Source organism: Prevotella phocaeensis, from assembly GCF_900065875.1.
Lineage (GTDB): Bacteria > Bacteroidota > Bacteroidia > Bacteroidales > Bacteroidaceae > Prevotella > Prevotella phocaeensis.
In genome coordinates this window covers 57,672-105,711 of record NZ_LT160617.1, presented here as the reverse complement: position 1 = coordinate 105,711, position 48,040 = coordinate 57,672, and the positions used below count along the sequence as shown (strand labels likewise).

Genomic DNA, 48,040 nt, shown 5'->3' with positions numbered 1-48,040 from the left:
TACGTTCTTTGACATATTGAAACAAGCAAGACTGTAAAGTAGAAACAGTTTCGATGAGAAACTTGCATGCCGCGGATGTTTAATATTTTTATTATTTTGTCGGCATGCCAACAAGACAGCTGAAAGTATGAGCGTATCCCTTTTCTTATATATATTATTATAATGTTCTTTTTTGTATTGTAGAGTCTTTGGACTGTGCATTTCAGTTTATGTGCATTGTGTTTTTATATGAATTATGGGATTTATCGTAAGAAACGAGATAAGGGCGTATGGCGGATGCCTATGCTCACGGAGGCGACGAAGGACGTGATAAGCTGCGATAAGCCGCGGGTAGATGCAAATGCTCTTTGATCCGCGGATTTCCGAATGGGACAACCCGGCCGTCAGAAGGACGGTCATCGTTAAGTTTGATTAACGAGGCGAACCGAGGGAACTGAAACATCTTAGTACCTCGAGGAAAAGAAAATAAGATAATGATTCCCCCAGTAGTGGCGAGCGACCGGGGAATAGCCCAAACCACCTGCGTGGCAACGCGCAGATGGGGTTGTAGGAGCGCGACATTGTACTTTTGATTGTGAGAAGAATCCTCTGGAAAGAGGTGCCATAGAGGGTGATAGCCCCGTATTCGAAGCATGATAAGACATAGCGTCATCCTGAGTACCGCGGGACACGAGTAATCCTGCGCGAATCCGCCGGGCCCATCCGGCAAGGCTAAATACTCCCGTGAGACTGATAGTGAACCAGTACCGTGAGGGAAAGGTGAAAAGCACTTCCATTAGAAGGTTGAAATAGTTCCTGAAACCATACGCCTACAAGCGGTCGGAGCATCGTAAGATGTGACGGCGTGCCTTTTGCATAATGAACCTACGAGTTACCGTCACCGGCAAGGTTAAGGGCCCTGAGGCCTGCAGCCGTAGTGAAAGCGAGCCTTAATAGGGCGATATAGTCCCCTTTGCGGGACAGGACGCACTCTGTGCGTATTAGTCGTTGGTGGTAGACGCGAAACCAAGTGATCTACACTTGTCCAGGGTGAAGTTCCGGTAACACGGAATGGAGGCCCGCACCAATAAGCGTTGAAAAGCTTCTGGATGAGGTGAGTGTAGGAGTGAAAGGCCAATCAAACTTGGAGATAGCTCGTACTCCCCGAAAGGCATTTAGGTGCCGCGTGCAGTGTTCCGCATGAGAGGTAGAGCGACCGATAGGACGCGAGGGCTTCACCGCCTATCAAGTCCTGATGAACTCCGAATGCTCATGCGCTGCAGCTGTGCAGTAAGGGTGCGGGTGCTAAGGTCCGTGCCCGAGAGGAGAAGAATCCGGACCGCCGTCTAAGGTCCCCGAGTTCTGCCTGAGTTAGTCTAACGAAGTCCGGTCCCCGTGACAGCTAGGATGTTGGCTTGGAAGCAGCCATTCATTCAAAGAGTGCGTAACAGCTCACTAGTCGAGGGTCTGGGCGTGGATAATAATCGGGTATAAGGCAGACACCGAAGACGCGGGATAGCAATGAAAATTAAAAGTATCGGTAGGGGAGCATTCCATCGGCGTAGAATGCAGCAAGACGATTTCTGCTGGAGCTTATGGAAAAGCAAATGTAGGTATAAGTAACGATAAGAGGGGTAAGATTCCCCTCCGCCGAAAGACTAAGGTTTCCCGGGCAATGCTGGTCATCCCGGGGTAAGTCGGGTCCTAAGTCTCAGCCGAATGGCGATGGCGATGGCAGAAACGGTTAAAATTCCGTTACTACCTTTAGGTGCGACGTGGAGACGGAGCAGTGACACGGCCGCGGAGAAACGGAATTCTCCGTTGAAGGACGTAGGTGTTGATCGGGGCAGGCAAATCCACCCCGAGAGCCGACCTCCGAAAGTATGCCATTCCCCTTGTGGCTTGGCAATAGTGCCGGTAATCATACTCCCGAGAAAATCCGCTAAGCTTTCTCCTGAAGGTACCCGTACCGCAAACGGACACACGTAGTCGGGTAGAATATACTAAGGCGTTGAGAGATTCATGGTTAAGGAACTAGGCAAATTGACTCCGTAACTTCGGGATAAGGGGTCCTCACGTTCATATGTGAGGCGCAGAGAATAGGTCCAGGCAACTGTTTAACAAAAACACAGGGCTGTGCCAACTCGTAAGATGATGTATACAGCCTGACACCTGCCCGGTGCCGGAAGGTTAAGAGGAGAGCTCACTCGTAAGAGGAAGGTTTGAATTGAAGCCCCGGTAAACGGCGGCCGTAACTATAACGGTCCTAAGGTAGCGAAATTCCTTGTCGGGTAAGTTCCGACCTGCACGAATGGTGTAATGATCCGGACACTGTCTCAACCATGATCTCAGTGAAATTGTAGTATCGGTGAAGATGCCGATTACCCGCGATGGGACGAAAAGACCCCGTGAACCTTTACTACAGCTTAGCATTGACCTTGGTCATCCGATGTGTAGGATAGGCCGGAGGCTTTGAATCAGGCGCGCCAGCGTTTGTGGAGCCCTCCTTGAAATACGGCCCTTTGGCTGTCTGAGGTCTAACGCGCTTTTAGCGCGGACACTGTTTGGTGGGTAGTTTGACTGGGGTGGTCGCCTCCAAAAGCGTAACGGAGGCTTCCAAAGGTGCCCTCAGGCCGTTTGGTAACCGGCCTACTTAGAGTGCAATGGCATAAGGGCGCTTGACTGGGAGGCAGACATGCCGATCAGGCAGGAAACTGGGGCATAGTGATCCGGTGCACGTGTATGGAAACTGCATCGCTCAAAGGATAAAAGGTACTCCGGGGATAACAGGCTGATCCCCCCCAAGAGCTCATATCGACGGGGTGGTTTGGCACCTCGATGTCGGCTCGTCACATCCTGGGGCTGGAGAAGGTCCCAAGGGTTGGGCTGTTCGCCCATTAAAGTGGCACGCGAGCTGGGTTCAGAACGTCGTGAGACAGTTCGGTCTCTATCTATCGTGGGCGCAGGAGTTTTGCGTGGATCCGTCACTAGTACGAGAGGACCGTGACGGACGGACCTCCGGTCTGCCGGTTGTGCCGCCAGGTGCACCGCCGGGTAGCTGCGTCCGGTCGGGATAAGCGCTGAAAGCATCTAAGTGCGAAGCCCTCCTCAAGATTAGAACTCCTTTTTCAGGGTCGTCCCAGACGAGGACGTTGATAGGGTGCAGGTGTAAAGACGGCGACGTCAAAGCCGAGCGCTACTAATAGCCCGAACCGTTTTTTTCGCATGACCTCATGCTTTGATCTGTTATTTGTTTTTCATGCGTGACTTCGGGAAGCTTCTTTGCTTTCCCTCTGCTGACAGTCTTTGCTTTTTCGATATATCACCCATATCGTCCTTTTTTTTGTGTGGGACGAGATGCCTTTTAGGTGGTTATTGCGGCGGTGTTCCACCTCTTTCCATTCCGAACAGAGCAGTTAAGCCCGCCTGCGCCGATGGTACTGCGCTTGAATGCGGGAGAGTAGGTGGCCGCCTTTTTTGAGTTTTGCGTCCGTGCGGGATAACCCCCGTGCGGACGCTTTTTTATATACAATCTATCTATACTTATTGTCTGAATACGAGTGGTTGACACGATGAACCACGGAGGTTGACACGATGAACCACGGAGGTTGACGCGATGAACCACGGAGGTTGACACGATGAACCACGGAAGTTGACACGGTGAACCACGGAAGTTGACGCGATGAACCACGGAGGTTTACATGATGAACCACGGAGGTTGACATCGTGAACCACGGAAGTTGACCTTGCGAAATAATTCATTACACAATGTTTCCCCTCCCTGTAGTAAGGAAGAGGAAACGTTAGGAATGAAAAGTGAATGTTTTTTATAAGGTCTTCTTACTGTTCGTTTTTCTTAAATCCTGCTTTAACGATTTTTGCCCTTTCGGTTTCGTATGCCACAGGGGCAGGTGTCGGATCTTTTTTAAACCAGAAAGCGTCTGTGTCTTCTGCATGTTCTAAGCTCCAACCTTGCCACTCACGGAAAGCATGATAGCACCACGAGAAGTTATATTTCTCAAAAGTGTAGATTGCATCCGTCAGCCATGCTTTTGAGCTCTCGATGGGTGCCCATGCTATAACGCTGAATTCGCCGATGAGTATGGGTGCGTTGTTTCTCTCTGCAAAATCGGCAACAGGACGTAAGTCTGTTTCCATAGCAGAACGGTTCCAATTTCCATTAGGGTATTTGTTTTGGATAGCGGCAAGTGCCTGTTCGCGCGACATGTTTTCAGCTCCGTATATTTTTTCGACACCCTGATGAGTAAAGCTGAAAGGTTTATAGAAGTGAATACTGTAGATAACGCGTTTATCTTTTAGTGGAACATAAGTTTTATATTCGTTATCGTTGATACCGGGTTGATAAACAATCCATACATCTTTATCGATTGCTCTGATTGCTGCGATGATATCGGGAGACATCTCTCCCCACTGCTTTGGTGGATGTTGCCAGTTGATCTGCGGTTCGTTGAAGAGATCGTAGCCCCAAATCACGTCATTGTATTCATTACCTTTGAATTTCGTGGCAATCTCTTTCCACATCCTAATAAAATTAGTTTTGAGTTCAGGATTTTTCCAAAAATCTTCCGTTCCTTGTGTCGTAGTTGAAGGGACTTTTCCATCAATCGTTATTGGTGGCTCATGTAAATCTATGATAACTTTTATACCAGTACTACGGGCTGCATCGATTTTTGTTTGAACCATATTGAGATAATCCGGCAGAGCTTCCCAAAAATCGCGTTTCCGCTTTGTTGCATAATTCACGGGGTTAAACTGCATTCTGATAACGTTAGCACCCCATGATTTAGCATCGCTGATGGCTTTTTGGTCTAAATATTCTGCGCTGCTCACCATAAAGCCGCGCACTCTTGGAGGTGTAACAATCTCTTCGGGAGGTGTGGGGGGATTGGGTTTAGGATCCGGTTTAGGTGTATCGGGGACAATGGGAGAGTCTTTACCTCCGCATGCAATTAGTAAGGATAGCGTAAATAATACAATGACTTTTCTCATAATTAATAGGTTTTAAGTTAAGAATTAAAGTATAAATCTATAAATTGTATTTAGGAGTGACAGATATGTTTTGAAAATAATTTGCTCACGATGTCTGTTTGAGTTACTTCGTTATGAGTAAAAATCTTTATAAAAGATATCTCTTGTGCCTCTGATTTCGTTGTTTTAGTCGTTTGGCAAGGTTGTACTTAGAATACGTTCTTTACTCAGCACCTTGTCGCTGCAATCTCTCGCACCTTGCCCGCCTTCGTAGTTTATCCAGTTAATGGTTTTCCATTTAGTGGAAATAGTAATAACACGTGAAACTCCGAAGCCATGAGCCCATGGCTTGTCAATGCCGATATAACCTCCGTTCATGCTGATATCCATGCCTACTTTGCCATCGGGAGTGCTCGGATCTAAGCGTACATCCACTGAAATGTAGATACCCTCTATACGAGTTTGGTCTATATCTTCGGGGAGATGCATACTGTTGGTTCCGAAATGGTTGATAATTACTTTGGCATCACACCATTTGTTTCCGTAATAATAGTAATTACCTGATTTGGGAATGGGGATAACAGAATATCCGTCGCGCTGGATGGGCTTATAGAAACCGAAAGAGTTAGAGTCACCCGGTTTATAAAGTACGTTAACATAGTCCTTGTCGTATGCGCCCGACCATCTGATAGGTGTCTCGTCGGTTATCTGCGACTCGGGGAAATTTATGCGTCGCCATACGTTTTCACCTTTGTAAAGTATGTATGCACGATAGTTTTTTACGTTTATCAAAGTGTTAGGATTGGGGTTGTTAGCGTCTATGAATAAGCCTCCTGTGAGACAATAACGATCCATGTTGCGATTTTCATCGGGATAGACACATGCCCCTTCTTCACCGTAAAGTCCCCATCCACACGTCTTGTAAAAACGCGAATTATGGTTCCAAGAAGCGATGTTAAGAGCTGCACCCAAATCTACCGTTCCTCCTTTTTGCCATAATTGCCTTGGATTATCAAAGCCCTTGAACACAAAAGGGGTGCCATCGTTATTGGCTTCGTGCCCTGCTTGAGTGTTACGTATGGCTTGTTCGAATAAGATAATGGATTTAGAGTGTTCGTCTGTTTCCGAAGTACTGCAACCCGTAATAACGATAACAGATATAATCAAACAATATATTTTTCTCATATAGCTAAGAATTTTATAGTTACTTTAGTCGTTTTAAAAGCGATGTGCGGAATATAGGCATTTAAGATAAATATGTTGGAATATATTTGGAGATATCAAATAAAAGCCTTATCTTTGCATCCGCAATTAAGAAATATCGCGGAGTGGAGCAGTTGGTAGCTCGCCAGGCTCATAACCTGGAGGTCGCATGTTCGAATCCTGCCTCCGCAACTTAAAACGCTCAAAGGTCTTATTTAACGGACATTTTGAGCGTTTTTTATGTTGGTTGTTACTCTATGGCGTATTTACGAAGCTCGAATGCCCAGACTTTATAGCCGAAAGGTGTCAGGTGCAGGCCGTCTACAGTGAGCTCCTTACGCATTTCATTAGTACCATGACGCACGAATTTTGCAAAAAGATTGATGTATGTAATGCCTTGTGCGGCACAATAGATGCGTAATGCTCTGTTGATACGTGCCACATCATCGGTCTTTCCTTCGAGCGTTTTCCATCGGCCAAACGACTCGTTGATGGGCAGCAGACTCTGCACATAGAGCTTCGTTTCGGGCGCTTCGCGTCGTATCTTTTCAATTACTTGCTTGCACAATTCCACCACCTGTTCGGGCGATAGGTTGTGACTAAGGTCGTTAACGCCCACCATCAGGAACAGTTTCTTGGGTTTTCCGGGCAATATCTGTATCAGTCTGCCCATGATACCCGCTGCGTCATCGCCGGCTATACCGCGGTTACGTATGCGTTTCCACCTTAATAATTTGTTCCAATCTCCGCCAAGTTCCGTTAAACTGTTGCCCAACATCACAATGTCGGTGCTGTCTATGGGCCTCATTTTCTCAAATTCTGCCACCCGTTCATTGTAGTGCGGAAACGATTTGTACGTTACTTTTTGCTGTCCATACATGCCCATCGCCATGCCTACCGATAGCGTTATCATCGCCAATCTTATCCCTTTCATCTTAGAATTGCTCAAGTATTTCAATCCTTTTCTTAGTATCCGGATGGGTACTGAACAGCGAATTCATGAACCCCATGATACCTGTAGCCATCTCATCCGGATGCATTATGAACAGTTGAGCTACATCCTCGCGCCCTACATTGTCCAATCCGGGATCATCGGATATCTTTTTTAGCGCCGAAGCCAGTGCCAACGGATTGCCCGAAAGTTCCGCCCCGCCCGCGTCGGCCATATATTCGCGTTTGCGAGAGATGGCAAATCGGGTAATCAACGTGAAGAAGTAAGCAATGGCGCAGCACACTATACCGATGAGAAATATCACGATAATAGAGCCTCCGCTGCCTTTCCCGTTGCTGTTGCTGCTGCGTCTGCCGCCGCCATACAGCATGGTGTTGTACATTAAGCGCACCGCCAAGCTCATTATTGTAGATACGATACCCACGAAGATGATGCTTGTTATGAGCAACCGAGTGTCGTGGTTGCGGATATGGGTGAGCTCATGACCGATCACGCCAGCAAGCTCTTCGTCGTTTAAACGGCTCATCAGTCCTGTTGTAACGGTTACCGTATAGCTGTTCTTGTTAATTCCGCTGGCGAAAGCATTCAGTTGCGGATCGTCTACAACGTTGATCTTCGGCATATCCATGTTACATGTGATGCAGAGATTTTCCACGATATTGTAAATCCGAGGGTTCTCCTTGCGTGTCAGCGGGCGCGATCCGGTAGCATGACTGATCATGCTTGTATTCGTAAAATAGGCGATTGCGAACCACAAGGCCACGCCCCCGATTACCCAAGGCACTGTGGTTACGAAGTAATAATTCACCGTTTCCACGTCGAGGGTGTATATTCTGTTTCCCATTTCGTCGTAGTATTCCGCACCGAAATAGTTTACCAATGCCAGAAATACCCATACCATGCCTAAGATAATAATGGGAAACATCATCAACAATATTAGGCTCAACAGGTTATTCCGGCGTATCTGAGTTTGTATTCCTACATATTTCATGTGTGTAAGAGTTAGTTCTTTATTCGTAAGGAGATGGCCTCTTTATCGTAAGGAGATGGCCTTTTTACTGTAAGGAGATGGCCTCTTTATTGTAAGGAGACGGCCTCTTTACCGTAAGGAGACGACCTTTTTACTGTAAGGAGACGGTCTTTGTAACACTGAACAAGTGTAGAGAAACGGCATAGTCCTTAGGTTCGAGTAAACCAAAGGGTGCTTCTCTGCCTGTAGATGCGGTGGTGCAGAAGTGCCGTCCGCACCCTGTCAGAACTTTACTTCGGGTGCCTTCTCGTAACTGTCGCGCTGTTCTTGCGGCACTTCATACATCGGTTCTTTCTTAAAACCGAACATGTTGGCAAAGAGGTTCGAGGGGAAAGTCTGCACGGCATTATTCAGTTCGCGCGTTGCCGAGTTGAAGTAACGGCGCACGGCTGCCAGTTTGTTCTCGATATCGGCTATCTCTCCCTGCAACTGCAGGAAGTTCTGGTTGGCCTTCAGTTCCGGATAAGCCTCTAAAGACACCTTGAGTCCGGCCAGTGCACTGGTCAGTGCGTTGTCTGCGGCCATCTTATCATTAATCGTAGTTGCACTCATTGCGGCCGCCCGCGCTTCGGTTACGCGCTGGAATACTTCTTTTTCGTGTTCGGCATAGCCTTTGACTGTTCCTACCAACTGCGGCACAAGGTCGTAACGTTGCTTCAGTTGAACATCGATATTTGCAAAAGCATTTTCTCGATTATTACGCAACTTAACGAGGTTGTTATAGATGCTGATTGCCCAAAGTGCCAGTAGCACCACCACTGCCAATACGATAATTCCTGTCATAATATTTTGTTTTTAGTTGATAAATCGTACGTTTCCGCCCGACGGCATACCCCTATAGAGGTTTGCAGGCAAATGTATGTACCGATTGCAAAGATACGATTTTATTCTGAAAAATGCTAAGTATAAGATTTATTAACAGCCGGTGGCCCCCGTATATCTGCGATATGAGTTTATTTTTCGTACCTTTGTCTGCGGTTAATCACCTTATATATAATATGTAGATGCGCTCCCTGAAAACTCGCAGGCATCTATCCGACCAAAGTTAGATTGGTGATTTTCTATCGATATGACACAGGTACAACTCTCGTTCATAGCCATGTGTGTGGCTTTTGTGCTGCTCATGGCTGCCATATATTATGGCTTTTACAGATTTCTGAAACGTCCTCAAAGAGATGAAGAGGGGCGTCTGACCTCGCAATGGGATGTTATTTTCGGCATCGATACGCGTATCGATGTTTCACCTGAAGGTAAGACATTAGGTATCAAGCATCGCGATATCGAAAGTATGCGTGCGGTTGTTGTGGCTCTTTTCGTGTTGATACTTTTCTTGAGCGGCGTGTTTGTTTATACTCTCATCGGCTTTCCTGTTCGTCCGCCCGTCTTCCGAATAGGACAAACTGAGTTGGTTATCGGTAAAACAACGGTACGAGATTTGATGCAGGAAGGTTATGTGCTTTATCTGAAAAATACCGATACGCCCGACACCATACGTGCAGAACGTGGCCGGAGCACAGTTGTGTTGGGCCTGTATACCCCGCAGAAAAGAACCATAACGTTTACCTGCAAGCACGAAACATCGGCAGAGAACAGCGATTTAGCCCTTGTTAAAGACGGTATTGTGGTGGCCTTCGTTAATCTCTACCCCGAAGAGGGCGAAACATCTCCCCTCGAACGTTGCGCTATCAAAGAGTTGTATATGTATGAGAGCAACCTCGCTGCATTGCAAAAGGCGCATGTCGACGTATCTGTAGATCGTGTTTTGCTCACCGATTTCCATCGTAAACAGTTCGAAGCCACGTTCGGTAAACGCATTTGGCTGTATCCCTCTTATGCCGATCATACGCGTACGAACGACTCATACTGTGTGGCGAAGACGTCGATAAGTGACGGTCTCTTTTGGAACCGCTATAATTTTTGCGTGAAAGTAAACTCTACCGGCACTGTTGTAACCGGCTTCGAACTGAATTGCCGGTATCGGAAAGATAAAGAAGAGTAGGCTTTCTTGAAAGCAAAAGCTACGCCCTGTAAAAGGCAGATGTGCCATTTAAGCCCGATAGAGTGCCTGTGTAAGGCGGTTAGGTAGGCAACATGAGAAATGAGTTTGCAATGTGTTTGTAATAAACAAGTTATAGGTGTGAATTATAGAGTGTACTCCTGTCTTTGGTAAAGATGGGCAAGGACAGGGCGATATCTTTCTGAAATAAGAGACGGGCGTTATATTAGGGAGCGGCAGCTATAAGAGGCGGCGGAAGAATGTTGACCGAACGGGCCCGACGGAAATGAAAATCCGGTTGTTCGAACCCTGTAAGCAGTAAGAACAACCGGATTGTATAGTTGCAATATTTTATTTCATTGCTCGCATAACCTTCTCGAAATATCGCTGCGTTTTCTTCACGCTATAATGGGTACCCCCATTCCATGAACGAATTGCATGTTCGATATTGTTCGTTGGATTATGTACAGACTGGATGAGAAGGAACATTTCTTTCGACTTAGCAATGCTGAATCTGTCAGATAATTTGTATCTCTTTTTGCTTTTTTTCCTTTTAAGAATCTGGTTACATTCAGCTACCAAGATCGGTGTTATCTGCATTACGCCCACCGAGTTGCCATGTTTAGCGTAGCGTTGCCCACCGCTTTCTACTTGAATAATGGCTTCTATCACGGGGTTCCAGTCTACTTTGTTTGCCTTTTTCCCCTTGCCTGCTGCCGAAACAGCGCTTGGGAATCCTGAAAATACAATTAAAATTATTACTACATACGTTATAAATCTCTTCATACTTTGTTGTTTATGGAGTTCTGAGTATAGGAAAAAAGCAAAGATTACTCGCGACTGTAGCTTATGTGAGAATGAGTTGTGCCAACAGTCTAAACTCCGTTCAGATACCTTAGTGAATAGCTTTTCCGAAACAAAAAGAATGTGCTATCCTTATTCTTATCGGGCGCAAAGATACGAAAAAAATACGAACAGGCCAAATAATTTATATAAATATCGGCGATAGGCTATGAGTATAAGGCAGTTAAACGGCCTGTCTGTCGGGCATAGACAGTACTTATGTTGTAAGTGGAAAGTACGTAAAAAGTGTTCGCTTTTACCAATAAATTTGATCGAAGAGCAATAATAAAATGTTTATTTGCTTGCATAGTCCGAATAAAAATAATATTTTTGCACAACGATAATACATGTGCATTTAACATAAAGCCACGGAGGAGCTGAATATGTCGATATCTAAAACACGGCAAAAACTGGTAGATGTTGCCCGTCAGTTGTTTGCCAAAAACGGGATAGCCAATACTACAATGAACGATATTGCCGTGGCTTCCGGCAAAGGACGGCGCACACTCTACACGTATTTCAGCCGGAAAGAAGACGTATATTCGGCAGTTATCGAGTCTGAACTGGAGCGTTTGTCCGATAAACTCGACGAAGTAGCAGCCATGAAAATGCGTCCACAGGACAAAATCATAGAGCTTATCTACACTCACCTAAGCATGATCAAGGAGACTGTGGTACGAAATGGCAACTTAAGAGCCGAGTTTTTCCGCAATATATGGATGGTGGAAAAGGTACGGAAGAACTTCGACGAGGACGAGATAGAGCTTTTTCGTAAGGTATATGTCGAGGGTAAGGCTGACGGAGAGTTCGATATCGACGATGTGGACTTAGTGGCAGACATTACACATTATTGTATTAAAGGGCTCGAAGTGCCGTTCATTTACGGACGTTTGGGGCACGGACTCACGGAAGAGTCAAGCAAACCCTTGGTTGCCAAGGTGGTCTATGGCGCTTTGGGTAAAGCAAGTCTGAAGTAAAATCAATCATATAAACAATTTAATCGATTAGAAAAATGGGATTATTAACAGGAAAAACGGCGCTTGTAACGGGTGCCGCACGCGGTATAGGCAAGGCTATAGCACTGAAATTTGCGGCAGAAGGCGCAAATATAGCATTCACTGATCTCTTTATTGACGAAGAACATGGAGGCTTAGAGACCGAACGCGAGATCGCTGCACTTGGTGTGAAGGCGAAAGGTTTTGCCAGTAATGCGGCCGACTTTGCACAGACTGAAGAGGTTGTAAAGCAGGTAAAAGAGGAGTTCGGATCGGTAGATATTCTGGTAAACAATGCAGGTATTACCAAAGATGGGCTGATGTTGCGCATGACAGAGGCACAATGGGATGCGGTAATTGCCGTGAATTTGAAGAGCGCATTCAACTTTATCCATGCTTGTGTGCCGGTAATGATGCGCCAGCGTGGCGGCTCTATCATCAATATGGCGTCTGTTGTGGGCGTACATGGCAATGCCGGACAGGCGAACTATGCGGCATCTAAGGCCGGTCTTATTGCCCTTGCGAAGAGTATCGGGCAAGAAATGGGACCGAAAGGGGTGCGTGCCAATGCCATTGCACCGGGCTTTATCGACACTGCAATGACGCAGGCGTTACCGGAAGAAATCCGTAAGGAGTGGATTAGCAAGATACCCTTGCGCCGCGGGGGTACGGTAGAAGACATCGCAAACACAGCTCTTTACCTTGCTTCAGACCTATCCAGTTACGTCAGTGGGCAGGTTATACAGGTAGATGGCGGTATGAATATGTGATGTAAACCATTCATGGAGGTTCTCTACGAAGACAATCATATTATCATAGTCTCTAAGCGTAGCGGCGAAATCGTGCAGGGCGATAAGACCGGCGACGTGCCTTTGAGCGAAACGGTAAAGCAATATATCAAAGACAAATATGCCAAACCGGGCAACGTGTTCATAGGTGTAGTGCACAGACTCGACCGTCCTGTGGCCGGTATAGTGGTGTTTGCCAAGACTTCTAAGGCACTCTCGCGGTTAAACAGCATGTTTAGAGACGGTGAAGTGCACAAGACTTATTGGGCTATAACCAAGAACTGTCCGCAGCAAACCGAGGGAACGCTGACCGATTGGCTTGTGCGTAACGAGAAACAAAATAAGAGTTACGCCTACGATCATGAGGTTCCGAACTCGAAAAAGGCCGTATTGAAGTACGATATAATAGGCAAATCGGAGCGATATACCTTGATCGAAGTGCAATTGATGACCGGTAGACACCATCAAATACGGTGCCAATTGGCTCGTATAGGGTGCCCCATCAAGGGCGATCTGAAGTATGGAGCGCCGCGAAGCAATACTGATGGCAGCATTTCTTTGCTTGCCCGTGGGGTAGAGTTCGTGCATCCGGTTTCTAAGAAAACCATCTCCGTAACCGCTCCTTTGCCCGATGATAACCTGTGGCAGGCCATTGCGCCGCAAACAGAGAACGGGCGAAGCGATAATATGCAATAGGTTTATCGGCGATAGACGAGGCTTCTATTGCCGATAAACTATCCGTATATCTTGCACAGACATACGGTGTGTTTTTCTGTATTCAACTCTCATCTTTCATTTTTCATCCCGTACATCTTGCACAGACATGCCCCGTATTTCCGTAATGTGTAATTAAAAATGGCATGAAAACGTCATCCTGTCTCTCCCAAGTAGAGGAAACATGTCCGTAAAATATCTGAAAGGCGGGCTGTAAAGCCTCATCTTATATAAACCAAACCCTTACGATACAGCCATTACTCCCTCATCCTTCATCCCCCATCCTTCATCCAAAAGTAGGCTAAGCCCCTGCATTACAGCCATTACTCCCTCATCCTTCATCTCTCATCCCTCATCCAAAAGTAGGCCAAGCCCCTGCAATACAGCCATTACTCCCTCATCCTTCATCCCTCATCCCTCATCCATATCGCCCTCCTCCGTAGGGGGTAGGGGAGATTTACCCCCTCCTCGTTGCAGAAAACCCGCATAAATAATGCCGCTAAAACCATAGACTTTCACGAAAAAATACCTATATTTGCACGAAATATCTTTTTAGTACATTCATTGCAACCAATGTATATACGTCGTTTATGAGAAAAGCCCTGAAGTGGATAAGCATTGCTCTGGCCGTGCCCATTCTGCTGTTTATCATACTTTCGCTGTTGTTTTACTTCCCCCCGTTCCAGCATTGGGCAGTGAAACAAGCTACTTCTTACGCCTCTGAAAAGACCGGCATGCAGATCAGCATAGCCCATGTAAACTTAGAATTTCCGCTCGATCTGGGTGTCGAGGGCATCGAAGTAATCCGGCAGAACGACTCTTTGCCGCAGATGAAAGATACCGTTGCCAGTGTCGGCAAGGCGGTGGTCGACGTGCAGTTGTTGCCCCTGTTGCACAAACAAGTAGAAATCGACCGTCTCGAACTCAACGATATGAAGGTGAATACCGCCAACTTTATTCACGAAGCCCGTGTGAAAGGCACCATCGGCCGTTTGGCCTTGCAGAGCCACGGCATCGATCTATCGGGCGAAACCGTAAGAATAAACTCTGTTACTTTGGCCGATGCAAAGATGAATATAGAACTGAGCGATACCGTTCCTCCCGATACTTCGCAGAGCAAGAACTATTGGAAAATCTATGCAGACCATCTTGATATAGGTCGTACAGACGTCACCGTGCACATGCCGGGCGATACTTTACAGGTGCAAGCCTATCTGGGTAAAACCGTTGCCGAGGGCGGCTTTTTCGATCTCTACAAAGGACTGTACCGTGTAAAGCGTTTGGATTGGACGGGCGGACGGCTGAAATACGACAATAGTTTTGAGACCTATGCCAAAGGACTCGACTATAATCATCTTTCATTAAGCGGCATTACGCTCGGTATAGACTCTTTCTTGTATTGCAGTCCGCAGCTTTCGATGCGCTTGCGTGCCTGTGCTTTCAACGAAAAGAGCGGGCTGCAGGTAACACAGATGGCCGGACCTGTGGCGATGGACTCGCTGCGTTTGCACCTTCCGTCGTTTGTTCTGTGCACACCGGAGAGCAGTATAACGGCGCAATTCTCTATGGATTTGAATGCTTTCGATGCCCGTCGCCCGGGCAAGATGAATGCCACAGTCCACGCATCCATAGGTAAGCAGGATATTATGCGTTTCATGCAATCCATGCCGAAGGCCTTCCGGCAGCGGTTCCCCAACTATCCGTTGCAGATAGACGGCGTGGTACGCGGCAATATGCGGCGCATGCAGATCGTTGGGGCGAGCCTGAAACTGCCCACGGCCTTTACTTTCAAAACCGCCGGATATGTTGAAAATCTTGCCGATATAGACCGTCTGCGGGCCGATATCGATGTGAATGCGCGTACTTACGACCTCTCTTTCGTGGCTTCGATGCTCGATCGGGAGCTGATGAAAACCATTCGTATCCCCCAAGGAATAAGCCTGAACGGGCACTTAAAGGCCGACCGGAAAGATTATCAGGCCCGTTTTATAGCCCGAGAGGGGCAGGGTAGCCTGAACGGAACGGCCCGTTTCAACCTCGATCGCATGGCTTATCAGGCGAAACTTACGGCTGCCAATCTGCAAATACAACACTTCGTGCCCAATATGGGGTTACGTCCGTTTACGGGATATGTAGAGGCCGACGGCGTTGGAACCGACTTCATGTCGCCCCGAACGCGCCTTGCAGCCAAAGCACGTGTTACGAATTTCAGCTACGGAGGCTACAATGTAGACCGTCTTACGGCCGATGTACGGGTGGCAGGGGGCAAGGCCCATGCATTCATCAGCAGCAACAACCCGTTGTTGAAGGGCGACATAACGCTCGATGCCCTGCTCCATACCAAGAATATACGCGCCACGGTATCGTGCGATTTGGCCAAAGCAGACCTTTATCGCCTGCATCTAACCGACGTACCCGTTACGGCTGCTTTCTGCGGGCATGTGGATTTGGGCACCGATATGAAAGATTATTATAAGGTACAAGGACTTGTAAGCGACATAAGCGTAGTGGAGAACGGGCGTACAAGTAGACCTGAAGACATTGTACTCGATGTGTTGACGCGACGGGATACCACTCATGCCGTGGTAGACTGTGGGGATTTTCATCTTAAACTGAACGGCAAGGGCGGTTACGAACATCTGATGAAAGCCGCAAACCGTGTGGCCGGCGAGCTTCGGCGGCAGTACAAGAATAAATACATAGACCAAGTAGCCCTGCGAGAACGACTTCCGTACATGCAACTTTACCTGTCTACGGGCAACGATAACTTCTTTATCCGTCTTTTAAATAGGTACGAATTTGCACTGAAAGGCGCTTTGGTAGACATGACCTCGTCGCCTGTTGCCGGTATCAATGGCAAGTTGCAGGTCGATTCGCTCGTAGCATACGGCGTGCGCCTCGATACTATCCGGTTTAATGTGGCTTCTACCGACGACAAGATTACCTATTCGGGCCAGATACGTAACGGAAAGAACAATCCTCAATATGTGTTCAATGCTCTTTTTGGCGGGGGGATGACGGAGAGAGGCACATCGCTTACGGCTCGTCTTTACGATATCGATGAGCAGTTGGGCATCGACCTCGGCATGACGGCCGAAATGGAAAGCGGCGGTATTCGTGCCCACATTCTCGGGCAGAACGCCGTATTGGGGTACAAAGAGTTCGGCGTAAACGACGATAATTATATCTTCTTGGGCAACGACAGGCGCGTTTCGGCAAAGGTGAAACTGCTGGCCGCCGATGGTACGGGTATTATGTTGCAGAGCGATGACGATAATCATGATGCCCTGCAAGATATAACCGTCAGCCTCAATAAATTCGATTTGGAGAAGATTTTATCGGTAATACCCTATACACCCAATATTTCCGGCAGCATGAACGGCGATTTCCATGTTATCCAGACTGCCGACGTGGTAACCGTGTCTTCTGCCGTTTCTGTGGATAATATGTATTATGAACACTGTCCGATCGGCAATGTAAGTACAGAGTTTGTCTATATGCCGCGGTCAGATGGCTCTCATAGCGTGAACGGCATGCTGATGAGCGAGGGCAATGAGGTAGCAACGATTGAAGGAAGTTATGATAAAAACGGCTATCTGCATGCTGCCTTGGGCATGGATCACCTGCCTCTACAGGTCGTAAACGGTTTTATTCCCGAGCAAATTGTTGGCTTGCGAGGCTACGGCGACGGCGAACTAACCGTGAAAGGCACCCTTTCTAAGCCTTACGTAGATGGCGAAGTGTACTTAGATTCGTCGTATATTGTAAGCGTACCCTATGGAGTTGAGATGCGTTTTGCTAATGATCCGGTACGCATAAAGGGTAGTAAACTGCTGTTTGAGAACTTTGAGATGTTCGCTAACAATGCCAGTCCGCTGAACCTTTCGGGCAGTTTCGACTTCTCGGATATGGATCGTATGATGCTCGATGTGCGTATGCGTGCACAGAATTTCGAACTCATAGATGCCAAAGAGAATGCACGTTCCACAGCTTATGGTAAGGCCTTCGTCAACTTCTTCGGCTTTATGCAGGGCCCGATAGATAATTTAAAGATGCGTGGAAAGCTGGATGTGCTCGGTACAACCGATATGACGTACGTATTGATAGATACTGAACTGACGACAGACAACCAACTCGACGAGCTTGTAAAGTTCACCAACTTTAAAGATACGGCCCAACAAGTGGTGAAAAGGCCCCCTCTAACAGGCTTAGATATGCAACTTGCCATGAGTATAGACGAAGCTGCGCACATTACATGTATGCTCAATGCCGAACACTCCAACTATATAGACCTGATGGGAGGCGGCGATTTGATCATGAGTTATAATACTGTAGATAACATACGTCTTACGGGTAGATACACTTTAGACAACGGAGAAATGAAATATTCGTTGCCTGTGATTCCGCTAAAGACCTTCAAAATCAGAAATGGAAGCTACATTGAGTTCACCGGAGATGCCCTGAATCCGAAGTTAAGTATTACCGCTACCGAGCGTGTAAAGGCCTCCGTGAACGCCGAGACAGGCTTGGGAAGGTCGGTAGAGTTCGATTGTGGAGTGATACTTTCACGGTCTTTGCGCAGTCCGGGTATACAGTTCGTCATTTATGCGCCCAATGATGTATCCACACAGGATGAACTTAACACCATGACAACCGAGGAACGTGGCAAGATAGCCATTGCCATGTTAGTGTCGGGCATGTATCTTACCGACGGCAACACGAGCTCTTTCTCCATGAACAGTGCCCTTAGTTCGTTCCTGAACACCGAAATCAACAACATTGCAGGTACTGCCATGCGCTCGATGGGACTCGATATAGGCATGAGTGTTGATAACTCTACCACCTCTACAGGTGCCATCCATACCGATTACAATTTCAGTTTTGCCAAGCGATTATGGAACAATAGGCTCAGTGTTATAGTGGGTGGAAAGGTTTCTTCGGGCACTGAAACCGACCAAGAGCGTAACGATACCTTCTTTGATAATGTGGAATTGGAGTATCGTTTGGACCAAAATTCAAGCAAATATCTCCGTCTGTTCTACAATAACAATACGTATGATTGGCTTGAAGGCCGTATCGGAATGTACGGAGCGGGCTTTATGTGGAAGCGAAAGCTGCAACATTTCTGGGATATCTTCCGTTTCAAGAGCGAGAAGCCGGTACTTCCGCCGGAGCCGGAAGTAAAATCCGACTCAGCAACAATTAAAAACAATCAGAAGAAATGAACAAATTCAAGACGCGCATATTTGCTGTATTGCTGTTGCCGGCGGCAGTGTTGTCGGTGCTGTCGTGCTCGTCTACGCGTGCCATACCCGAGGGTGAACAGCTCTTTACCGGCCTGAAAAAGATAGAATACACCAATTATAATAAAAACGAACATGCCGTTAAGACGCAGGAGGAGATGGAATATGTGCTCGCATCGGCCCCTAATGGAGCCTTGTTCGGTAGCAGTTATTACCGTACACCGTTTCCCATTCGCCTGTGGATATGGAATGCGTTTTCGCAATCTACGTCGGGTATCGGCAGATGGATAGGCAACACCTTCGGTTCAAAGCCCAAGCTGATGAGCCAAGTCAATCCGAGTTTGCGTGCCAGTGTGGCCGAATTGCAGTTACGGAAGTATGGTTATTTCCGCGGAGATGTGGATTATAAGGTCGTTACAGGGCGAAATGCCAAGAAAGCCAAGATAGCCTATACCGTGAATATGGGCCCCCTGTGGACGGTAGACTCCATAGAATACCTTCGTTTCCCGTTGGTGGCAGACAGTTTGATACGTGCTCATCGTGGCGAAGCTGTTATCAAAAACGGCGATCCTTTCAGTGTTTCGGCCCTTTCGAATGAGCGTCTGCGCCTGTCGAAACTGTTTCGCAACAACGGTTATTATTACTACAACGAGGGGTATGCCTCATATCTGGCCGACACGGTGAACGTTCCCGGCAAGGTTTTACTACACTTCCAGATGGCCGACAGCTTGGATGAAAGCGTGAAAAAGAAATGGTATATCGGGAACGTAGACATCAACCTCCGCCGACAGTTTACCGATGTACTCCAAGATTCCATACGTCGCCGCAGCGTTACAGTGCACTTCAATGGGCGCAAACCGCCTATAAGAACGGGTGTTATCCTGCGTGAACTAAGGTTGAGGCCACGCCAGTTGTACAGCGTAGATAATGAGGATATCTCGAAAACAAACCTGCAGAACATGGGGCTCTTCAGCTATAGTGCCCTGCGATTTGCACCACGCGATACCACTGCAACTACCGACTCGCTCGATTTGACGCTCGACTTGGTGCTCGATAAGCGTTACGATTTCTATATCGAAGCTAATGCCAAAGGCAAGACATCGGGCAGGATAGGGCCCGAACTTGTGGTAGGTTTCACCAAACGTAATGCTTTTCGTGGCGGCGAGAAGGTAGATATAAACATGCATGGATCGTATGAATGGCAGACCGGACATAATGCCGAAGGCTCTTCTTCGGGCGTAAATTCTTACGAATACGGCGGAGATGCCGCACTTATCTTACCCCGTATCTTTACACCTTTCAACCTTTTCGGACGCTCAAGAATAAGACGCGACAGCCTTCCGCGCCGCAGAAATCTGCTCTCTTATACCACACCGTCGACCACGCTCAAGGCATCTACCAATACTTTAAACCGTGCCGGATACTTTAAACGCCATATTGTATCGGGCGAACTTACTTATGATTTCTGGACTTCAGAACGCTCTCATCATACTTTCAGCCCGCTTATACTTTCTTATGAGTATATGAACAGCAAAACCGAAGAGTTCGAAAATCTGGTGAATGCCAACCCTTATCTGAAGATATCCATGCAAGATCAGTTCGTGCCCAAGATGAGTTATACTTATCATTATACCAATGCATCGGTAACAAACAACCCCATTGTGTGGGATGCGACTGTGAGCGAGGGCGGAAACCTTGTATCGCTGGGCTACATGATAGGCGGCTATAAGTGGGGCAACAAAGATAAAAAGATGTTCAAGAACCCCTACGCGCAGTTCTTCAAGGTAGAGACCGACTTCGTTAAGATGTGGCGCTTTTCAGAACATTCCACACTTGTGGGGCACCTGAATGCGGGTATTGTCTACGCTTATGGCAATTCTTTGCAGGCTCCTTACTACGAACAATTCTACGTAGGAGGTGCAAATAGCATTCGTGCATTTAATGTTAGGAGCATCGGACCGGGCAAATACGTGTCGCGGCAGTCGCGTATGTCGTACATAGAGCAGACAGGTGACGTCAAAATATTGGGAAACATAGAATATAGACCACGCCTCTTCGGCAGTTTATTTGGCGCTCTATTCCTCGATGCCGGCAATGTGTGGACGGTACATGCCGATTCCGGCAGACCTGACTCGCAGTTCAAGTTCAAGAACTTCCTATCTCAAATGGCGGTAGGAACCGGTGTAGGCTTGCGATACGATATGGGTTTGTTCGTTATCCGCGTGGATTGGGGCATCGGGTTGCACGTTCCGTACGACACAGGCAAGAGTGGTTTCTACAATATCAAGAGTTTCCGCGACGGACAGAGCATACACCTCGCTGTGGGATATCCGTTCTAAAGCAGTGATGGGGGAGAAGTGCAGGGACCTCCCCCTGCCCCTTCAAAGGAGGAGTGTGCCCTGCGGAAGACGGATAGGGATGTTGGTGCTTTGGCGAGTTAAGTTCCTGCGATGAGGATAGACCATATATTTATTGGTCATAGACGGCGTACCTATCGGGCGTAAGTTGTACATCTAACGAAAACATGTTGTAGATGTTTGCCGGTTGCTTCCAACCTCTCTTAAAGAGAGGGATAAAGAATTGGGATGAATTATGATAGATGAAAGGCAGATGACTATGTAGTATGTTTTTAATCGGTATAATTCTTTTCAAGAAAACCATCATACTTTTGCCCTTTTACTTTAAGAATATAGAAGATTTAGACAAGCCAAATCCCAACTGCGCAGCTATTAATCGCCCATCCTTTATTCCGCATCTTTCATCTCTATTTGCCTCGAACAAACAAAAAACATGGTGCGGTTGGGCCCGTTTTCAATTAAAAACGTTACTTTTGCAGACAGTAACTCATTAAATCATTTAATAAACAATATTGACATGAAACCTACATTATTGCTCCTTGCTGCCGGCATGGGCAGCCGTTACGGAGGCTTGAAACAGTTGGATGGTTTGGGCCCTAACGGCGAAACCATTATGGACTACTCGATTTACGATGCCATTAAAGCCGGCTTCGGCAAGATAGTTTTCGTAATTCGCAAGGACTTCGAACAAGACTTCCGCGATAAAATTCTTTCGAAATACGAGGGACATATCCCTGCCGAACTGTGCTTTCAGGCGCTCGACAACTTGCCTGCAGGCTTCACAGTTCCCGAAGGCAGGCAGAAACCTTGGGGCACCAATCATGCCGTGATGATGGCTAAAGATGCGATAAAGGAACCGTTTTGCGTAATCAATTGCGACGATTTCTATAATCGTGATGCATTTATGGTGCTCGGAAAGTTCCTGTCTGATCTGCCCGAAGGCTCTAAGAACAATTATGCCATGGTAGGTTTTCGTGTGGGAAACACACTGTCTGACAACGGTACGGTGGCCCGCGGCATCTGCTCGAAGGACAAACAAGGGAACTTGACCACCGTTGTAGAGCGCACGGAGATAATGCGTGTAGATGGCCCTGTGTGCTATAAAGACGAGCAGGGGGCATGGGTAGCCGTGGAGGACAGCACTCCAGTGAGCATGAACATGTGGGGTTTCACGCCTGATTACTTCGAATATAGCGAACAGTACTTCAAGGAATTTCTGTCGGATGCAAAGAATATGACCAATCTGAAGGCCGAATTCTTCATTCCGCTGATGGTAAATAAGCTGATAAACGACGGTACAGCTACCGTAAAAGTACTTGATACCACGAGTAAATGGTTCGGTGTAACCTATTCGGCCGACCGTCAGAGTGTGGTAGACAAAATTCAAAGTCTCATCGATGCGGGCGTATATCCCGCTAAGTTGTTCTGATCTTTGGATGAAAATGAGGAATGAAAGGTGAATGTGAATCCCTCCTAACCTTTCTAAAGGAGGGGAATGGGGATGAAAGGCGAGGGATTGGCGGTAGATGCTTGACGGTTATGCCGTAAAGACTTGGTTCGCCTAAGTTATTTATGTTTCTAAGATACGAGAGCCGAGGTGCGATTGTTTCCTTGGTAAAACTTAGGCAAGTCAAGAACAAGCGTTGTGGTTGTCGTTCCTTAATCCCTCCTTTCCCATCCCTATCCCCCCTGTTACCATTGCACATATTATGCAAATAGACATTCTAAATGAACAAGAACTGTGCTTACTTGTACAGCTTATAGCCGATGCACAGCGCATCGTGGTGTGTTGCCATAAAAGTCCGGATGGCGATGCCTTAGGTTCTTCGTTGGCTTGGACCGACTATCTGCGCACACAGCACGGCAAACAAGTAAGCTTAATGATACCGGATGCCTTTCCTGATTTCCTGAAATGGATGCCGAATACCGAGAAGGTAGTGCGTTTCGACAAGCATCCCGAGGCTTGTAAAGAGGCTTTTGCCAATGCTGATCTTGTGTTCTGTCTCGACTTCAATGCCACTTCGCGCGTAGATGACATGCAGCCTTTGCTCGACGGAACACCTGCCAAGCGGGTGATGATAGATCATCATCTGTCGCCGGATATGGATACCGTGCTTACTATATCGCACCCCGAAATGAGCAGTACATCGGAACTGATCTTCCGAATTATATGGCAGATGGGAGGTTTCGATACTATGACGAGCCAACAGGCCGTACCAATATATTGCGGAATGATGACGGATACCGGCGGTTTTACCTACAATTCGTCGCGTCCGGACATCTATTTTATTATCGGACAGCTACTGACTAAGGGTATCGACAAGGACAAAATCTACCGCAATGTGTACCATAATTACAGCTCATGGGCCATACGTTTGCGCGGTTATTTGATGAGTCAGAAGCTTAATGTGTTCGAAGAATTGCATTCGGCATACTTTACAATATCGCGAAAGGATATGTCTGACTTCCATTTCGTTAAGGGAGATGCTGAAGGTTTGGTAAATGAACCGCTGCAAATCAAGGGACTTAAACTCTCTATATCGTTGCGCGAAGACGATCGGAAGGATAATCTCGTATGGGTGAGTCTGCGTTCTGTAGACGATTTTCCCTGCAACAAAGTGGCACAGGAGTTCTTTAACGGAGGCGGGCACCTTAATGCCAGCGGCGGAAAACTGTACTGTTCGCTTGCCGAGGCAGAACAGATAGTGCGCCGAGCCATTATTCATTACGACGATATGTTGAGGCGGTAACTCCTATACGGCTGTGAAGAAAGAATAAAAAAATGAAATCGTAAGGCATACATATATAGTCTGTCGTCTTTTTTTCTTACCTTTGCGTAGCAATTTCATATTATGTAAACAATGAGAAAACTTAGCTATTTAGTGCTTTTTACAGCCGGTTTACTGCTGATAGCATCGTGCAGTCACAGGGAAACTTATGCCGATCAGAAGAAGAGGGAGCGCGAGGCAATCAGCCGATATATTACCAAACATAACATTAACATAATCTCGGAAGCCCAATTCGAAGCCGCCGGATTTAAGACAGATACGGCAAAGAACCAATATGTACTGTTCACCAGTTCGGGCGTTTATATGCAGATAATAAACGAAGGTTGCGGCAATAAGCTCAATAGCGGTGAGACCGCGACGGCTTTGTGCCGCTTTACAGAGCGCAATTTGCTTACTGATACGATTCAATTATCTAATAACATCCTGCGTTTTTCGTCTATTGTAGACAAGATGACCGTAAAGAATACTTACGGTACGTTTACCGCATCGTTCTTGAAGGGCAGTAGTCTGATGTACACGGCCTATAACAGCGCGAGCGTTCCCACGGGCTGGTTGGTGCCACTCACATACATAAAACTGGGCCGACCTGTTACGGCTACCGATCAAATAGCTAAGGTAAAACTCATCGTACCGCATACTTCAGGCCAGCGATATGCCACACAAGGCGTGTATCCATGCTCTTATGAACTAACTTATGAGCGCGGTCTGTAATGGCCATGCCCAAACTTAAATAATGATATTATGACGCTGATCAAGTCGATATCCGGCATCCGAGGAACGATAGGCGGGCATGCCGGCGACACTCTCAACCCCTTGGATATAGTGAAGTTTACGTCGGCATATGCCACATTTATACGTAAAAGCCGCGCTGAAGGGGCAACCAATAAGATCGTTGTGGGCCGTGATGCACGCATATCCGGTAGTATGGTGAAGAATATAGTATGCGGAACGCTCATGGGGATGGGCTATGATGTGGTGAATATCGGCCTTGCTACCACGCCTACAACCGAGCTCTCGGTGCGCATGACGGGTGCTGATGGAGGCATAATCATAACGGCCAGCCATAATCCGCGGCATTGGAATGCGTTGAAACTGCTCAACCATGAGGGCGAGTTTCTTACGGCTGACGATGGTAAAGAGGTGCTCGATGCGGCCGAGAAAGGGGATTTCGATTACGCAGATGTAGACCATATCGGTAGTTATACGGACGATAACTCGTTCAATCGCCGCCACATAGACAGCGTACTCGCATTGGATTTGGTAGATACGGAGGCCATCCGTAAGGCGCATTTCAAGGTTGTAGTCGACGCAATCAATAGTGTCGGCGGCATTATATTGCCCGAATTGCTCGATTCTTTGGCCGTTGAGTACAAGATTTTGAATGGTATACCCAACGGAGACTTTGCACATAACCCCGAACCATTGGCCAAAAACCTTGGCGGTATTATGGGTGAAATGGCGAAAGGCGGGTATGATCTCGGTATTGTAGTGGATCCCGATGTAGACCGTTTGGCATTTATATGCGAGGATGGCAATATGTTCGGCGAAGAATATACTTTGGTTTCGGTGGCCGATTATGTACTTTCGCATACGCCGGGCAATACGGTTTCGAACCTTAGTTCTACGAGAGCGTTGCGCGATATTACCGAGAAATACGGCGGAAAGTATGCTGCTGCTGCCGTTGGAGAGGTGAACGTGACCACGAAGATGAAAGAAGTAGGAGCGGTAATCGGCGGTGAAGGCAACGGTGGAGTAATCTATCCGGCCAGTCATTACGGACGTGATGCACTCGTAGGCATTGCTCTTTTCTTGAGTTCGTTGGCCCATAAAGGGTGCAAGGCAAGCGAATTGCGTGCCTCGTTCCCCAACTATTTCATTGCTAAAAACCGCATAGACCTGACACCGACCACCGATGTTGATGCCATATTAAATAAGGTGAAGGAGATGTACAGTAATGAACGTGTGACCGATATAGACGGTGTAAAGATAGATTTTGCCGATAAATGGGTGCATCTTCGTAAGAGCAATACCGAACCGATCATACGTGTATATAGCGAAGCCCCCACTATGGAAGCCGCCGATGCATTGGGTAAAACGCTTATGCAAGTGGTTTACGACATGCAATAAGCGGGCATCCGAGGCATACGTTATGCAGATAAAAGGCTGCCAAGAGCCGTGGCTGCCTGTAACGAGAAGGTTATCATCAGAAAGAAGGCGATAGAAAAATCAATGCCATTCTATCAATCTTTCTGATGATAACCTTATTTTTATAGATGATAAGAGATGGGTTTATTTGATTTAGACTGATAATCTAAGACTGATAGACGATAGGTTTGTTTAAGGTAGGATGCCCGACAACAGCAGACTGAAATTGCCTCTGTACTCTTCGACCATTATTTCGTGCAACGCTGTACCATTGCACCGTCGGAATATTTCGGTTGTACTGAAGTGGGGATATATCTCTTCTAAATGGTCGATCATGGCCATTTTTACGGCTTGGGGATTATCGGGATCGGCATTGGCTGCCGTGATTGTCTGCCACGCAAAGTCGTGGAAAAAGGCGTTAACCTTGTCTTTTATGTCTTTATGAGTGCTGTCGTTCATCCGTATATTCGTTGTCTGTTTCTTCTTGATGCTTGTTTGCAGCCTGAATATTGCGCATTAAACCAGCGTATTTTGCACGCTTTACCGCGCTTCCTTTGAATATCTGCCGGTATTCCTCCTCGCTAAGATTGTGCCAACGTTCCTTGGTCATGCCGAGCAGAGCCTCGTTGGGTTGCAGTTCGGGGGTGGTGTTAGGCGTAGCAAAACGGTTCCACGGACACGCCTGTTGGCATCTGTCGCAGCCGTAGATGGTATTTCCCATCTTGCAGGCAAAGGCATCTGTCAGCTCTCCGCGGTTCTCTATCGTCTGATAGGAGAGGCATTTCTCGGCGTCGAACTCCCTATCCGGCAGTATTGCTTGCGTAGGACAAGCGTCTATGCAGGCATGGCAACGGCCGCATTTCGATACTTGCGGGCGGTCGTATTCTAACTCCACATCGAGAAAGAGCTCGCCTAAAAAGAACATACTTCCTGCTTTCGGAATGATTAGCTGATGGTTTCGTCCGGTCCATCCCAAGCCTGCACGCTCGGCCCAATAGCGTTCCAGCACCGGTGCAGAGTCGCAGAAGGCGCGATAGTTTTCGAATCCGAAGATGGCGGCCAGCCGGTGTAGCTTTGCTTTTACGATGTCGTGATAGTCTTTTCCGAGCGCATAAGCGGCGAATTGATATTCACCTTCGGGCAGTGTTCGGGCAGGAGCGTAGTTCAAGGCTACGCATACGATAGATTTAACCTCGGGCATCAGCAGTCTCGGATCGAGCCTCTTGTCGGTGTAGTTGTTCATGTAAGCCATGCCGGCATAATCGCCTTGCGCTAACCAACGCATCACTTTCCGGGCCGTGACGTTATCTACAGGCTCGGCTTTTGCAATTCCACAAGCAGTAAAGCCGAGACCTATCGCCTCGGCTTTTATGCTATTCGAAAGTTCTGAACTCATAACCTTGCTCCTTTAACCACCTTATAGCTGCAGGAAGTGCATAGTGTAGCTTTTCTATACTCTTGAGAGAGTCGTGAAAGGTGATGATGGAACCGTTGCGAGCATAGCGCTTTACGTTGTTCAGAACGTCTTCTGCGGTCATCCATTTGGAGTAATCGCGGGTAACAAGGTCCCACATTACGATCTTATAACGCCGCTTCAACCACCAATATTCGCTGAACCTCATCACGCCATGCGGCGGTCGGAAGAGGTGACTATGTATCAGTTCGTTGGCTTTCTCGGTATTGATAACGTAGGTAATCGCCCAATGTTTGAACGCTCCAAGGTGATTGAACGTGTGATTTCCTACCTGATGACCGGCTTGTACGATACGGTTATACAGGTCATGATACCGGAGTACGTTCTCTCCGACCATGAAGAAGGTGGCTTTGATGCCGAACTCGTCGAGCGTATTTAGAATAAACGGCGTTGATTCAGGTATGGGACCGTCGTCGAACGTGAGGTAAACAGCACGCTCGTTTCGGTCCATTCTCCATATTGCACGCGGGTATAACCAGTGCAACCACTTAGCCGGTTGTTCGATAAACATACGCTATGTTTTCGCTATTGTTCGGGGAAAGTTCCGCCTTTGGCCTGATATTGCATGTACAGAGCATTGAGTTGTTTCGTCTGTCGTGCCGCTTCGTTCTTGCCGATCATCGGGGCTACGCTTGCAATTTGGTTCAATATCATGAGATGTTTCAGGCATTCGCTCTGCGAAATTGCGAAGTTTTGTCCCGACAGACTAAGGTACCACTCCACATACTGCACATTGTTGCGCCACATATCTTTGATGATTGAAGCTGCTTTTTGTCTGTTTCCCAGCAATACATAGGCACGTGCGAGGTCGAGACTGCCACTTATATATGAATGAGGTACATTGTATGTGGGAATTACCTGTTCAACCTTTTGCAGCGCTTTGAGTGCTTTATCCTTTTTGCCTTCTGCAAGTAAGTGCAGAACAAGCTGCCCGAAGAGCCGGCGATGCGTCTGACACATGCGCATAATCGTTTCGTCCAAGTAGAGTCCCCGTTTCTCCAGTCCGCCGTATTTATATCGGTTCATCAGGTTATTGTAGGTCTTTTCCGTATCAAAACTCCTCGTCCCATTGCCTTTGGTGGTAAAGGGAGTGATGCGATTGGCAAGACCTTCCTGCACAAAGTTGTCACCCAAGTTCATGTAATTATCTTCTCCAACGGTTGAAGCTATATAGAGCGGGCGCGTCCAATCGCACTGCGAAATCATTTCGAGTATCATCAGGTCGCCCTTATACAGTGTATTTTTACCTGCAAGAGATATCACCATCTTGTCGGGGATGGTATCTGAAGCCATCATCATACCGCTCTTTTTCACCGCTTCTTTGTCTATCTTCACGTACAAGGTATCGGTAGGAATGATGTGCATATCATTGTCTTTCGACCGTACCCAGTACTTCATGATGTTTTTCACCTCGAAAGGATCGTCGCCGAACTGCGCCTTTGCCTCTTTCGGATGTGTCTTGTAGTAATCGAGTATCTGCTGTTTGGCACGCGGTTCAACCTCTACAAATTCATTTGTTCCTAAGCAATAGTCGAGCCGAGACCACGAGATGGGAACGGAAGGTGAACTATATGCCGGCCTTCTCATTTGGTCTATGTACCAGTCTGTCTGCAAATAACTGAGGTTACATACGCGGGCATCGGTACGTACACCTTCCACTTCCTGATTATACCACAACGGGAAAGTATCGTTATCTCCGTTGGTGAAGATGATCGGATTGCCTTTGTCTTGCAGCGTCATGAGGTAGTTACGGCCGAAATCCCTACAGGTATAGCGCCCTGAACGGTCGTGATCGTCCCACGTTTGACTAGCCATTTGAATGGGAATCAGCAGACATAACAGCCCTACGACCGATGCCAATGCCACGTCGTTCGTACGGATACGGCGCTTAAGCAGGTCGATGATGGCCGCTACACCGATGCCGCACCATATTGCGAAGGCATAGAAAGAGCCCGCATATGCATAGTCTCGTTCGCGTGGTTGCATAGGAGTCTGGTTCAAATAGACAACGATAGCCAGTCCGGTCATAAAGAACAAGAAGAATACAACCCAGAACTGACGTATTCCGCGCTTACCTCTCCAAGCCTGCCAGAACATGCCTATCAGCCCAAGAAGCAACGGCAAGCAGTAGAACACATTATGTCCTTTGTTGTTTTTCAGTTCGTCCGGCAGCTTACTTTGGTCGCCCAATCGGGCGTTGTCTATAAACGGAATGCCGGTAATCCAATTGCCATGCTCCAATTCACCATTGCCCTGTATGTCGTTCTGCCTACCTGCAAAGTTCCACATAAAGTATCTCCAGTACATAAAGTTGCACTGATAAGAGAAGAAGAAACGCAGGTTATCGAACTGCGACGGAACTTTCACCGATACTATTTCCCCACAACGATCGTAAGGAACCTCGGTTCCGTTTACGCCGCCCAGTATATCTTCGTACGCTTGAGTATATTTCTTTTCGTACATTCTGGGGAATATCATGTTCTGAGCATATACATAATTGCTCTTATGATTTACCACAAAATAGGAGTCTTTCTCACCTTTACGGTTCTTCTCCTTACGACTGTAGACCGGTGCACCTTCTTTCAAACGCGGACGACACTTGTTTCCATCGATATCGAGTGCCACCTGCGACGTATACGCCGGGCCGTATAATAACGGACGGTCGCCGTATTGATCGCGGCTAAGATAGTTGCCTAAGGTGAATATATCCTCGGGTGAGTTCTGATCCATGGGCGGATTGGCCGACGAGCGGATTACTATAAGAGCATAACTCGAATAACCTATCATCAGCATAAGCATGCATAACAGTGCCGTGTTCTTAATTCTTGCACTGACAAGCGGTACGAGTTGCTTGCCGATTTTGCGATTATAATTGAGCACGAACCACAGAATGGCAAGCACAATGATACCGATGATCACTGCTGACCAGCCGTATCCGTAGAACGGGATGCCGAGCATAGCCACAGCAAGCAGGAACGATATGTTCTGCAGTTTGCCGTTACGATCGGTGTAACTCTCGTAAATAGCCCAGATAACCGCACCTACAAGAAGAACGATATATACGATTACGCCGGTATTGAACGGGCATCCGAGTACATTAACAAAGAACAGTTCGAACCATCCTCCTACGGTAATGATGCCCGGTATTACACCATAAAGCACGGCAGCCACAAGTACAAACGATACTGCCAAGGCGATGAGCGAGCCTTTGAGCTCGATGTCAGGGAACCTACGATAGCAGAATACGAGCACTATGGCCGGTATGCAAAGCAGATTAAGCAGGTGCACACCGATGCTAAGTCCCGTCATATACATAATCAGAACCAGCCAACGATCGCTATGGGGCTCATCGGCGTGGTCTTCCCATTTAAGGATCAACCAAAATACAATGGCCGTGAAAGCCGACGAATAGGCATAAACTTCGCCCTCAACTGCCGAAAACCAGAACGTATCACTAAAGGTGTAAATCAATGATCCTACCAGTCCACTCGCCTCAATTGCTATAAGTTTGCCCGTTGTAAGGCCATCCCAGTCCTTTAGGATTAGCTTTCGTGTGAGGTGGGTGACGCTCCAGAAGAGGAACAAGATAGTTGTAGCACTGAGAAGTGCACTCATTATGTTCACCATACGTGCCACCTGTGACGGATCGCTTGCCAACTGTGAGAATAAGTTGGCCGTTATCATGAAGAAAGGAGCACCGGGTGGGTGTCCTATTTCGAGCTTATAGCCGGTTGTAATGAACTCCGGACAGTCCCAAAAGCTGGCTGTAGGCTCGATGGTGCTACAATATACCACTGCTGCAACGAGAAATACGAGCCATCCCAGCACGTTGTCCACTAATTTGTACTGCTTCATTGATCAAAAACTTTCAATAAGTATCTATTTCGAAATATACTTGCAAAGGTAACGTAAATCGAAATAATAGCAAAAAAAATACAGTATGTTTTCAGTAGTTTAACGTGTTTTCGGCTATTTGCAGGTAAATTATGTATGGCAGACAGGGTATATTGGAATCTCCTCCGGCCCCTCCAAAGGAGAGGAATGCCTTGCAGAAGGCGGATGGATGTATTGGTACCTTGGCGAGTTAAGTACTTAGGATGGGAGTAGACCATACGTTTATTGAGCATAGACGCGCCGTCTGAGTCTGTTAAACATATCATCTTAAGCAGATAGACATGCTATTTGATAACGATACGCATAACACACTGTCAACCAATAGGTTGTGAATTGAGCGCAAACAGCATACCTTTTCCCTTGTCAAAGGGATGCGGAGAATGGCTTGTACGTAGCATAGAAATTCAATTTGTCCCCTCTCCGTCTCCCTTTAAAAAGGGGAGAAGTACGCTCATATTGCAACTCTCCTCCAATCAGAAAGACCGAGAGAAGCCGCCATACCGTCCAATTATCCGTCTTCCGCGAGGCACACCCCTCCTTTGGAGGGGCAGGGGGAGGTCCTTAAGCTTCTATTTTAGGAGGCTTGTCCTCATGCTCTCGCAGCTGTATGCGGGAGAGGGAACCATGACCGAGCATCTCTATAGGTCCGCCGAATTCCTCGGCTAAATGCTCCGGAGATAGCTCTGTGGTAGGGTGGTAGTGCAGTGTACGGTTTACGCACGCCACATCTTTCACGTTTTGGAGTATCGTACCGATGTCGTGGCTTACGATGATAATGGCGCAATGGCGGTTGAGCGTTTCGAGCATATCGTACATCTTCTCCTGAAAGCGCTGGTCTATGTAGGTGTTGGGCTCATCGAGTATGAGCACTTTAGGCTGCGAAACTACGGCACGGGCGAGTAATACACGCTGCAATTGTCCGCCGCTTAAGGCTCCTATAGGGCGTTTTGCCAAGTCTGCAAGTCCCATTCGTTCGAGTGTTGCGGTAGTTTTATCGCGCTGATATTTATTGAATGGTCGCAACAGAGGCTTTTCACTGCTCAGTCCGGAAAGCACTACATCATAAACAGAAATAGGAAACTTGCGGTCTATGTCGCTGTATTGAGGCAGATATCCCATGGTGATTTTGCTTACAGGGCGCCCTTTGTCGAAATAAGACACAGTGCCTACGGCAGGTTTCATTAGTCCCAATATTACACGCATGAGCGTAGTTTTACCGCCACCGTTCGGACCTATCACACCGAGAAAGTCGTTCTCGTAGACCGAGAGCGTGGCATTTTCGAGCACGTTTCTACCGTTGTAGCCCGCTGAAACTTGGTTAAGTTGTATGAGGGTGTACATAATTCACTTCAAAGATTGTGCTATTTTCACCATTTCTTTATCCCAATCGTAGCTCAAGGGATTAATTTCAACCTTCTCGGCTCCCGTACTTCGTGCCACGATATCGGTGTTGCGGCTGTCGAATTCGCGCTGTATGAATATGATCTTTACGTGGTTTTGCCGTGCCGTGTTGATAACCTGTTTCAGCTGTACGGCGCTCGGTTCGCGCCCATCTTCCTCGATCGATAGCTGTCGAAGGCCGTATTCTCGGGCAAAATAGGTAAGGGCAGGGTGATAGATAAGGAATGTAGTGCTTTTGTCCTTGGTGATTTCTTCGCGTATTTGGGTATCTACCGCCTCTATCTTGCCCATGAGCCGCTCCAAGTTCTTCTTGAAATACAAGCTGTCTTTACTGTCTATCTCCGCAAGAGCCTTGTAAATGTTGCGGGCTATGTACATGGCATTGGCGGTACTCATCCATGTATGCGGATCATGAGTGTACATAGAATTGTCCGAGGAGGTAATACCGTCTGAAGAGTTTATGATAATCGTGTGGGGTGCATTGGCTTCGAGGCGCTTCATCCATGTGCGTTCAAAGCCTATGTTCCCTACCTTTATATACAGATCACTGGCCGACAAATCCACCATCTGCCGTGCTGTAGGCTCGTAAGTTTCGGGGTTTCCGCCACGTGGAACCATGGTCTTTACCGTGAATTTGTCGCCTGCAATCTGCTCGGTAAAGTAGCGTAACGGTTCTATCGTAACTGTAATAATGCGCTTGTCGGAGGGTGAACCGCTGGTACAAGCCGCGATCAGCAGTGCCGTAAGCACTGTAAAAAAGCCTATGTTCTTATTCATTTCGATTTAAAATAATAATGTTGCCCCATAAATCAGCAGCACATAACGCAGCACTTTGCCGATGACGATGCTCGTAAGCGATATTGCTATGTTGGCTCGCATGAGCCCCAAGACGATCGTAATGGCACTTCCAAGTATCGGAACAAAGGCAAAGAAGCCCATCCAAGCGCCATGTCCCGCCATTAGACGTGTGGTCTGATCGAGTTTCTCCTTCTTTACGTGCATGTACTTTTCTATCCAATCCAGCCTTCCGAGGCGCCCTATCCCGTAATTGAACATAGATCCGGCCACGTTACCCACCGTTCCGTACACGATCAGGGGGGCAGGCTTGAGGCCCGCGGCAAGCAATCCAACCATCACAGCCTCACTGCTGAAGGGGAAAAAACTGCCTGCCAAGAACGCTGATATGAGCATTCCCCAATAGCCATAGTTGATGAGTAAGTCTACCATAGCATATGTAGATTAAGTGCGGTAAGTGCTAATATGAGTGCTGTGAGCACATAGAACGACAGGTTGGTGAGCCATGTATGGGTGAAAGTAATATAATGTGCCGCCAACGGAGCGACACTTACGATCAGCAGGGGCACAAGATATGCCGAATGCTGCGGCTGTATGGCGATAAAGAACAGGCCGCATACCGACATTGTGATGAGTGTTTCGTAAAGCAATCGCGTGCGTATTTTATCTTTGTAGATGGTGCGCAGGTAATGTATGCTGCCCGTTAAAACCACTAATACCATAAATGCAAAGACGGCAATAGGGTAGGTATGGTCGCTTCCTTGCAATATGAAAGGTGTGTCGAAGTGGGCTATAGCCGTGAAATGAGTTATCGTCAGCAGCGGTTTCCCTATGGTTATATTATAGCCTTCTATAAACCAATAAGGGGTTATCAGGCCGAGCAACGAGGCACAGAAAGTACGTATGCTCATGGCCATGATACGGGTTGTGAGCACAAGCCATAGTATAGGAACGAAGAAGAGTATCTGTATAAAAAAGACGCTTGCCAATCCGATGGCGACAAATGCCGTGAACACCTTGCCTGTAGCACGCTTGTCTTGGTAAGAACCGAACAATGCAAGATAGCAAACCGCGCCACTTAACTGCACAATGCCCACGGTGTAGTTGCGGAAGAGGTAGATACAGGCGGTGCTGAGCATAATAAACGAGCAGGATACCATACGGCTGTAAGTGCGCATGAGCGCGTTCTGATTATTCAGTTCGGCCATTATATAGGTGGTAAGAGCCAGCAATACCGTAGGCAGCCACATGCTGTGATCCCGATAGATGGCCGAAAACCACACCAAGGCAGCATATATAGCGGTGACAGGCAGTGCATATCGGCTTGTCGCTATTCTGTTTTGTACCCTCTTTTTTACCATTCTACAAGTCTTTTCCTATATCTCTGCGGAAGTATCTGTCCTTGAATTGTATCTTTTGGGCTTCGTTGAAACTCTTTTGCAGCGCCTCTTCCTTGATGTTGCCGTAGGAAGATACGGCGATTACCCTGCCCCCATTGGTCACAAGTTGCCCGTTTTTGAGTGCCGTACCGCTGTGGAATACGATCGATCCTTCTACCTTGTCGATGCCCGAAATGGGGTATCCTTTAACGTAGTTTTCGGGGTATCCGCCGCTTACGAGCATTATGCATACCGCCGAACGGGTATCTATATCCACGTTACATTGGCCGAGTGTGCCCGTTGCAACGCCTTCTAACAGGTCTACAATATCGCTCTTCAGGCGTAACATTACGCTTTCAGTCTCGGGATCTCCCATTCTACAGTTGTATTCTATTACGTTTGGCTCTCCTTCAACGTTGATCAATCCGAAGAAGATGAACCCCTTGTAATCGATATTCTCTTGGGCCAGCCCCTCTACAGTGGGCCTGATGATGCGTTCTTCTACCTTTTTCATCCATTCGGGTGTGGCAAACGGTACCGGTGTAATGCTGCCCATGCCGCCCGTGTTGAGCCCTGTATCGTGCTCGCCTATACGTTTGTAGTCTTTTGCTTCGGGCAAAATCTTGTAATGTTTGCCATCGGTAAGCACGAAAACCGAGCACTCTATACCTCTTAGAAACTCTTCTATCACTACAGTTGCCGATGCATTGCCGAACATTCCGCCCAACATATCTTGCAATTCTTGCTTGGCTTCTTGCAATGTAGGTACGATGAGCACCCCTTTTCCGGCGCACAGACCGTCGGCCTTGAGCACGTATGGCGGCCGTAGAGTGTCGAGAAAAGCCAGTCCTTCGGCAATATTAGCGCCGTTGAACGTACGGTATTTCGCCGTCGGAATGCCATGCCGCATCATAAAACCCTTGGCAAAATCCTTACTGCCTTCGAGTGTAGCTCCTTTTTTCGAAGGCCCTATCACCGGTATATGGCCCGTCCGGCTGTCGTTCTTGAACTCATCGTAGATGCCATTTACCAAGGGATCTTCCGGTCCCACTACCACCATGTCGATATTGTTGGCAAGAGTAAACTCTTTGAGTCGGTCGAATTCATTTGTTCCGATATTCACATTCTGCCCGATTTCGGCCGTTCCGGCGTTGCCCGGCGCTATGAATAGTTTGTCTACCCGTTTGCTCTGTGCAATCTTCCATGCCAGAGCATGCTCTCTGCCTCCGCTACCTAACAGTAATATTTTCATGTTTTTGTGGATTGAAGAATTATCTGTGTACAAAGTTAATGATAAACCCTGTAAAAATAGAAATATTTTACAATTATTGTATGTTTTACACCTAATGGAAAAGGGGTGATGGCGTAAGGATGAGCGACTTACGATATCGGTGCGATAGACCTATGGCATAACCGCGATAGGGCTACGGTTTATCGGGTATAGGAGGTATGTTTACTTGTATTATATCGGTGCACTTCTCCCTTTGTTTCTTCTTTCTAAAGGGAGAAGTGCTTGCGAAGAGCAGCGAGAGTGTATGTGTCTGTCGCCGACAGATTATTTCAGATAATCTTCAAAATATTGCGTGATGCGCTCATGCAGGTGCACGCTTTGGTGCCCGCGCATATTGTGTGGCTCGCCCGGATAGAGGAAAAAGTCGGGCTGTGTGCCCGCTTTGATGCACTCGGCAAGGAAAGACAAGCAATGTTGAGGTACCACCGTCTTGTCGTTGTAGCCCTGTATAATCTGCAATTTTCCCCTAAGGTTTTTCGCTTGATGCAGCAAAGAAGTCTTTTCATAGCCCTCTTTGTTGGCGGTAGGCGTATCCATATAACGCTCTCCATACATCACCTCGTACCATTTCCAGTCTATTACAGGACCGCCGGCCACGCCAACTTTGAATACTTCAGGGTAGTTGGTCATGAGCGAGATGGTCATGAAACCGCCGAAACTCCACCCGTGTACGCCTATTCTATCGACATCTACGTAGGGTAGGCTTTTAAGATATTCCACACCTTTCATCTGATCTTTCATCTCGATCTGCCCGAGTTGGCGGAACGTAACCTGCTCAAAGGCGCGTCCTCTGTTCTCGCTACCGCGGTTATCTATAATGAACAGCAGGTATCCTTTCTGTGCCATGTACGTTTCCCAGCTACGTGAAGCGTAATGCCACCGTGCATCTACATTGTGTGCATGGGGCCCTCCGTATACGTAGACCACGGTGGGATACTTCTTGTTTGCATCGAACCCCACCGGTTTTACCATGCGGTAATACAGGTCTGTGGTGCCGTCGTCGGCCTTTAATGTACCGCACGAGAACTCCGGAACGCCATATCCCAGCCACGGATCGGCCGCCTTGAAGTACAAGGTGTGCTTGGCAGTGGCGGTGTTGATGATTTCTATGTTGCGCGGAACGGCGGGTTCGCTGTAATTGTCGCATGCGAAAGCACCCGTAGGCGACAGGTTCGGGTAATGATAACCGTGCCCGTTGTCGAGCAAGGTGCGCTTGCCGGTCTTGATGTCTACGGCATACGTGTTGCGCTGGATGGGGTTCTTCTCGTTCGAAGCTATGATTACAGCCTTCTTCTTTATATCAAATCCCAGCATTTCGAGTACTACCCATTTGCCCGAGGTGAGCTGTTTTTGCAGCTTTCCGTCGGCAGAGAAGAGGTACAGATGGTTATAACCGTCGCGCTGACTCTGCATGATGAACGACTTACTGTCCCATGGCAGAAATGTAATAGGGTGCTGGGGTTCCACATATTTGTCGTCTGTCTCGCGGTTAAGTTCCGCAATCTTGCCTCCTGTTTTTGCATCGTAGCTCACCAATCTGCAGTCGTTTTGGTCGCGATTTAGTTCGAATATGTAGATTGTTTTGCTGTCCGGACTCCACGAAACATTAGTAAAATAACGGTCGGTAGGATCGCCTGCCTGTAACGTAGTTATATTTTTAGACTGCAGATCGTATACCATAACCGTGACTTTATGGCTGGTTTCGCCCGCCATGGGGTATTTGTCGGGCTCGTAGAGGGCTATTCTGTGAAAGATATCCACCTGCGGATAGTCGGCTACCATTGTCTGATCCATGCGATAGAAGGCCAGCTTGGTGCCGTCGGGCGACCAGAACAGTCCGCCCCGTATGCCGAACTCGTCACGATGTACGCTCTGTCCGTAAACGATGCACCGGCTTCCGTCGGTCGTCAGTTGGGTGCTGTCGCCGTCTTGCGTCTTTACCATGAGCTGGTTGTCCTTCACATATGCCAAGGCTTTCGATGCTTCGTTCCATGCCTCTGCCTGCCAAGCAGCGGAGCCGTCTGTGGGCATTTGCCATTCTGCGCGGTGCTTCTTCCAGTTCAAGAGATACATTCTGTTCTTCGTGCGCAGCAATACGAGCGGCTTATCAGCATAGGGAAAGGCTGCTCGATACAGCGAATGAACCTTGTTTGCAGTATCTGTACCGAGCCATTTGTTAACGTCTGCGAGCGTAAAGAGCATGCTCTCTTTGCCCGTCACCTTGTTTATAATGCTGCATTCTTCGGCATCCAACCTTATCAGTTCGTCGCCCCACCACGTAGTGTAGCGGTTTTCAGGCACGAACTTTCTATAGTTTGTGCCGCCGAAGTTTAAGTCTTCGAGGGTGAATTGCTTCTGTGTCATGCCCGTAGATGGTATGAATAATGCCGATAGAACTGCTATGTAAAGCCGATAGATGTTAGTCCTCATCGTCGTATCTCCTATGTCTTTTGCCGGTATCGCGGTTGCTGTAATCCCGACGTCCGGGCCGTTCGAACTTCTTACCTCGTGCTCCTCGGTCTTTTCTGTCTTCCCTCAAGCGTTCGAAAGAATGGAACTTGAACGACCTGATGTCGGCTTCTTCGTTCTCTGCATCTTCCTCCAATCGGCGTTTGAACTCGCGGTTTTCTTTGAAACGATGCTTCTGTGCCATCTCTTTACGTTCCGTATCGGTCTTTATGATGCCTCCTTCAGCACGGAAATCTTTCATCTTTCCATCGAATATGGCGTACTTGCGGAACTCGCATTCCAGCGATCCGTTGAAGACAGGTATCTTGATCGACGGCTTCAGACCGATCTGTTCGAAGCACTCTTCGCGGTAACTTAACACCCATGCATCGTTGCCCATGAACTCGTGTTTAAGGCGTTCACCGATCATTTTGTAGGTGGCTAAGAGGTTCGGGGTGGATATGCGCTCACCGTAGGGCGGATTCATAACGATGATACTCTTGCCGGCCGGCTTCTTAAAGTCCTTGAAATCGGCCTGCTCTATGGAGATATCGGCGGTCAATCCGGCCGCTCTGACGTTCGTGCGTGCCGTGTTTACCGCTTTCATATCCACATCATAGCCGTAGATGTGATGGTTGAAAGGACGCTCAAGCGAGTCGTCATTGTAGATTTTATCAAACAAATTCTGGTCGAAATCGGGCCATTTTTCGAAAGCAAACTCCTTTCGGAACACGCCCGGACTCATGTTGTGTGCTATCAGGGCTGCCTCTATAAGCAAGGTACCGCTGCCGCACATCGGATCTATAAAGTCGGTGTCGCCCTTCCATCCGGTCATCATAATCATGCCGGCAGCCAATACTTCGTTCAATGGAGCCTCGACTGATTCCTGTCGATAGCCCCTGCGATGCAGCGATTCGCCACTGGAATCGAGGCAAAGAGTGGCATCTTCGTCGGCTATATGGATATGGAACCGCATGTCGGGGTTGCTTACAGAGATGTTAGGCCGTGTGCCTGTGTTCTCTCGAAATTGATCTACGATGGCATCTTTTACCTTGTAAGTCACGAAACGTGAGTTCCTGAACTCCTCAGAGTATACCACTGAGTCTACTGAAAAGGTTTTTCCCTTCTCTATGTATTGGCTCCAATCCACTTTCTTTACCTCTTCGTACACGTCTTCTGCCGAATATGCCTTGAAATGACGTATGGGTTTAAGGATACGGATGGCCGTGTGAAGTTGGAAATTGGCGCGATACATCATTTCTTTATCGCCTGTAAACGACACCATTCTGCGCCCTGTTTGTACGTTGTTTGCACCCATTAGGGTAAGCTCTTGGGCCAAGATGTTCTCTAATCCCATAAAGGTCTTGGCGATGAGTTCAAATTCCATTGTTAGATAAAACTGTTTTTATTTTATATACTTTATTTTCTTGTCGTTAGGAAGTTATGCCGTTAAGCGGTTAAACCATTGGTTCAGGGCCTTGAATTCGATGGAAAGATAGATCGCAGACCATCGCCTTAAAAACTTAATTCCTTAGGACTTAACTTCTTTCAGATAATGAATGATCGGTTATTTTGTATTTCTTGGTGCGGGGTTTCATATCTTCTGTTACCCATACATTGGCTCCTACCACGCATCCTTGGCCTATTGTGATGCGCCCCAATACCGTTGCATTGGCGTAAATCACCACGTTATCTTCCAGTATAGGGTGCCTCGGCATGCCTTTGATGGGGTTGCCGTCGTCGTCGAGCGGAAAGCTTTTGGCTCCTAAAGTAACGCCCTGATACAGTTTAACATGGTTTCCGATGATGCAAGTTGCACCGATTACCACGCCAGTACCGTGGTCTATGGTGAAATAGTTGCCGATTGTAGCGGCGGGATGTATGTCGATACCAGTCTCAGAGTGTGCCATTTCGGTTATCATTCGTGGGATGAGCGGCACGTTGAGCGTATGTAATTCGTGAGCGATACGATAGTTTGTCAGCGCTTTAATTACCGGATAACACGAGATAATCTCGCTATAATTGTCTACAGCGGGATCTCCATCGTAAGCAGCTTTTACGTCTGTGGCCAGCGTGCTGCGTATCTGCGGCAGACGGGCAATGAGTTCGGTGGCGATAACATCGGCTTGCAAGCGCCATGCAGGCAGGTTGCGGCGCGACTCTTCGTCGCAGGTAGCGGCGAAACATAGGCCTGCTAATACCTGTTCAGTGAGCTTTCGATGCAATTGTTCTACGTTTACACCTATTTGATATTTAATTGTATTGCTGTTAACTGTAGACTTTCCGAAGTATCCGGGGAACAGAATGGCCCGCGAAAGGTTGATGATATCTTCGAGTTCCGTACCGGATGGTAGCGGACTTCCGTCGCGGTATTGGTGACACAGGCCTTCCAAAGAATCGGGATTTGAAAGGAATTCCACTGTTTGAGTTAGTACATGAGTCAGTTTCGAGACACTCATTGCGATGCTTGTGTATCAGTATATTTTCCGTGCAAAGATACTGTTTTTACTTGAAAACGGAGAAATGAATGTGATAAAAATATTAAATGTTGGGCTCCGGAGGGGGATTTTTGGATGAAGGATTAGGGATGAATGATGAGGGAGAGCCTCCCCCGTCCCCTCCAAAGGAGGGGTGTATGGACGAAGGATGAGGGATGAAGGATGAGAGATTAATGGTTGTGTTGCTGCGGCTTGGCCTGTCTATGTTGTCTTGAACCGCGTTGTTTTTGCCATACATATATAAGGACTAGGACAAACTGCGTTCCTACGGCCCGATTAAACCATCTGTCTGTCGGACATAGAGGGTGCACCTGTCGGGTATAGGCTGTATATCTGATAAAAATATCTTATAGACATGTCTTTTTAAAACTATTTTTCTTTCCTAATTGAATAAGCGGAAAAGAAGTGCTGTTTGTGCCGGATAATGAAAAAATATGCACAACACTGCAACATTTTCCCCGCTATCTGCGTCTAACATATAGAACTAAAATCGTAAAAAGATGAAAAAAGTAAATTTGATACTTTGCGGTGTATTGGCAGCAACCGTGCTGTCTTCTTGCGTTTATCGCAGTGAAGTTTTGGGCAAAAGAGTTGTTTTAGACAGCACGCGCAAAACAGACGTATTTAATAAGGTGACGCTCTTTGCTTCGTGCAATGTGCACTATAAGCAGGGCGACACATGCTCTGTGCGCGTGGTAGGCGACAAACAATTGGTGAAAAACTTAATTACACAAGTGATAAACAACGAATTGCAGATACGTATGAAGCCTTACAAAGGCGATTTGATGCGGCTGTTAAACAAGACAGAGCTGAATGTTTACGTAACTTCGCCCGATTTGTTGGCGGTGAAGGTGGCCGGTTCGGGCGATTTTGAAGCTACGGGTACGGTAGACACCGATACGATGCGCATTGCTTTGACGGGCTCGGGAGATATGGATTTTGCCAACCTTATCTGCGACAGGGTAGAGGCCACGTTGCGCGGTTCGGGCGATGTAGAACTGAAAAACGTGCAGGCCGACTATGCTAACTTGAATTTGTTGGGCTCGGGAGATATGAAGGTAAACCTGAAAAATGCACGCAATGCCGATGCTTCGCTTACGGGTTCGGGCGATTTGAAAGTAGGTTTCGATAACTGTGGCATAGTAAATTGCAAGCTCTTAGGTTCGGGCGATATAGAATTGAAAGGCAGGATAAGACAGTTAAACCAAAACTCTACGGGCTCGGGAGATATAGAAACATCGGGTTTGAAAGTGGGATATTAGAAGTTAACGGGTGCCTTTTTCGGAGTTAACTGTGGTTAATGGGAGTGTTAATCGCTTCGTTCGTGGGAGTTAGCGGACAAATGTTTTTGTGTAGTTTGCCGATTTCAAAGCTAATGTCTGTTACCTCTCGAGCCTATAGGAGAGATACCTCCCGTTAACCACGGTTAACTCTAAAAGAAACAACAAATACTTTCAGGAAAGACTGATGAAGCGGACGTATCGCTCCAATCCATGTTTTACGGTCGGAATGCGGAAGATGAATTTCTCTAAAACGAATATTCCTACTATGGCAACGGCGATGCCTAAGAGCACATCTATTACGTAATGATGCCCCGTATATACGGCTGTGAACCAAATACCCATGCAGATTAGCGCAAATATGCACACCGTTTGCCACCGCTGCCTACTGATAACGGCATAGACGGTTGTAATGAGCATGTAGGCTGCATGCAACGAAGGAACGGCAGCAAACACATTTGCATTGGCGCCGTAGAGTGCATGGAATACGGGTATGCCCGTAAGTTGGTCGAAACGTCCTAAGCCCGCAACGTTTCCGGAGGTGTGGAGTAGGGGTTCGAAACCGTAATACATGGCATACCAAGGCGGTGCTGCAGGATGGATATAATAACCGCAGAAGCCCAGCAGATTGACGAAAAGAAAGGCCAAGGAAAACCGAAGATAACTCTTGCGCTGCCCTTTGAAATAAAGATAAAGGCCGAAGCAAAGCGGCAAGGGCACCCAACAAAGATAGAAAAAGCCCGCCAGCAGGTCGGCTGCAGTACAGTGATGAAGAGCGAAAAACTCGCTTGGAATAAGCACAGATGTACCCGATGCGATACCGAAAAGATGTTTTTCGGCGTCATAAAGTCCGCGTATGTCGATGGCATTCGCCTCGTAGTTGGGCCACAGGCGCATGGCATCGTAGGAACAGGCAAAGACGAGCCACGGCGTAAGAGCTACGGCTATCTTCCTTGTAGGCCTGAAGCCCACGAGCAAGATATATAAAATAAGGATATAAATACTGAACATTTATCTGCCTTTCAGTTGCTTGTAGCAATGCCACACACGCCAGAAAGCCGTGATATTGGCCAGCACTGCAATGAGCATCATCGGCACCGAAAGCACCCACAGGTTGGCATAAATGCCGCAGAAGATGGCGCCTATCGATGTTGCTACCACCCTTTCGGGGCGTTGCATGAAGCCTACTTTACACTCGATGCCTATGCCTTCGGCTCGCGCACGGACATAACTCACCATTACAGAGCCCACCATGGCAAGGAAGGTTACCACTCCGCTGCCGATCCACCCGTCGAGTAAGAAGTATATGGCTATGCCGAAAAGCGTGAAAAGCTCGCTATAGCGGTCGAGAGTGGAGTCCCAAAGAGCGCCGAACGTAGAAGACATGTTGCCCATACGTGCCAGACGACCGTCCATCATATCGAACAAACCGGCGAAAAGTATAATGAATCCGCCCCATCCGATGAGCGTTAAACTGCTTTCGGGCTTATATGCAGCGGCATAAACAAATATACCTGCCGCCACGATATTGAGCAAAAAGCCGGTTGTGGTGATAAAGTTAGGAGTGATGCCCACCTTGATCATGCCCTTTATCAGCGGGTTGATAATTCGGTAGATCGCCTTTTGTAAGAAATCTCTATAGTTCATATCTTTTCTTGAATACAAATATACGTTGCATTTGATAGTTCCATAACACCGCTACGGCTACGGCCACCACGGCTTTAACGATGATAAAATAAACGCCGGAGAGTTCGGTAAGCAGGAACGTTCCGAGGGTATTGAGCAGGATACTGCCCGTCCAAACGAGGAAATACCGCATGGCTATGACCTTTTTCTTCATGCCCATGGCATGGAATACCCACCGGTAGTTGATGATACAATTCGTGATACCGCCACTGAGTGCACCGAAGAATATGGCGTAAGCATACCACATGTTGCAGAAATGCGACAGAAGAATGGTGACACAGAAGTCGATTATCGAGGCTATCCATGCCGAACATTGCGCTTTGACAAACGTGATGAGATTTTCTTTTATGCTGCCCATCGTGCCAAAACTATGATAATAAGACTGTAAAAGCCGGCAAGCAGGTCGTCTGCCATTACCCAGAAACCGCCGTGCCTGCGGTCGAGAGCACGGATGCCCAGCGGCTTTAGTATGTCGAAGAAGCGGAAAATAACGAAAGAGGATGCTGCATATATGAGGTCTCCTGCGGGTGAACAAAGCAGCGGTACCCATACTCCGGCCATCTCGTCTATTACGACTCGGCTCGGATCTTCGCCCCAATAAGGCTCCAATTTATCGGCTGCCCATGTGCCGATCCATGTAAATAGCAGTATTAGAACGAGAGTTGTAAGGAATAGGGGTACGGTGTTCAGCACTTGCGCCATGCCTAACCAAATAACGGTGGCAAGGAGTGCTCCTGCTGTTCCGGGCCCCCAAGGCCAGAAACCGGAGCCGAAACCGGAGCCGAATACTACAGCAAGAATCGGTGGGCGTTTCATATATGCGGTGCAAATTTAATGGAAAAAATATAAATAACCAAAAAGTTTTCTCGCTTTTTACAATATTATATATACCTTTGCAGCCATATTTATTAATATTAAGTAGCGCAAACGCGTTTATATTTTTATTGATGTGAAGAAGGTTATTGGGATATTTATCATGATAATAGCCTTGGTAACGAGTGCCAAGGCGCAGATTTCAGGTGACATTGTAGATACGAATGGTTTTCCTATAGCTTATGCCAGCGCCATGTACAAGGGGCATCATATTGCTGTATCCAGCGATATGAACGGTCATTTTACTATAGATAGGCACGAAGGATGGGCACTTACGTTCAGTTCGATGGGCTTTAAAGCGCAGACGATAAAGGTGGATGCGAAGACTCCTTCTACGATGAAGATTGTGTTAAAGGAGGATACGAAGAACTTGAGTGAGGTGCTTGTGAAGTCTCGGCGTGGTCGCTACTCGCGTAAGGATAACCCTGCGGTGGAGTTGATGCGGCGGGTGATCGCCGCCAAAAAGCGAACTCACCTCGATAACCATGATTATTATCAGTATAACAAATACCAGAAAATATCGCTGGCATTGAATGACATCAATCCCAACGACGCTATGCAGGGCTCTTCCAAGAAAGCTCAATGGATGATAGACCAAATTGAAACCAGTCCTTATAATAACAAACTCATCCTTCCGGTGTCCGTCGACGAGACCGTAACGCAGCATATATACAGGAAAGAACCCAAGAGTGAGAAAGATATCATTAAGGGACAGCAGAGCCAAGGCGTCAACAACGTGATACAGACAGGCGAGATATTGAACACATTGCTTAAAGAGGTGTTTACCGATGTCGACCTCTATGACGATCACATCCGCCTTTTGCAGTACCCATTCACAAGTCCTATCGGCGAGACAGCCATCTCTTTCTACCGCTATTATATAGAAGATACGGTGTATGTCGACCGTGATTTGTGCTATCATTTGCAGTTCATTCCCAACAATCAGCAGGACTTTGGCTTCCGTGGAGACCTATATGTGTTGGCTGATTCTACACTTCATGTGAAGAAATGCGACCTCACTATTCCGCATAAAAGCGATGTGAATTTCGTACAGAATATGCATCTCACCCAAGAATATACCAAGCTCGACAACGGAGAATGGGCACTTTCCAAAGATGACATGTGGGCCGAACTGTCGTTGACGAGCTTTCTGTCGAAGATACTTGTAGTGCGTAACACCCGTTTAACGGATTATGCTTTCGACGAACTGCCCAACAAACTCTTTAAGGGCAAGGCTAAAACGAGGCATGAAGCTGATGCTATGATCCGTGATGAGGCTTTCTGGAACCAATACCGCACCGTTGGACTTACGAAAGGAGAGTCGTCTATGGATGCTTTTGTGCACAGAATGGAGCAATCAAAGAACTTCAAATGGGTACTGATTGGCGTAAAAGCGCTGTTAGAAAATTATGTCGAGACCGGTTCCCTAAAGACTAAAAGCAAGTTCGATTTCGGTCCGATCAACACATTCATATCGCATAACTTCGTCGACGGTTATCGCTTTCGCCTTAGCGGACGCACGATGGCGGCGCTAAATCCTCACTTTTTCTGGAACGGATATATCGCTCGTGGCGTTTCTTCGCACAAAACATACTATGGAAGTGAGCTTACGTGGTCGATAAACAAAAAGAAGAATTCGCCTTTTGAGTTCCCCCAACGCAATTTGATATTAGAAACAGCGTACGATGTTATGTCTCCTGCCGATAAATTTTTGCTGCATAATAAGGATAATGTGTTCATGACGTTCCGCTCGCAGAAGGTTGAACAGATGTATTTCTATAATCGTCAGAAGCTTTCTTTTATCTACGAAACCGATTGGGGATTAAGTGTAAGCACGTCGTTAAAGGCAGAAAGCAACGAAGTTGCGGGCGGATTGCGCTTCATAAAGAAGCTCGACGGCAGCGAGACCTATAAGATACGTACGACAGAGTATAAACTTGGCTTTAGATTCTGCCCCGGACAAACCTTCGTAAACACCAAACAGCAGCGCTGGCCCATAAATCTTGACAGCCCAGAGTTTACCATTAGCCACACTATAGGGCTGAAACACGTGCTTGGAGGGCAATACAATCTGAACTTTACCGAACTTGGAGTGTACAAACGTCAATGGCTTGGCAGCTGGGGATATATAGACATGCACCTCAATGCAGGCGCTCAATGGAACAAAGTGCCGTTTCCTTTGCTCATCATGCCGCCTGTGAACCTCTCGTATTTCGAGGAGGAAGGTACGTTCAGTCTGATGCGTAACATGGAATTTCTTACCGACCGTTATGCTTATTGGGCCGTTTCGTGGGACTTAAACGGTAAACTTCTTAACCGTATTCCGCTTGTTAAGAAGCTTAAGTGGCGTGAATATGTGGCTTTCAAGGGTATGTTTGGCAAGTTGACAGATAAGAATAACCCTTTCCTTGCGCAAAATAATGGCGATGACATGCTGTTCAGTTTCCCGCAGGGTGCGCATGTGATGGATCCGAAAGCACCTTACATGGAACTCGTAGCAGGTGTACATAATATATTCAAGTTCTTTGCAGTCGACTTTGTTCACCGTTTCAATTACAACGCCCATGCCGATACGAAGAAGAATGGTATACGTTTCGGCTTCATGATGAGCTTCTAAAACACTTTCCGAGGAGACTTCTGTCATCTGCAAGACATTCCGTTATTTGCCGAACCCGATATGAATATCGCGTTTAAATATGCTTTTTCTTTCGGCTTTCAGTATAAATCGTTATCTTTGCAACGAACAGCAAACAAATTTGGTAAGCAGGAATGTCGGTGATAAACCGGCCCTACTGTCAAGATATCGCTAAACGATAAAGATGTATGAGGAAGCTAATAAACCCGTGGATAGGGAAAGATGGTTACGATTGTTTTGGCTGTAACCCCGAAAATCCGATAGGTCTTCATATGGAATTCTATGAAGACGGCGATTACATTATTTCATTCCTCCGGCCGCAGGAGCACCTGCAAGGTTGGGTAAACACCGTGCACGGCGGTA

At 47.3% G+C, this 48,040-nt stretch carries 35 protein-coding genes, 1 tRNA gene and 2 rRNA genes (1 of these 38 running past the window's edge); 16 read left to right on the top strand and 22 right to left on the bottom strand.

All coding sequences use genetic code 11. The annotated features are described in order from the left end of the window. Nucleotides 1-249: 249 nt before the first annotated feature. A 23S ribosomal RNA gene (locus BN3912_RS01080) occupies nucleotides 250-3,202 on the top strand. Nucleotides 3,203-3,343: 141 nt separating this feature from the next. Next, nucleotides 3,344-3,456: ribosomal RNA gene (gene rrf / locus BN3912_RS01075) — 5S ribosomal RNA — on the top strand. Between the two features lie 363 nt (nucleotides 3,457-3,819). On the opposite strand, the gene BN3912_RS01070 is transcribed toward rrf, so the two are convergent. Beyond that, a complete protein-coding gene (locus BN3912_RS01070) occupies nucleotides 3,820-4,989 on the bottom strand; it encodes a glycoside hydrolase family 5 protein (RefSeq protein ID WP_023984918.1) in 1,170 nt (389 codons plus the stop codon). Nucleotides 4,990-5,154: 165 nt separating this feature from the next. After that, nucleotides 5,155-6,153 (bottom strand): hypothetical protein, encoded by a 999-nt coding sequence (locus BN3912_RS01065; protein ID WP_004367936.1) that lies wholly within the window; start codon nucleotides 6,151-6,153, stop codon nucleotides 5,155-5,157. Between the two features lie 137 nt (nucleotides 6,154-6,290). On the opposite strand from BN3912_RS01065, the gene BN3912_RS01060 reads away from it, so the two are divergent. Continuing rightward, nucleotides 6,291-6,363 (top strand) — tRNA-Met (locus BN3912_RS01060). A gap of 58 nt (nucleotides 6,364-6,421) precedes the next feature. Here BN3912_RS01060 and BN3912_RS01055 read toward each other — a convergent pair. The 3 genes from BN3912_RS01055 to BN3912_RS01045 all read right to left on the bottom strand — a co-directional run bounded on the left by BN3912_RS01055 (nucleotide 6,422) and on the right by BN3912_RS01045 (nucleotide 8,936). Continuing rightward, nucleotides 6,422-7,105 carry a GDSL-type esterase/lipase family protein gene (locus BN3912_RS01055; RefSeq protein ID WP_004367937.1) on the bottom strand — a complete coding sequence of 228 codons (684 nt, stop codon included), beginning with the start codon at nucleotides 7,103-7,105 and terminating at the stop codon, nucleotides 6,422-6,424. A gap of 1 nt (nucleotide 7,106) precedes the next feature. Then, nucleotides 7,107-8,114: a M48 family metallopeptidase gene (locus BN3912_RS01050; RefSeq protein WP_004367938.1), complete on the bottom strand. Its 1,008-nt coding sequence runs from the start codon at nucleotides 8,112-8,114 to the stop codon at nucleotides 7,107-7,109. 261 nt (nucleotides 8,115-8,375) lie between these two features. Further along, a complete protein-coding gene (locus tag BN3912_RS01045; protein ID WP_004367939.1) occupies nucleotides 8,376-8,936 on the bottom strand; it encodes a LemA family protein in 561 nt (186 codons plus the stop codon). 286 nt (nucleotides 8,937-9,222) lie between these two features. On the opposite strand from BN3912_RS01045, the gene BN3912_RS01040 reads away from it, so the two are divergent. Continuing rightward, nucleotides 9,223-10,152, top strand: a complete 930-nt coding sequence (locus BN3912_RS01040) for a hypothetical protein (protein ID WP_023984920.1) — start codon at nucleotides 9,223-9,225, stop codon at nucleotides 10,150-10,152. Nucleotides 10,153-10,500: 348 nt separating this feature from the next. Here BN3912_RS01040 and BN3912_RS01035 read toward each other — a convergent pair whose 3' ends face one another. Further along, complete coding sequence (locus tag BN3912_RS01035) at nucleotides 10,501-10,935, bottom strand: transglycosylase SLT domain-containing protein (protein WP_004367941.1); 435 nt, start codon at nucleotides 10,933-10,935, stop codon at nucleotides 10,501-10,503. Nucleotides 10,936-11,375: 440 nt separating this feature from the next. Between BN3912_RS01035 and BN3912_RS01030 the strand changes: the two genes are divergently transcribed. From BN3912_RS01030 to glmM, 9 genes are all read left to right on the top strand, one after another. Then, nucleotides 11,376-11,969, top strand: coding sequence for a TetR/AcrR family transcriptional regulator (locus BN3912_RS01030; RefSeq protein ID WP_004367942.1), 594 nt, complete (start codon nucleotides 11,376-11,378; stop codon nucleotides 11,967-11,969). A gap of 35 nt (nucleotides 11,970-12,004) precedes the next feature. Next, complete coding sequence (fabG, locus tag BN3912_RS01025) at nucleotides 12,005-12,757, top strand: 3-oxoacyl-[acyl-carrier-protein] reductase (RefSeq protein ID WP_004367943.1); 753 nt, start codon at nucleotides 12,005-12,007, stop codon at nucleotides 12,755-12,757. Nucleotides 12,758-12,769: 12 nt separating this feature from the next. Beyond that, nucleotides 12,770-13,471: an RluA family pseudouridine synthase gene (locus BN3912_RS01020; protein ID WP_004367944.1), complete on the top strand. Its 702-nt coding sequence runs from the start codon at nucleotides 12,770-12,772 to the stop codon at nucleotides 13,469-13,471. A gap of 608 nt (nucleotides 13,472-14,079) precedes the next feature. Next, nucleotides 14,080-18,714 carry a translocation/assembly module TamB domain-containing protein gene (locus BN3912_RS01015; RefSeq protein ID WP_023984921.1) on the top strand — a complete coding sequence of 1,545 codons (4,635 nt, stop codon included), beginning with the start codon at nucleotides 14,080-14,082 and terminating at the stop codon, nucleotides 18,712-18,714. Then, a complete protein-coding gene (gene tamL / locus BN3912_RS01010) occupies nucleotides 18,711-21,071 on the top strand; it encodes a translocation and assembly module lipoprotein TamL (RefSeq protein WP_023984922.1) in 2,361 nt (786 codons plus the stop codon). Before BN3912_RS01015 ends, tamL begins: the two co-directional genes overlap by 4 nt. A 535-nt stretch (nucleotides 21,072-21,606) precedes the next feature. Continuing rightward, nucleotides 21,607-22,518: a glycosyltransferase family protein gene (locus tag BN3912_RS01005; RefSeq protein WP_023984924.1), complete on the top strand. Its 912-nt coding sequence runs from the start codon at nucleotides 21,607-21,609 to the stop codon at nucleotides 22,516-22,518. 280 nt (nucleotides 22,519-22,798) lie between these two features. Then, complete coding sequence (locus BN3912_RS01000) at nucleotides 22,799-23,839, top strand: DHH family phosphoesterase (RefSeq protein WP_036859952.1); 1,041 nt, start codon at nucleotides 22,799-22,801, stop codon at nucleotides 23,837-23,839. A gap of 111 nt (nucleotides 23,840-23,950) precedes the next feature. Then, on the top strand, nucleotides 23,951-24,589 hold the full coding sequence (locus tag BN3912_RS00995; protein ID WP_023984926.1) for a BamK family beta-barrel-assembly machinery protein: 639 nt from the start codon (nucleotides 23,951-23,953) through the stop codon (nucleotides 24,587-24,589). A gap of 30 nt (nucleotides 24,590-24,619) precedes the next feature. Next, nucleotides 24,620-26,005, top strand: a complete 1,386-nt coding sequence (gene glmM, locus BN3912_RS00990) for a phosphoglucosamine mutase (protein WP_023984927.1) — start codon at nucleotides 24,620-24,622, stop codon at nucleotides 26,003-26,005. A gap of 210 nt (nucleotides 26,006-26,215) precedes the next feature. Here glmM and BN3912_RS00985 read toward each other — a convergent pair whose 3' ends face one another. The 12 genes from BN3912_RS00985 to BN3912_RS00930 all read right to left on the bottom strand — a co-directional run bounded on the left by BN3912_RS00985 (nucleotide 26,216) and on the right by BN3912_RS00930 (nucleotide 41,164). Continuing rightward, entirely contained in the window at nucleotides 26,216-26,482 is a 267-nt protein-coding gene (locus BN3912_RS00985) for a hypothetical protein (RefSeq protein ID WP_023984928.1), read from the bottom strand. After that, nucleotides 26,463-27,419, bottom strand: a complete 957-nt coding sequence (queG, locus tag BN3912_RS00980) for a tRNA epoxyqueuosine(34) reductase QueG (RefSeq protein WP_023984929.1) — start codon at nucleotides 27,417-27,419, stop codon at nucleotides 26,463-26,465. The genes BN3912_RS00985 and queG overlap by 20 nt, the downstream gene beginning before the upstream one ends. Beyond that, a complete protein-coding gene (locus BN3912_RS00975; protein WP_023984930.1) occupies nucleotides 27,397-28,008 on the bottom strand; it encodes a polysaccharide deacetylase family protein in 612 nt (203 codons plus the stop codon). The genes queG and BN3912_RS00975 overlap by 23 nt, the downstream gene beginning before the upstream one ends. A gap of 14 nt (nucleotides 28,009-28,022) precedes the next feature. After that, a complete protein-coding gene (locus BN3912_RS00970; protein ID WP_023984931.1) occupies nucleotides 28,023-31,352 on the bottom strand; it encodes a protein O-mannosyl-transferase family in 3,330 nt (1,109 codons plus the stop codon). A gap of 600 nt (nucleotides 31,353-31,952) precedes the next feature. Then, nucleotides 31,953-32,732 (bottom strand): metal ABC transporter ATP-binding protein, encoded by a 780-nt coding sequence (locus BN3912_RS00965; protein ID WP_023984932.1) that lies wholly within the window; start codon nucleotides 32,730-32,732, stop codon nucleotides 31,953-31,955. A gap of 3 nt (nucleotides 32,733-32,735) precedes the next feature. Continuing rightward, complete coding sequence (locus BN3912_RS00960; protein ID WP_004367958.1) at nucleotides 32,736-33,569, bottom strand: metal ABC transporter solute-binding protein, Zn/Mn family; 834 nt, start codon at nucleotides 33,567-33,569, stop codon at nucleotides 32,736-32,738. 6 nt (nucleotides 33,570-33,575) lie between these two features. Next, nucleotides 33,576-34,019, bottom strand: a complete 444-nt coding sequence (locus BN3912_RS00955) for a YqaA family protein (RefSeq protein ID WP_004367959.1) — start codon at nucleotides 34,017-34,019, stop codon at nucleotides 33,576-33,578. Further along, on the bottom strand, nucleotides 34,013-34,948 hold the full coding sequence (locus tag BN3912_RS00950) for a hypothetical protein (RefSeq protein WP_023984933.1): 936 nt from the start codon (nucleotides 34,946-34,948) through the stop codon (nucleotides 34,013-34,015). Before BN3912_RS00950 ends, BN3912_RS00955 begins: the two co-directional genes overlap by 7 nt. A gap of 1 nt (nucleotide 34,949) precedes the next feature. Next, on the bottom strand, nucleotides 34,950-36,218 hold the full coding sequence (purD, locus tag BN3912_RS00945; RefSeq protein ID WP_023984934.1) for a phosphoribosylamine--glycine ligase: 1,269 nt from the start codon (nucleotides 36,216-36,218) through the stop codon (nucleotides 34,950-34,952). 303 nt (nucleotides 36,219-36,521) lie between these two features. After that, nucleotides 36,522-38,687, bottom strand: a complete 2,166-nt coding sequence (locus BN3912_RS00940) for a S9 family peptidase (protein ID WP_036859957.1) — start codon at nucleotides 38,685-38,687, stop codon at nucleotides 36,522-36,524. Beyond that, the gene (locus tag BN3912_RS00935; protein WP_023984936.1) at nucleotides 38,677-40,092 is read right to left on the bottom strand and encodes a THUMP domain-containing class I SAM-dependent RNA methyltransferase; all 1,416 of its coding nucleotides are present in this window, start codon (nucleotides 40,090-40,092) and stop codon (nucleotides 38,677-38,679) included. Before BN3912_RS00935 ends, BN3912_RS00940 begins: the two co-directional genes overlap by 11 nt. Nucleotides 40,093-40,243: 151 nt before the next feature. Continuing rightward, nucleotides 40,244-41,164 carry a serine O-acetyltransferase gene (locus BN3912_RS00930; RefSeq protein ID WP_023984937.1) on the bottom strand — a complete coding sequence of 307 codons (921 nt, stop codon included), beginning with the start codon at nucleotides 41,162-41,164 and terminating at the stop codon, nucleotides 40,244-40,246. Nucleotides 41,165-41,703: 539 nt separating this feature from the next. Between BN3912_RS00930 and BN3912_RS00925 the strand changes: the two genes are divergently transcribed. Next, the gene (locus BN3912_RS00925; protein ID WP_004367965.1) at nucleotides 41,704-42,465 is read left to right on the top strand and encodes a head GIN domain-containing protein; all 762 of its coding nucleotides are present in this window, start codon (nucleotides 41,704-41,706) and stop codon (nucleotides 42,463-42,465) included. A 192-nt stretch (nucleotides 42,466-42,657) separates the two neighbouring features. Here the strand turns inward: BN3912_RS00925 and BN3912_RS00920 are convergent, their stop codons facing one another. The 4 genes from BN3912_RS00920 to BN3912_RS00905 are packed head-to-tail and all read right to left on the bottom strand — an operon-like array spanning nucleotide 42,658 to nucleotide 44,985. Beyond that, the gene (locus tag BN3912_RS00920) at nucleotides 42,658-43,494 is read right to left on the bottom strand and encodes a phosphatase PAP2 family protein (protein WP_023984939.1); all 837 of its coding nucleotides are present in this window, start codon (nucleotides 43,492-43,494) and stop codon (nucleotides 42,658-42,660) included. Then, nucleotides 43,495-44,130, bottom strand: coding sequence for a CDP-alcohol phosphatidyltransferase family protein (locus tag BN3912_RS00915; protein WP_023984940.1), 636 nt, complete (start codon nucleotides 44,128-44,130; stop codon nucleotides 43,495-43,497). Then, nucleotides 44,120-44,527 (bottom strand): GtrA family protein, encoded by a 408-nt coding sequence (locus BN3912_RS00910; RefSeq protein WP_016665600.1) that lies wholly within the window; start codon nucleotides 44,525-44,527, stop codon nucleotides 44,120-44,122. The genes BN3912_RS00915 and BN3912_RS00910 overlap by 11 nt, the downstream gene beginning before the upstream one ends. Further along, nucleotides 44,515-44,985: a phosphatidylglycerophosphatase A family protein gene (locus BN3912_RS00905; protein ID WP_023984941.1), complete on the bottom strand. Its 471-nt coding sequence runs from the start codon at nucleotides 44,983-44,985 to the stop codon at nucleotides 44,515-44,517. Before BN3912_RS00905 ends, BN3912_RS00910 begins: the two co-directional genes overlap by 13 nt. A 160-nt stretch (nucleotides 44,986-45,145) precedes the next feature. Here BN3912_RS00905 and BN3912_RS00900 point away from each other — a divergent pair, with 160 nt between their 5' ends. Both BN3912_RS00900 and BN3912_RS00895 read left to right on the top strand, forming a co-directional pair. Next, nucleotides 45,146-47,659 carry a DUF5686 and carboxypeptidase-like regulatory domain-containing protein gene (locus tag BN3912_RS00900; protein ID WP_023984942.1) on the top strand — a complete coding sequence of 838 codons (2,514 nt, stop codon included), beginning with the start codon at nucleotides 45,146-45,148 and terminating at the stop codon, nucleotides 47,657-47,659. Between the two features lie 206 nt (nucleotides 47,660-47,865). After that, on the top strand, nucleotides 47,866-48,040 hold the 5' end (the start) of the coding sequence (locus BN3912_RS00895) for a PaaI family thioesterase (protein WP_023984943.1). Its footprint extends 311 nt past the window's final position; the window shows 175 of its 486 coding nt (coding positions 1-175); it begins with the start codon at nucleotides 47,866-47,868; the stop codon falls past the right edge of the window.

What these genes read in the sequence shown, in the direction of transcription:
- BN3912_RS01070 (WP_023984918.1), bottom strand. Translation starts at nt 4,989, where the DNA reads ATGAGAAAAGTCATTGTATTATTTACGCTATCCTTACTAATTGCATGC.
- BN3912_RS01065 (WP_004367936.1), bottom strand. Translation starts at nt 6,153, where the DNA reads ATGAGAAAAATATATTGTTTGATTATATCTGTTATCGTTATTACGGGT.
- BN3912_RS01055 (WP_004367937.1), bottom strand. Translation starts at nt 7,105, where the DNA reads ATGAAAGGGATAAGATTGGCGATGATAACGCTATCGGTAGGCATGGCG.
- BN3912_RS01050 (WP_004367938.1), bottom strand. Translation starts at nt 8,114, where the DNA reads ATGAAATATGTAGGAATACAAACTCAGATACGCCGGAATAACCTGTTG.
- BN3912_RS01045 (WP_004367939.1), bottom strand. Translation starts at nt 8,936, where the DNA reads ATGACAGGAATTATCGTATTGGCAGTGGTGGTGCTACTGGCACTTTGG.
- BN3912_RS01040 (WP_023984920.1), top strand. Translation starts at nt 9,223, where the DNA reads ATGACACAGGTACAACTCTCGTTCATAGCCATGTGTGTGGCTTTTGTG.
- BN3912_RS01035 (WP_004367941.1), bottom strand. Translation starts at nt 10,935, where the DNA reads ATGAAGAGATTTATAACGTATGTAGTAATAATTTTAATTGTATTTTCA.
- BN3912_RS01030 (WP_004367942.1), top strand. Translation starts at nt 11,376, where the DNA reads ATGTCGATATCTAAAACACGGCAAAAACTGGTAGATGTTGCCCGTCAG.
- fabG (WP_004367943.1), top strand. Translation starts at nt 12,005, where the DNA reads ATGGGATTATTAACAGGAAAAACGGCGCTTGTAACGGGTGCCGCACGC.
- BN3912_RS01020 (WP_004367944.1), top strand. Translation starts at nt 12,770, where the DNA reads ATGGAGGTTCTCTACGAAGACAATCATATTATCATAGTCTCTAAGCGT.
- BN3912_RS01015 (WP_023984921.1), top strand. Translation starts at nt 14,080, where the DNA reads ATGAGAAAAGCCCTGAAGTGGATAAGCATTGCTCTGGCCGTGCCCATT.
- tamL (WP_023984922.1), top strand. Translation starts at nt 18,711, where the DNA reads ATGAACAAATTCAAGACGCGCATATTTGCTGTATTGCTGTTGCCGGCG.
- BN3912_RS01005 (WP_023984924.1), top strand. Translation starts at nt 21,607, where the DNA reads ATGAAACCTACATTATTGCTCCTTGCTGCCGGCATGGGCAGCCGTTAC.
- BN3912_RS01000 (WP_036859952.1), top strand. Translation starts at nt 22,799, where the DNA reads ATGCAAATAGACATTCTAAATGAACAAGAACTGTGCTTACTTGTACAG.
- BN3912_RS00995 (WP_023984926.1), top strand. Translation starts at nt 23,951, where the DNA reads ATGAGAAAACTTAGCTATTTAGTGCTTTTTACAGCCGGTTTACTGCTG.
- glmM (WP_023984927.1), top strand. Translation starts at nt 24,620, where the DNA reads ATGACGCTGATCAAGTCGATATCCGGCATCCGAGGAACGATAGGCGGG.
- BN3912_RS00985 (WP_023984928.1), bottom strand. Translation starts at nt 26,482, where the DNA reads ATGAACGACAGCACTCATAAAGACATAAAAGACAAGGTTAACGCCTTT.
- queG (WP_023984929.1), bottom strand. Translation starts at nt 27,419, where the DNA reads ATGAGTTCAGAACTTTCGAATAGCATAAAAGCCGAGGCGATAGGTCTC.
- BN3912_RS00975 (WP_023984930.1), bottom strand. Translation starts at nt 28,008, where the DNA reads ATGTTTATCGAACAACCGGCTAAGTGGTTGCACTGGTTATACCCGCGT.
- BN3912_RS00970 (WP_023984931.1), bottom strand. Translation starts at nt 31,352, where the DNA reads ATGAAGCAGTACAAATTAGTGGACAACGTGCTGGGATGGCTCGTATTT.
- BN3912_RS00965 (WP_023984932.1), bottom strand. Translation starts at nt 32,732, where the DNA reads ATGTACACCCTCATACAACTTAACCAAGTTTCAGCGGGCTACAACGGT.
- BN3912_RS00960 (WP_004367958.1), bottom strand. Translation starts at nt 33,569, where the DNA reads ATGAATAAGAACATAGGCTTTTTTACAGTGCTTACGGCACTGCTGATC.
- BN3912_RS00955 (WP_004367959.1), bottom strand. Translation starts at nt 34,019, where the DNA reads ATGGTAGACTTACTCATCAACTATGGCTATTGGGGAATGCTCATATCA.
- BN3912_RS00950 (WP_023984933.1), bottom strand. Translation starts at nt 34,948, where the DNA reads ATGGTAAAAAAGAGGGTACAAAACAGAATAGCGACAAGCCGATATGCA.
- purD (WP_023984934.1), bottom strand. Translation starts at nt 36,218, where the DNA reads ATGAAAATATTACTGTTAGGTAGCGGAGGCAGAGAGCATGCTCTGGCA.
- BN3912_RS00940 (WP_036859957.1), bottom strand. Translation starts at nt 38,687, where the DNA reads ATGAGGACTAACATCTATCGGCTTTACATAGCAGTTCTATCGGCATTA.
- BN3912_RS00935 (WP_023984936.1), bottom strand. Translation starts at nt 40,092, where the DNA reads ATGGAATTTGAACTCATCGCCAAGACCTTTATGGGATTAGAGAACATC.
- BN3912_RS00930 (WP_023984937.1), bottom strand. Translation starts at nt 41,164, where the DNA reads ATGAGTGTCTCGAAACTGACTCATGTACTAACTCAAACAGTGGAATTC.
- BN3912_RS00925 (WP_004367965.1), top strand. Translation starts at nt 41,704, where the DNA reads ATGAAAAAAGTAAATTTGATACTTTGCGGTGTATTGGCAGCAACCGTG.
- BN3912_RS00920 (WP_023984939.1), bottom strand. Translation starts at nt 43,494, where the DNA reads ATGTTCAGTATTTATATCCTTATTTTATATATCTTGCTCGTGGGCTTC.
- BN3912_RS00915 (WP_023984940.1), bottom strand. Translation starts at nt 44,130, where the DNA reads ATGAACTATAGAGATTTCTTACAAAAGGCGATCTACCGAATTATCAAC.
- BN3912_RS00910 (WP_016665600.1), bottom strand. Translation starts at nt 44,527, where the DNA reads ATGGGCAGCATAAAAGAAAATCTCATCACGTTTGTCAAAGCGCAATGT.
- BN3912_RS00905 (WP_023984941.1), bottom strand. Translation starts at nt 44,985, where the DNA reads ATGAAACGCCCACCGATTCTTGCTGTAGTATTCGGCTCCGGTTTCGGC.
- BN3912_RS00900 (WP_023984942.1), top strand. Translation starts at nt 45,146, where the DNA reads ATGATAATAGCCTTGGTAACGAGTGCCAAGGCGCAGATTTCAGGTGAC.